50 protein-coding genes and 4 tRNA genes (1 of these 54 running past the window's edge) are annotated in these 57,671 nt (G+C 41.6%); 27 read left to right on the forward strand and 27 right to left on the reverse strand.

What is annotated here, in order from left to right; all coding sequences use genetic code 11:
* Window positions 1-1,003: 1,003 nt before the first annotated feature.
* Window positions 1,004-1,861, reverse strand: coding sequence for an endonuclease/exonuclease/phosphatase family protein (locus MMU05_RS16235; protein WP_241142734.1), 858 nt, complete (start codon window positions 1,859-1,861; stop codon window positions 1,004-1,006).
* 95 nt (window positions 1,862-1,956) lie between these two features.
* Here MMU05_RS16235 and MMU05_RS16240 point away from each other — a divergent pair, with 95 nt between their 5' ends.
* Window positions 1,957-2,853, forward strand: a complete 897-nt coding sequence (locus tag MMU05_RS16240; protein WP_241142735.1) for a flavin reductase family protein — start codon at window positions 1,957-1,959, stop codon at window positions 2,851-2,853.
* A 28-nt stretch (window positions 2,854-2,881) separates the two neighbouring features.
* Here MMU05_RS16240 and sppA read toward each other — a convergent pair whose 3' ends face one another.
* The gene (gene sppA, locus MMU05_RS16245) at window positions 2,882-4,645 is read right to left on the reverse strand and encodes a signal peptide peptidase SppA (RefSeq protein WP_241142736.1); all 1,764 of its coding nucleotides are present in this window, start codon (window positions 4,643-4,645) and stop codon (window positions 2,882-2,884) included.
* 72 nt (window positions 4,646-4,717) lie between these two features.
* Between sppA and folK the strand changes: the two genes are divergently transcribed.
* Entirely contained in the window at window positions 4,718-5,203 is a 486-nt protein-coding gene (gene folK, locus MMU05_RS16250; protein ID WP_241142737.1) for a 2-amino-4-hydroxy-6-hydroxymethyldihydropteridine diphosphokinase, read from the forward strand.
* Between the two features lie 122 nt (window positions 5,204-5,325).
* Here folK and fabD read toward each other — a convergent pair whose 3' ends face one another.
* From fabD to MMU05_RS16270, 4 genes are all read right to left on the reverse strand, one after another.
* A complete protein-coding gene (gene fabD, locus MMU05_RS16255; RefSeq protein ID WP_241142738.1) occupies window positions 5,326-6,201 on the reverse strand; it encodes an ACP S-malonyltransferase in 876 nt (291 codons plus the stop codon).
* Between the two features lie 98 nt (window positions 6,202-6,299).
* Window positions 6,300-6,953 (reverse strand): carbonic anhydrase, encoded by a 654-nt coding sequence (locus MMU05_RS16260; protein WP_241142829.1) that lies wholly within the window; start codon window positions 6,951-6,953, stop codon window positions 6,300-6,302.
* Window positions 6,954-7,052: 99 nt separating this feature from the next.
* On the reverse strand, window positions 7,053-7,460 hold the full coding sequence (locus MMU05_RS16265; RefSeq protein WP_241142739.1) for a thiol-disulfide oxidoreductase DCC family protein: 408 nt from the start codon (window positions 7,458-7,460) through the stop codon (window positions 7,053-7,055).
* On the reverse strand, window positions 7,457-10,234 hold the full coding sequence (locus MMU05_RS16270) for a T9SS type B sorting domain-containing protein (protein WP_241142740.1): 2,778 nt from the start codon (window positions 10,232-10,234) through the stop codon (window positions 7,457-7,459). The genes MMU05_RS16265 and MMU05_RS16270 overlap by 4 nt, the downstream gene beginning before the upstream one ends.
* A 261-nt stretch (window positions 10,235-10,495) precedes the next feature.
* Between MMU05_RS16270 and MMU05_RS16275 the strand changes: the two genes are divergently transcribed.
* The 6 genes from MMU05_RS16275 (at window position 10,496) to MMU05_RS16300 (ending at window position 16,494) form a co-directional block, all read left to right on the forward strand.
* A complete protein-coding gene (locus tag MMU05_RS16275) occupies window positions 10,496-11,179 on the forward strand; it encodes a succinate dehydrogenase cytochrome b subunit (RefSeq protein ID WP_241142741.1) in 684 nt (227 codons plus the stop codon).
* A gap of 46 nt (window positions 11,180-11,225) precedes the next feature.
* A complete protein-coding gene (locus MMU05_RS16280; RefSeq protein WP_241142742.1) occupies window positions 11,226-13,160 on the forward strand; it encodes a fumarate reductase/succinate dehydrogenase flavoprotein subunit in 1,935 nt (644 codons plus the stop codon).
* 27 nt (window positions 13,161-13,187) lie between these two features.
* The gene (locus tag MMU05_RS16285) at window positions 13,188-13,937 is read left to right on the forward strand and encodes a succinate dehydrogenase/fumarate reductase iron-sulfur subunit (RefSeq protein WP_241142743.1); all 750 of its coding nucleotides are present in this window, start codon (window positions 13,188-13,190) and stop codon (window positions 13,935-13,937) included.
* 363 nt (window positions 13,938-14,300) lie between these two features.
* Window positions 14,301-14,741: a GNAT family N-acetyltransferase gene (locus MMU05_RS16290; RefSeq protein WP_241142830.1), complete on the forward strand. Its 441-nt coding sequence runs from the start codon at window positions 14,301-14,303 to the stop codon at window positions 14,739-14,741.
* Window position 14,742: 1 nt separating this feature from the next.
* A complete protein-coding gene (locus tag MMU05_RS16295) occupies window positions 14,743-15,816 on the forward strand; it encodes an alanine racemase (protein ID WP_241142744.1) in 1,074 nt (357 codons plus the stop codon).
* An 84-nt stretch (window positions 15,817-15,900) separates the two neighbouring features.
* The gene (locus MMU05_RS16300; RefSeq protein ID WP_241142745.1) at window positions 15,901-16,494 is read left to right on the forward strand and encodes a porin family protein; all 594 of its coding nucleotides are present in this window, start codon (window positions 15,901-15,903) and stop codon (window positions 16,492-16,494) included.
* A 58-nt stretch (window positions 16,495-16,552) separates the two neighbouring features.
* Here the strand turns inward: MMU05_RS16300 and MMU05_RS16305 are convergent, their stop codons facing one another.
* Both MMU05_RS16305 and MMU05_RS16310 read right to left on the reverse strand, forming a co-directional pair.
* Window positions 16,553-17,002 carry a VOC family protein gene (locus MMU05_RS16305; RefSeq protein ID WP_241142746.1) on the reverse strand — a complete coding sequence of 150 codons (450 nt, stop codon included), beginning with the start codon at window positions 17,000-17,002 and terminating at the stop codon, window positions 16,553-16,555.
* Window positions 17,003-17,132: 130 nt separating this feature from the next.
* Entirely contained in the window at window positions 17,133-18,776 is a 1,644-nt protein-coding gene (locus tag MMU05_RS16310; RefSeq protein WP_241142747.1) for a S41 family peptidase, read from the reverse strand.
* A 162-nt stretch (window positions 18,777-18,938) separates the two neighbouring features.
* On the opposite strand from MMU05_RS16310, the gene MMU05_RS16315 reads away from it, so the two are divergent.
* The 7 genes from MMU05_RS16315 (at window position 18,939) to MMU05_RS16345 (ending at window position 26,066) form a co-directional block, all read left to right on the forward strand.
* Window positions 18,939-19,700: a hemerythrin domain-containing protein gene (locus tag MMU05_RS16315; RefSeq protein ID WP_241142748.1), complete on the forward strand. Its 762-nt coding sequence runs from the start codon at window positions 18,939-18,941 to the stop codon at window positions 19,698-19,700.
* Window positions 19,700-20,113 carry a Holliday junction resolvase RuvX gene (gene ruvX, locus MMU05_RS16320; protein ID WP_241142749.1) on the forward strand — a complete coding sequence of 138 codons (414 nt, stop codon included), beginning with the start codon at window positions 19,700-19,702 and terminating at the stop codon, window positions 20,111-20,113. Before MMU05_RS16315 ends, ruvX begins: the two co-directional genes overlap by 1 nt.
* Entirely contained in the window at window positions 20,110-20,664 is a 555-nt protein-coding gene (def, locus tag MMU05_RS16325) for a peptide deformylase (protein ID WP_241142750.1), read from the forward strand. The genes ruvX and def overlap by 4 nt, the downstream gene beginning before the upstream one ends.
* A gap of 22 nt (window positions 20,665-20,686) precedes the next feature.
* The gene (locus MMU05_RS16330; protein WP_241142751.1) at window positions 20,687-21,481 is read left to right on the forward strand and encodes an amidohydrolase; all 795 of its coding nucleotides are present in this window, start codon (window positions 20,687-20,689) and stop codon (window positions 21,479-21,481) included.
* 235 nt (window positions 21,482-21,716) lie between these two features.
* The gene (locus MMU05_RS16335; RefSeq protein ID WP_241142752.1) at window positions 21,717-23,945 is read left to right on the forward strand and encodes an NADP-dependent isocitrate dehydrogenase; all 2,229 of its coding nucleotides are present in this window, start codon (window positions 21,717-21,719) and stop codon (window positions 23,943-23,945) included.
* Window positions 23,946-24,277: 332 nt separating this feature from the next.
* Window positions 24,278-25,285 (forward strand): type I glyceraldehyde-3-phosphate dehydrogenase, encoded by a 1,008-nt coding sequence (gene gap / locus MMU05_RS16340; protein ID WP_241142753.1) that lies wholly within the window; start codon window positions 24,278-24,280, stop codon window positions 25,283-25,285.
* Between the two features lie 154 nt (window positions 25,286-25,439).
* Window positions 25,440-26,066 carry an LON peptidase substrate-binding domain-containing protein gene (locus MMU05_RS16345; RefSeq protein WP_241142754.1) on the forward strand — a complete coding sequence of 209 codons (627 nt, stop codon included), beginning with the start codon at window positions 25,440-25,442 and terminating at the stop codon, window positions 26,064-26,066.
* Window positions 26,067-26,069: 3 nt separating this feature from the next.
* Here MMU05_RS16345 and MMU05_RS16350 read toward each other — a convergent pair whose 3' ends face one another.
* Window positions 26,070-26,798, reverse strand: a complete 729-nt coding sequence (locus tag MMU05_RS16350; RefSeq protein ID WP_241142755.1) for a tetratricopeptide repeat protein — start codon at window positions 26,796-26,798, stop codon at window positions 26,070-26,072.
* A gap of 162 nt (window positions 26,799-26,960) precedes the next feature.
* Between MMU05_RS16350 and MMU05_RS16355 the strand changes: the two genes are divergently transcribed.
* From MMU05_RS16355 to MMU05_RS16375, 5 genes are all read left to right on the forward strand, one after another.
* A tRNA-Lys gene (locus tag MMU05_RS16355) sits at window positions 26,961-27,033 on the forward strand.
* Window positions 27,034-27,074: 41 nt separating this feature from the next.
* A tRNA-Pro gene (locus MMU05_RS16360) sits at window positions 27,075-27,148 on the forward strand.
* 10 nt (window positions 27,149-27,158) lie between these two features.
* Window positions 27,159-27,232: transfer RNA gene (locus MMU05_RS16365), tRNA-Arg, on the forward strand.
* 138 nt (window positions 27,233-27,370) lie between these two features.
* A tRNA-Lys gene (locus MMU05_RS16370) sits at window positions 27,371-27,443 on the forward strand.
* Between the two features lie 204 nt (window positions 27,444-27,647).
* Window positions 27,648-28,301 carry an MCP four helix bundle domain-containing protein gene (locus MMU05_RS16375; RefSeq protein WP_241142756.1) on the forward strand — a complete coding sequence of 218 codons (654 nt, stop codon included), beginning with the start codon at window positions 27,648-27,650 and terminating at the stop codon, window positions 28,299-28,301.
* A 183-nt stretch (window positions 28,302-28,484) separates the two neighbouring features.
* On the opposite strand, the gene MMU05_RS16380 is transcribed toward MMU05_RS16375, so the two are convergent.
* From MMU05_RS16380 to MMU05_RS16400, 5 genes are all read right to left on the reverse strand, one after another.
* Entirely contained in the window at window positions 28,485-29,384 is a 900-nt protein-coding gene (locus MMU05_RS16380; RefSeq protein WP_241142757.1) for a sugar phosphate isomerase/epimerase family protein, read from the reverse strand.
* Window positions 29,385-29,445: 61 nt separating this feature from the next.
* Window positions 29,446-30,006, reverse strand: a complete 561-nt coding sequence (locus tag MMU05_RS16385; RefSeq protein ID WP_241142758.1) for a gluconate 2-dehydrogenase subunit 3 family protein — start codon at window positions 30,004-30,006, stop codon at window positions 29,446-29,448.
* Window positions 30,007-30,024: 18 nt separating this feature from the next.
* Window positions 30,025-31,704 carry a GMC oxidoreductase gene (locus MMU05_RS16390; protein WP_241142759.1) on the reverse strand — a complete coding sequence of 560 codons (1,680 nt, stop codon included), beginning with the start codon at window positions 31,702-31,704 and terminating at the stop codon, window positions 30,025-30,027.
* 22 nt (window positions 31,705-31,726) lie between these two features.
* Complete coding sequence (locus MMU05_RS16395; RefSeq protein WP_241142760.1) at window positions 31,727-32,602, reverse strand: hydroxypyruvate isomerase family protein; 876 nt, start codon at window positions 32,600-32,602, stop codon at window positions 31,727-31,729.
* Entirely contained in the window at window positions 32,599-33,849 is a 1,251-nt protein-coding gene (locus MMU05_RS16400) for a nucleoside permease (RefSeq protein ID WP_241142761.1), read from the reverse strand. Before MMU05_RS16400 ends, MMU05_RS16395 begins: the two co-directional genes overlap by 4 nt.
* A gap of 272 nt (window positions 33,850-34,121) precedes the next feature.
* Here MMU05_RS16400 and MMU05_RS16405 point away from each other — a divergent pair, with 272 nt between their 5' ends.
* The 4 genes from MMU05_RS16405 (at window position 34,122) to MMU05_RS16420 (ending at window position 37,744) form a co-directional block, all read left to right on the forward strand.
* Entirely contained in the window at window positions 34,122-35,288 is a 1,167-nt protein-coding gene (locus MMU05_RS16405; protein WP_241142762.1) for a Gfo/Idh/MocA family protein, read from the forward strand.
* Between the two features lie 204 nt (window positions 35,289-35,492).
* Window positions 35,493-36,545 carry a sugar phosphate isomerase/epimerase family protein gene (locus MMU05_RS16410; protein WP_241142763.1) on the forward strand — a complete coding sequence of 351 codons (1,053 nt, stop codon included), beginning with the start codon at window positions 35,493-35,495 and terminating at the stop codon, window positions 36,543-36,545.
* A gap of 21 nt (window positions 36,546-36,566) precedes the next feature.
* Window positions 36,567-36,995: a c-type cytochrome gene (locus MMU05_RS16415; protein WP_241142764.1), complete on the forward strand. Its 429-nt coding sequence runs from the start codon at window positions 36,567-36,569 to the stop codon at window positions 36,993-36,995.
* A gap of 2 nt (window positions 36,996-36,997) precedes the next feature.
* The gene (locus MMU05_RS16420; protein WP_241142765.1) at window positions 36,998-37,744 is read left to right on the forward strand and encodes a 3-keto-disaccharide hydrolase; all 747 of its coding nucleotides are present in this window, start codon (window positions 36,998-37,000) and stop codon (window positions 37,742-37,744) included.
* Between the two features lie 75 nt (window positions 37,745-37,819).
* On the opposite strand, the gene MMU05_RS16425 is transcribed toward MMU05_RS16420, so the two are convergent.
* The 9 genes from MMU05_RS16425 to MMU05_RS16465 form a co-directional block, all read right to left on the reverse strand.
* Window positions 37,820-38,476, reverse strand: a complete 657-nt coding sequence (locus tag MMU05_RS16425) for a porin family protein (RefSeq protein WP_241142766.1) — start codon at window positions 38,474-38,476, stop codon at window positions 37,820-37,822.
* A gap of 255 nt (window positions 38,477-38,731) precedes the next feature.
* Entirely contained in the window at window positions 38,732-39,094 is a 363-nt protein-coding gene (locus MMU05_RS16430) for a hypothetical protein (protein WP_241142767.1), read from the reverse strand.
* Window positions 39,095-39,282: 188 nt separating this feature from the next.
* Complete coding sequence (locus tag MMU05_RS16435; RefSeq protein WP_241142768.1) at window positions 39,283-40,608, reverse strand: MFS transporter; 1,326 nt, start codon at window positions 40,606-40,608, stop codon at window positions 39,283-39,285.
* Window positions 40,609-40,740: 132 nt separating this feature from the next.
* Window positions 40,741-41,685: an acyltransferase gene (locus tag MMU05_RS16440; protein ID WP_336246961.1), complete on the reverse strand. Its 945-nt coding sequence runs from the start codon at window positions 41,683-41,685 to the stop codon at window positions 40,741-40,743.
* Entirely contained in the window at window positions 41,686-41,868 is a 183-nt protein-coding gene (locus MMU05_RS16445) for a hypothetical protein (protein WP_241142770.1), read from the reverse strand.
* Between the two features lie 277 nt (window positions 41,869-42,145).
* Entirely contained in the window at window positions 42,146-42,826 is a 681-nt protein-coding gene (locus MMU05_RS16450) for an inorganic diphosphatase (protein ID WP_241142771.1), read from the reverse strand.
* Window positions 42,827-42,870: 44 nt separating this feature from the next.
* Window positions 42,871-43,281, reverse strand: coding sequence for a hypothetical protein (locus MMU05_RS16455; protein ID WP_241142772.1), 411 nt, complete (start codon window positions 43,279-43,281; stop codon window positions 42,871-42,873).
* A gap of 72 nt (window positions 43,282-43,353) precedes the next feature.
* Window positions 43,354-44,565 (reverse strand): dioxygenase family protein, encoded by a 1,212-nt coding sequence (locus MMU05_RS16460; RefSeq protein WP_241142773.1) that lies wholly within the window; start codon window positions 44,563-44,565, stop codon window positions 43,354-43,356.
* A gap of 70 nt (window positions 44,566-44,635) precedes the next feature.
* A complete protein-coding gene (locus MMU05_RS16465; protein WP_241142774.1) occupies window positions 44,636-45,472 on the reverse strand; it encodes a LytR/AlgR family response regulator transcription factor in 837 nt (278 codons plus the stop codon).
* Between the two features lie 194 nt (window positions 45,473-45,666).
* On the opposite strand from MMU05_RS16465, the gene MMU05_RS16470 reads away from it, so the two are divergent.
* Both MMU05_RS16470 and MMU05_RS16475 read left to right on the forward strand, forming a co-directional pair.
* Window positions 45,667-46,266 (forward strand): gluconate 2-dehydrogenase subunit 3 family protein, encoded by a 600-nt coding sequence (locus MMU05_RS16470; RefSeq protein WP_241142775.1) that lies wholly within the window; start codon window positions 45,667-45,669, stop codon window positions 46,264-46,266.
* 12 nt (window positions 46,267-46,278) lie between these two features.
* Entirely contained in the window at window positions 46,279-47,973 is a 1,695-nt protein-coding gene (locus MMU05_RS16475; RefSeq protein WP_241142776.1) for a GMC oxidoreductase, read from the forward strand.
* Between the two features lie 445 nt (window positions 47,974-48,418).
* Here the strand turns inward: MMU05_RS16475 and MMU05_RS16480 are convergent, their stop codons facing one another.
* The 4 genes from MMU05_RS16480 to MMU05_RS16495 form a co-directional block, all read right to left on the reverse strand.
* Window positions 48,419-48,739: a hypothetical protein gene (locus MMU05_RS16480; RefSeq protein WP_241142777.1), complete on the reverse strand. Its 321-nt coding sequence runs from the start codon at window positions 48,737-48,739 to the stop codon at window positions 48,419-48,421.
* Window positions 48,740-48,949: 210 nt separating this feature from the next.
* Window positions 48,950-49,813 (reverse strand): phytanoyl-CoA dioxygenase family protein, encoded by an 864-nt coding sequence (locus MMU05_RS16485; RefSeq protein WP_241142778.1) that lies wholly within the window; start codon window positions 49,811-49,813, stop codon window positions 48,950-48,952.
* A gap of 223 nt (window positions 49,814-50,036) precedes the next feature.
* A complete protein-coding gene (locus tag MMU05_RS16490) occupies window positions 50,037-51,269 on the reverse strand; it encodes a M48 family metallopeptidase (protein WP_241142831.1) in 1,233 nt (410 codons plus the stop codon).
* A gap of 4 nt (window positions 51,270-51,273) precedes the next feature.
* Window positions 51,274-52,320, reverse strand: a complete 1,047-nt coding sequence (locus tag MMU05_RS16495) for a PorP/SprF family type IX secretion system membrane protein (protein ID WP_241142779.1) — start codon at window positions 52,318-52,320, stop codon at window positions 51,274-51,276.
* Window positions 52,321-52,402: 82 nt separating this feature from the next.
* Here MMU05_RS16495 and MMU05_RS16500 point away from each other — a divergent pair, with 82 nt between their 5' ends.
* Window positions 52,403-57,671, forward strand: the 5' portion of a protein-coding gene (locus MMU05_RS16500) for a gliding motility-associated C-terminal domain-containing protein (protein WP_241142780.1). The gene runs 227 nt beyond the window's last position; the window shows 5,269 of its 5,496 coding nt (coding positions 1-5,269); its start codon is at window positions 52,403-52,405; the stop codon falls past the right edge of the window.

Here is a 57,671-nt window from a genome sequence, read left to right on the forward strand (position 1 = left end):
AACAGAGAAGTTAAGCCCTGCAGCGCCGATGGTACTGGGGTTACACCCGGGAGAGTAGGCCGCCGCCACATTATTCAAAAAGCCAGCCCATAAAGCTGGCTTTTGGCGTTTAGGACCCACCCACAAAATCAACCACAGTATTACTGAATAGCAAAGAAACAAAAGGAACGAAGGCTAAAAAACCACAGTTCAGTTGCCTGGACCTACGATCCCGATCTGGATGTAGAATGGAGTAACCTTTTAGGCGTAATTTATTTGCTAAGCCTTCTCGATACTCGCTAAATAGCTTCACTTAAGCTATTCCAGAGGCTATTTCTTCCTCCTTCTGATTTTGAATTTGTAATTCAATAAACTAGAATTACCTTTCGATTAGAGGTTTACGATTTGTATCCAATTGCAAATTGGAAATGATAAAAGGGTGGAATTACAAATCCCACCCAGTCCTAGCATCGGACGTTTGACTACGCCTAGGTTGGGCGGATAAGCCCCGCCAAAGTCGGGCAGGCCTGCAGCGCCGATGCCTGCCCGCCACGGCTCACGGGAGAGTAGGCCGCCGCCACATTATTCAGACCCTCAGATTCATACCTGAGGGTCTTTTTGCGTTTAGGACATTCCACAACAACCTTAACAATCCACGTTTTTCCTGAATAATAAAAAAACAAGGGGTAAAAGAGTTTTTTGAGCCAAACGTGTTTAAAGATTTGCCTTTTGACCACAGGTTTGGGATGTTGCTGTTGTATGACACCAACTTGCCGGTTTAGCTATAGGTCTGGTAAGTCAGAGTATACCTTACATTACTGTTCCGTAGACCTTCCCTTACATTTTGACCGTGTTTGTACCGTGTATTCACCGTGTTTGAGGAGGAAGATAGTTGTAGGTAAAATACCCAAGAGTTAAATATGAAGTTTCCCTTGGTAAAAATATAGTTCAGCTGAAAGAGGTTTCCGATTTGGTATTATTAGTCAAAGATCCAAAAACCTGAATATTTCCCTCAGCTAAAAAATCACCAACTCACTTCCACCATCACCGGAAAATGGTCTGAAGGGTACTTCATTCCATAATTGTCTGTTAGGATTCCATGTCTGAGAACGGTGATATTTGGACTGACAAAAATATGGTCAATGATACCTTCTGGAAGCTTTTCCCAATTGTATCCATTGAATGTTCCCTGATTTCCTATGGAAGGTATTTTTGAAATCAGCCTGCTGTCTTTCATATCAGAATTGTTAAGAACAGTTTGATACGCCGGATTGTCTGGCATGACGTTAAAATCACCCATAAATACAACAGGAAGGTTTTCTGTATTGATTTCTTTTATTTTTCTAATTACCAATTTACTGCTCTCTTCTCTTGCTTTTTGACCGATATGGTCATAGTGGATATTGAATACATAGAACTTTTTACCTTCTTTATTTTCAAATTTCACCCAAGTACAAACCCTATTCAATGCGGCGTCCCATCCTTTTGAGGGCTTGTCCGGTGTCTCGGAAAGCCAAAACGTGCTTTGATCCAAAACTTTTAGCTTTTCTGGATTGTAGAAAACCGCACTGAATTCTCCTTCTTTCCCGCCTTTGTCCCTGCCGACACCTACATAAGGATATCCCAAACCATTTTTGATTTCCTCAAGTTGATGGTACATCCCTTCTTGGGTTCCGATGATGTCCATTTGGTGGAACTTGATCAGGTTGATCAAATGGGGTGCCCGGTCTTTCCATAGATTACCGATATCATTGGGATTGTCAAACCGGATATTATACGTCGTAATGTTCATGTTTTGGGCTAAGGAAAAGGAAACCGGATAAGAAACTGCTATGAAAAACAATACAACAAGAGAATATACGCGAATTGAGGAAGGTATCATGGTCTTTGTAATTTTTGATTTCTAAATTTAGCAATTAAATATAGGCCTTACCGAACCGTTAATAGAAACCGTTGTTCTTATCTTAAAATTAAAAAATGAAGACCATTAACCCAAAAGACGTTTCGATAGCCCAATTCCACAGTTACCTGCTCGGTGCTGTAGCCCCGCGTCCGATTGCATTTGCCAGCACAGTGGATAAGGAAGGCAATGTCAATTTAAGTCCCTTCAGTTTTTTCAATGTTTTTGGTACCAATCCTCCTGTGTTGGTTTTTTCACCTTCCCGGAGAGTAAGGGACAATACGACCAAGCATAGCCTTGATAATGTCTTGGAAGTACCCGAGGTCGTGATCAATATGGTGAACTTCTCTATGGTCGAACAAATGTCTTTGGCAAGTACCGAATACGAAAAAGGTGTCAATGAATTTGTGAAATCCGGGTTTTCGGAAGAATCTTCCATTTTAGTAAAACCCCCAAGAGTGAAAGAAGCTCCTGTGGCTTTCGAGTGTAAAGTGCTGCAAGTATTACCAATAGGTGAAGGAGGAGGATCTGCCAATCTGGTGATATGCGAAGTTTTGTTGGCACATATATCCGAAGAGCTTTTGGATGAAAACGGGCAGATTTCCCCACAGAAATTGGATGCAGTGGCCAGAATGGGAGGGGATTGGTATTGTAGGGCAAATGGGGAAGCTTTATTTGAAATCGCCAAACCAATCAGGAATAAAGGCATTGGCGTTGATAACATTCCTCCGCACATCAGGAACAGTTCCGTGTTGTCCGGAAATAACCTTGGGAGGTTAGGCAATTGTGAAAAACTTCCCGAACCCATCGAAATCCAACAATATTCTCAGGATGTGACGATTCAGGAAATGAAATTAAGATTTAAAAATGACAGGGAGAGTTTTGATTTTCACCTGCACGAGTATGCAAAACAAGTGTTGGAATCAGGGGATGTCCAAACTGCTTGGAAGATTTTGCTCCAAGAGCAAGAATAAAAAAAGGAGCGTTTAGCTCCTTTTTTTGTTATCTGATGACGATGTCATACGGCATCCTGACCATTATGCCTTCGTATTTTTTGACACTTTCTACCTGTTTGTAAATCGGGTAAAATGTACCTAGTTGTTGCCTTTGATAGAATACCTGTACATCATTGGTAAATTCACTCAAGAATCTTTCAAACCAAGGCTTGGCCTGCGGATAATAGACCACGCGGTAATCGTCCGCAACACCGGCTTTTTCAGCAGCGATTTTCACAGCATCATCCAATCCCCCCAATACATCCACCAAACCATTTGCCAATGCCTGGTTTCCTGACCAAACTCTTCCTGATGCAACTTTCATAATATCTTCTTTGCTGCGGTTTCTTCCGTCAGCAACTCTTGTCAAAAAGACATCATAACCTTCTTCTACCTGGGCCTGGAAAATACTCTTTTCCATTTCAGAGATTTTTCGGGTTGGCGTAAGGAAATCAGAAAGTTCGCCGGTCTTGACCACATCGGTGGTAATTCCCATTTTGTTGTTAAGAAGGCCTTGGGCATTAAACCAAAGGGCGAAAATCCCGATAGAACCTGTTATGGTATTGGGTTGTGCCACTATGGTATCTGCAGCAGCAGCAATGTAATATCCCCCGGAGGCGGCAACTTCTCCCATGGAAGCGATGACAGGTTTTTCTTTACTAGCAAGATCTAGTTCTCTCCAGATCACTTCAGATGCCAAAGCAGATCCTCCGGGAGAATTAACCCTCAATACAATAGCCTTTACGTCTTTGTTTTTTCTTGCCTTTTTGATTTCTTCTTTGAAAGTATCTGAAGCAATAGACCCTTCGGATTTACCGCTGACAATGTCTCCTTCGGCGACAATGACCGCAATCCTGTTTTTAGAGGTAAGGTTTTTGGTTTTAGAAGACCTGTTGATACCGGTCATGGTGATGGTGTTGATGTTATCCTCCTCACCCAATCCAAGTTTTTCTTTCATGAGGTCAATAACCTGATCTTCATACCACAGTCCGTCAATGAGTTTGTATTCCAAAGCATCGCTAAGTTTTCTAACCAGCATTTTGGAGTTGATTTCGGTAATCGAATCTAAGGAAATTCCCCTGCTTTCGCTTATTTCATTCAAAGCAAAATTATTGAGGTCATTCAGAAAAGAGGCCGTCTGCATTCTGCTCGAATCACTCATTTTATCCAAAATAAAGGGTTCTACGGCACTTTTGAAATCTCCTACACGGAAAACCTGCGGCTCAATTTCAAGCTTTTCAAACATCCCTTTGAAGAATACCACCTCTGAAGCAAAGCCGTTGAATTCCATCAGACCGGAAGGGTTGATGTAAATGTCATCAGAAATAGAACTCAGAAAATATCCTCCTTCGGTGTAATATTCGCCGTAACTCACAATGAATTTACCGGAGGATTTGAAATCCTTAAGCGCATCTCTCAGTTCTTTGATTCCGGCCTGTCCGGCTGAAAATGTTCCGGCTTTGATAAAAATCCCTTTTACATTTTCATTTTCTTTTGCTGTTTCAATTGCCCTTTTCAAGGAAGTCAAACCAACCGTCGAAACACCTCCAAAAACGTTGAAAGATGAAAAATCAGGATCGTCCTCACTGCTTCTTTCGACTAGTTGCCGTCCTTCAAGGTTCAATAATAGTACAGTGTTTTCTTTCACATCCACATCACTTTCCGAAGAGGAAGAAATCACTGCAATGATGCCGGCAAGAATAAAAAAACTCATTACCGAAAATATCAGCAAGCCAACAATGACTGCCAAAACGTTACCAAGAAATCTCATAATATTTAATTTTGATGGCTAAATTACTTCTTTTTTCTTTATGTTTATCCCAATACAAACCTTAACAGCGGAATGAATCAAGTGGTTTTTATATTAGGGGGGAATCTTGGTGACAGGTTAAGATTAATAGAGGGGAGTGTTGAATTGATGGTCTCTCATTTTGGTCCCATAACCCGCAAATCTTCCATTTTTGAAACTGGTGCTTGGGGTGGAAAATCTAACGGGAATTACCTCAATCAAGTTCTTGTGTTCAACACTTCATTTTTCCCTGAAGAGATTTTAGATGTTATTTTGGAAATAGAGTTAAAAATGGGTAGAACAAGAGGAGAGAAGTGGGGTGATCGGACGATGGATATTGATATCCTTTACTTTGGCAATGAAAAATTCCAATCCGAAAGGCTTACTATTCCACATCCATTTCTACAGGAAAGAAGATTTGTTTTGGAACCTTTGGCAGAAACTCTCCCTGATTTCGTGCATCCCGTTTTATATAAAACCAACCGAGAACTTTTAGAGAATTGTTGGGATAAATCTAGTGTGAAGATTTACATAAAATGAAGAAGCCATCCCCAATTTGGAATGGCTTCCCATTTTTTCTTTCTATTTCAATTAGTTCAATTCAGTTTCTTGAGAATTCAATTAACCAATTAACCAATTAACCAATTAACCAATCCCCAACTTTAAATGCTTCTGACTTCTGCTTCTTTGTGGATTTTTTTTACCAAACCCTGAAGTACTTTTCCCGGGCCACATTCCACAAAATGGGTAGCACCATCTGTCACCATGTTTTGAACAGACTGTGTCCATTTGACCGGTGCGGTCAGTTGGGCAATCAGATTTTTTTTGATTTCTTCTATGTCACTCACGCCTGTTGTGCTTACGTTTTGGTAGATAGGACAGGTTGGTTGGTGAAATGTGGTTGATTCAATGGCTTTTCGCAGTTTCACTCCGGCAGGTTCCATAAGCGTGGAGTGGAAAGCACCTCCTACAGGCAAAGGCAAAGCCCGTTTTGCCCCGGCTTCTTTCATTTTTTCGCAGGCGATTTCTATTCCTTTGTTTGTACCGGAGATGACCAATTGCCCGGGACAATTGTAATTGGCAGGAACGACAATTTCCTCTTTGATCGAAGCACAGATTTCTTCTACTTTTTCATCTTCAAGGCCCAAGATGGCGGCCATTCCGGATGGGTTGATTTCACAGGCTTCCTGCATGGCAAGTGCCCGTTGGTAAACCAATTTTAAACCATCCTCAAAGGCTAGAGTTCCATTGGCCACCAAAGCGGAAAATTCACCCAAAGAGTGACCTGCCACCATATCTGGATTGAAATCAGGAGATGTTTTGGCGAGAATTACTGAATGCAAAAAGATGGCCGGCTGGGTTACTTTAGTCTGTTTCAGTTCTTCATCCGAACCTTCAAACATGATGTCAGAAATCCGGAAACCCAAGATTTCATTGGCTTTTTCGAAAAGCTTTTTAGCATCTTCATTGCTTTCATACAGTTCTTTTCCCATACCTGAAAACTGTGCACCCTGTCCCGGAAAAACGTATGCTTTCATAATTTTTGATTTAATTTTTATTTATGAACAGCAAATATATCAAAAAAAAATGGCCCATGTTTTAGGCCACTTCTTCATTGCTTTGGAATGAATACCTATCAGTTGTTTACCTCTGAATGGTGAAAATCTCCCAAATTATAGATTTCCATGATGTCTTTTAATATGGCCTGAAAATCTATGTTCAGGTCAATCAGTTTTCCGGTTTGGATGTCAAAAACCCATCCATGAACTTTCATATCCCTTTCTTTGATGGCTTTTTGTACAGCAGCTGTTTTGATTAGGTTGACACATTGTTCTTGTACATTCAATTCTACCAGCCTGTTGTATCTGGCGTTTTCATCTAAGATAGCATTCAATTCTTTTCTATGAATTCGGTAGACATCTCTGATGTTTCTAAGCCAAGGGTTGAGTAATCCAAGATCTGCAGCATTCATCGCTGCCTTTACTCCCCCACAAAAGTAGTGGCCACAAACCACCACGTGATTTACTCCGAGATTTTGGACGGCATAGTTCAGAACAGACATGACATTGAGGTCGATACTGATGACCATATTGGCAATGTTTCTATGCACAAAAACCTCCCCGGGCTGAACTCCCATTAATTCTTCTGCGGTTACCCTGCTGTCAGAACATCCAATGTATAAAATATCGGGATTTTGTCCTTTGGACAAATCCTCAAAATAATGTGGGTCAATCTCAAGCTTGGAGGCAATCCAATTTTGGTTGTTTTCAAAAACTCTGCTTATATCCATCATTTTAAATAATTTCTCGTGTTGATCTTTTGAAGATAAAAAGAAAACCCAAAATCAGGAGGATTTTTTATACCAATCGGTAAATTATCTACTCATTTTTTACAAAAATTTCTGTTTTTCTTTTGGAGATGGAATCCTGCACGTTTCTTTTTTCCCAAACCACCTGTACCTGTTTCTCGCTATCCAATCATAGACAGGGTCACGGATAAATGAAGGAACAATACTGAAAATATACATTGCGGGCCAAAGGCTTCCAAGATTTCTCGCAATTTCAAGTGCCGCTTTACTTTTATAAAACACTTGGTCGCCTCTGATCAAAATGATCGAATCAATGTAATTCTGGTTGATTTTATACTCCTTTAGAATTGATTTGGTAGCCTTATCCTGAAGAGCTCCAAATTTGAATCGGTCATTTTTATCTCTTCTTATAACAAAATCGACGGCATTGTTGCACAAATTGCAGACGCCGTCGAAAAGGATAATGTCATACTTGTCTTGAATTCTCATCGGATGATCTGAACTGTACCTTTGAATTTTTGCTCCTGCTTGGTAGGATCCAAAACATCAAATTTGACAGTCGCGGTATAGAAATAGGTACCTGAAGGTAATTCGGCGCCGTTTTTATCTGTTCCGTCCCATCGGATATAAACATCATTTTCATTGGAGGAGAGGCTATTGTAATTGAAAACTTCCACACCCCATCTATTGACAATAAATATTTCTACCCCCAATACAAACCTTGGACATTTTGAAAATGGATTGTCAAAAGCCATAAAGGTCTCATTGATGCCGTCCCCGTTTGGAGTGAAAGCGTTTGGAAGGAAATAACTCGGGCAATTGTCAACACACACTACATTGCTTGGTTCGCTTTCATTGCCTGACCTGTCCACTGCAGTAATGTAATAACATCCCCTGTAATTTGGAATGTCTTTGATAAGGGCATCCCTCTCGAAGGCAGAATAAGTTCCGACCAATTCGAATTCGCCATCTTCACCTTCCGGCGTGAAGTACAACCTGAAAGCACTCAATTCATCATCGCAAACACCTGTGAAATTGGGTTCCCAACTCAATTCATGTTCATAGGTATTGTTGCCACAGCCTTTGTCAGATAAATATTCTGTACACTCCGGACCTTCAAAAACCAGAACAGGGGGACAAGGCAGCCTGTCATCATCGGGTCTCGCACAGATGATTTGGGATTTGTTTTCCAAAGGATATTCTATTTCATCCACATTATAGGCACCTTTTGTGATCACATAGTAGCAATATTCAATATCCTTTTTCAAGGAGATACCATTGTGTCTGCCATCGTCAAAGTAGGTAAAACCCGCTATGGTGGGATCAACTTCTGCTATCAGGGTAAATGTATTTTCGTCCAACGCATCTGGGTCATTCCTGTTACGGTAGACTTCATGCTTATATTGGGAAAGAGAGTTATTCCAAGGAGTGTTGAATTGCCATTTCAACTCAATTGCCTCATTGATGATGACCAAATCCAGTCTTACTGACGAAGCGGAACTGGAACTGTCAATGGTGGTCGTATTTTCTTTGAGGATTACCTTATAATTATAAACCAGATTTTCTGTATTCAACCCTGTATCTGTAAATGAAGTATCCGAAGTACTGACTACGGAAACCCTGTTTTGGCTTCCTGAAAAACCATTATTTCTTAACAGTTCATAGGTAAATGGACCGGGGAACTGGGTTCTATCAATATCATAAGGAGGGGTCCATTTTACAAAAATCTGACCTGATTCGGTGTCTGTGGCTTCTATACTGACATTGGTAATCAGGGGTACATCCACATCTATGGTGATACAGATTTCCTCCGAAACGATACTCTCACCGGATCTTGGACTTGGAAATGCAGCCACCAACCTATAGCAGTATGTGTTTCCGGGAGCGAGACCTTCGCCCATATTGGTATCCAAGAAATCAAAAGTCGACATGTTAGTGTTTCCCACCAACTCATACCCTGCCCTGATACCCGTTTCACAAGAATCCGGTTCGTAAGGATCTGAATTGATTCTTCGCCATACCTGCATGGTCTGTGCAGAACTGCTGCAGGCATAAGGTGACCATTCTACATTGACTGATCTTCCCTGTTGCTGTTCGGCATTTTCAAGGACCGGAGGAGGTCCTATAATTTTAATATTCCAAGTTTTGATATCTACCAATGCCGGACCGGACTTTGGTTGGTCGGTGATTCTTACCCTTACCTGATATTCTCTTTCTCTGATGTGGCTACAGATGGTCTGCCATGTAAAGTTGATCACTCCCGGAGAAAGTTGGTAAACAGATTCTGGTTTGTAAGTAGCTGGAGAACTCAAAATCTCTATAGGATCACCAAAAACCTCAATTTTAATAGGATCACCATCGGGATCCGATCCTTGGATGATCTCTTCGATTTTGGTACCTGCTATCACGCAAAGGTCATCAGGAAGAATCAATACTGGCCTGTTATTGTTGGAATTTTCGATGATGATCTGCATATCCCGGACTACATAGCCAATCAGCCGCCATTCTCCATCTATTCTGCGATATTCATTGATTCTAAATGCGACATTGTATTGTCCCGCAATGCCGGGTGCATCCCAAACCAGATCGCCTGTAATTGGATCCACTGTAAGAAAAGGACCTGGTGAACCGTCTTCTTTGTTGAAACTGAATTCAGATGTTGCAGGACTCCTGTAATTGTTTACAGGTCTTTGGAAAGCCTGCTTTGGAATGTCCAAGCTATATGCCAAGCTATCTCCATCAGGATCAAAGGCGCCCGGATTGTGGATGAACCGCCTGTTTACTGCCCCATTGTCTACCGGAGGAATGGTCAAGACCGGAGAGTTATTCACGCCGATAAATGGATCGATGGTAATCTGGGTTTCCACATAAAATGGCGTTTCTACGGAATTATCCATATTCAGCGTCAGGTCATTTCTATTGAATTCCCTAAACCAAATGGTGTACCTGCCCGGACCCTGGAAAGTATGTTCGATGACAAAAGTGTTTTTTTCGATTTGGTTACCCAATGATTCGACCAACACAAAATCACTTTCGGTATTAAGGCTGACTTCTCGGCCATCCCCAAAATTGATTACTCCAGGGCCAAAAATGACACTGGATCTTGTGTCAGTATAGCCTACAACAGTGATTTTGTAAGTCAAGGTCTGTACTGATACCCGCTCTGCAGTTATCTCACCGGCACGGATGTGGGTAGCATATGCCTGGGTGGCAGAAAGGATTAAAAGGCAAAGGGAAAATAAAAATAAATATCTAAATCTCATGCAGGTAGAATTTGATTATCAAGATATACGAAAATAAATAAATCAGGATGAAATTATGTACTTAAATCAAACAATAAAAATAAACAGTTGGTTATACATGTGTTTCAAAATAACGAAAAGAAGCAATTTTAATTGTCTATTTAGAATAATTTAAAATAAGTTTAATCGATTGCTATTGGATTGTTTACTAACCTTTCCAAATGTAAATTTGGCGGCGAAGTTTATTAACCTATTTTCAATCGAACACTTAAGAAAAATCATATGAGTTGGGTATCAAAAACCTTGAAAAGCACCTTGGGTCAAAAATTATTAATGGCCCTCACAGGATTGTTTTTAATATTGTTCCTGGTCGTCCACCTGATCGGTAACCTTCAGCTTTTATTGCCGGACAATGGTGAGTCCTTCAATCTCTATGCTGAAAGTATGGCTCAAAATCCACTCATCAGGGTAGTATCTATTGGGAACTTCGCTTTTATCCTTCTTCACGTAGTTTATTCAATTATGCTGTCGAGGTATAATAAGAGCTCAAGACCGATAGATTATGCGATGAGCAAAGCTTCCACCAATAGTTCTTGGTCTTCCAGAAATATGGGAATTCTGGGTACAATTATCCTGATATTCCTTTTGGTACATTTAAAGGGTTTCTATTACGAGATCAAATTCGGAGAAATGCCAATGGTTGACTACGAAGGTGTGACTTACAAAAATGTATTTGCGATCGTGGCAGCAGCATATTCCAATGTGTTATATGTCGCATTTTATGTGGTCGCTATGGGTTTCCTAGGTTTTCACCTGTCCCATGGATTTGCAAGTGCATTTCAGACGCTTGGACTAAACCATGTAAAATATTCTCCCTTGATCCAGAAAGTCGGTTTTGGCTTTGCGATCGTAGTTCCGGCTCTTTTTGCCTTGATTCCTATTGTGATGTACATCCAGTCACTTTGATTGGAAGTAAATTGAAAATGAATGTAGAAAATTAAATCTGACCTAGATGATACTGGATTCTAAAATACCTGAAGGCCCATTGGCAGAAAAATGGACCAAACATAAATTTAACGTGAAGTTGGTCAACCCGGCCAATAAAAGGAAATATGATGTCATAGTCGTTGGGACAGGTCTCGCAGGTGCCTCAGCCGCTGCTTCACTGGCAGAGTTGGGGTACAATGTAAAAGCTTTTTGTTTCCAAGACAGTCCAAGAAGGGCGCATTCGATCGCTGCCCAAGGAGGAATCAATGCTGCAAAAAACTATCAAAATGACGGGGATTCAGTGTATAGGTTGTTTTATGACACCATCAAAGGTGGTGATTACAGAGCAAGAGAATCCAATGTCTACCGTTTGGCAGAAGTATCTGTAAAGATTATTGACCAATGTGTGGCTCAGGGTGTTCCTTTTGCACGTGAATACGGAGGTCTGTTGGCCAACCGATCTTTTGGTGGGGCGCAGGTTTCCAGGACTTTTTATGCAAGAGGTCAGACCGGACAGCAGTTGCTTTTGGGTGCTTATTCGGCACTAAGCCGTCAGGTCGCCAATGGCAAAGTGAAATTATATCCACGTACCGAAATGATGGATGTGGTGACCATTGATGGAAAAGCGAGGGGAATCATCACCCGAAATCTGATTACGGGTGCTATTGAATCTCACTCCGCACATGCGGTTTTGCTTTGCACAGGAGGATATGGCAACGTTTTCTTCCTCTCTACCAATGCAATGGGATCCAATGTGACTGCGGCTTGGAGAGCGCATAAAAAAGGTGCATTGATGGCAAATCCGTGCTTTACGCAGATTCACCCTACATGTATTCCGGTGTCAGGAGACCACCAGTCCAAATTGACACTGATGTCTGAATCCTTAAGAAACGACGGAAGGGTTTGGGTGCCAGCGACTGTGGCTACAGCAGAAAAACTCAGAAAAGGCCAAATCAAAGCCAACGATATCAAAGAGGAAGACAGGGATTATTTCTTGGAAAGAAAGTATCCTTCCTTCGGTAACCTTGTGCCAAGAGATGTGGCCTCAAGAAATGCAAAATATGTTTGTGATGAAGGCAGGGGAGTAAATGAAACCGGAGAAGCTGTTTTCTTGGATTTCAGGGATGCCATCAAAAGGGATGGAAAAGACACCATCAGTGCCAAGTATGGAAACCTGTTTGATATGTATCAGCAGATCACAGGAGAAAACCCCTATGAAATGCCAATGATGATCTATCCTGCTGTCCACTACACAATGGGAGGACTTTGGGTGGATTACAACCTTATGACCAATGTTCCCGGCTTGTATGCGTTGGGTGAAGCCAACTTCTCAGACCACGGAGCAAACAGATTGGGAGCATCTGCCTTGATGCAGGGACTTGCAGATGGCTATTTTGTGATTCCTTACACTATCGGAGATTATTTAGCACAAAATCCTGCGGGAAAAATCGGAACAGACCATCAGGAATTTCAAAAGGCCGAAAAAGAGGTAAAAGAGAGGATTCAAAAACTTCTCGGTATCAAAGGAGAAAAGACCATTGACCATTTCCATAAGAGATTGGGCAAGATCATGTGGGATTATTGCGGAATGGCAAGGTCTGAAGAAGGTTTGAAAAAAGCCAAAGCCATGATCAAAGAACTGAAAGCAGAGTTTTGGTCCAATGTCAAAGTACTTGGAGACAACGAAGAACTCAACCAATCACTGGAAAAAGCACATAGAGTTGCAGATTTCATTGAATTGGGAGAACTGATGGTCGATGATGCTTTGAACAGAAATGAATCCTGCGGTGGTCACTTCAGGGAGGAATACCAGACTCCTGAAGGAGAAGCCCTTAGAGACGATGTGAATTTCGCTTACGTAGCCGCATGGAAATACCTTGGAGAAGGTCAAGAGGAAGAATTGGTGAAAGATCCATTGGTATTCGAAAACGTGAAGTTGACCCAAAGAAGTTACAAGTAAACCAGACGCATTTAACTCGTTAGAGATATGAATTTAACTTTGAAAATCTGGAGACAGAAAAACAACTCCGACAAGGGGGGATTTAAAGATTACAAATTGGGAGGAGTATCCAAGGACATGTCTTTCCTGGAAATGCTTGATGTACTCAATGAAGAACTTTCAGCCAAAGGCGAAGATCCTGTACATTTTGACCATGACTGTAGAGAAGGAATCTGCGGAATGTGCTCTCTTTATATCAACGGAAAGCCACATGGCCCTCAGCAAACAACAACTTGTCAGCTGCATATGCGGTCATTTAATGATGGGGAAACCATCACCATCGAACCATGGAGAGCAAAAGCATTTCCGGTGCTGAAAGATTTAGTGACTGACAGGTCTGCCTTCGATAGGATAATCCAAGCAGGAGGTTATGTTTCGGTCAATACAGGAGGTGTCCCTGATGCCAACGAAATCCCCATTCCAAAAACTATCGCCGAAATGGCAATGGATGCAGCACAGTGTATCGGATGCGGTGCCTGTGTAGCCGCCTGCAAAAATGCCTCGGCCATGTTGTTTACCTCTGCCAAAGTTTCTCAGTTGGCATTGTTGCCACAAGGTCAGGTGGAAAGGAAAACACGAGCAGAGAAAATGGTAGCTCAAATGGACGCCGAGGGTTTTGGTGCTTGTACCAATACCGGTGCCTGTGAAGCGGAATGTCCTAAAGGAATCAGTATTACGAATATTGCCCGTATGAACAGGGAATATTTCTCAGCTGTTGTCAGCAGTCAAAACGTCTGATTCCAAATACTATAGAAAAGTAATAGCCGGCTTGTCCGGCTTTTTTTTTGATCAAACCTCACCCTACATCGGTGAAATTATATTAATTCTTTCTTTTAGCCTAAATTAATTATCCGTATCTTTGAAAAATCATTTTAAATAGATTTTTTATCGGGTAAAGGAAAGTGCCGATGTACTTTCATCTTTTTTTTGTTTATTAATCTCGATAGTTTCTGTAGAAGGAATTCATTGATTTTGTGATAGGCACATATTCAACTGATGAATAGCCTTAATCCGGATTGTTAAAGTCTAACCATGTCTTTGGCGACTTATTTGCTTATTTTCTGATTTATGAAAACCAAAAATCAAATCGACTTAGGACCTATGCTCAAAATAGAAACCTTAACCTCCAAGGATCAAGCTACTTTCCTGCAGAAAAAAGAAATTTCCGAGTTTCTCTTTGTTCAGCTAGAACAATATGGAGATCCAATAGACCATATATTGAAATGTTTGGATTATGCTTTAAACCAAGCTGAAGACAAAGGCGGATTTGTAGTCATGGCAAGAGAAGCGGGTGAAATCGCCGGCGCGGTCGTAGTGAACAAAACGGGGATGTCTGGATATATCCCTGAAAATATACTTGTATATATCGCTGTTGATGCCTCCCAGCGGGGGAAAGGTGTAGGAAAAACTTTAATGCAAACGGTAATTGATTTTGCTCAGGGAGATATTGCATTGCATGTAGAACCTGATAATCCGGCCAAAAAACTCTACGAAAAACTGGGATTTTCCAATAAGTATTTAGAAATGAGGTTAAAAAAATAAGATGGCATTTTTGACTTTAAACAGAACCAAACTTCAAGATAATTTTTCAGTCCTTAAGGATAATTTTGATCAAAACAATATTTCCTGGGGTGTTGTGTCCAAAATGCTCTGCGGAAACAGGAGTTTTCTAAAGGAATTAATAGATCTTGGAGTAACTGAAATCCATGATTCACGGATCAGCAATCTTGCCAAAGTAAAAGAAATATCTTCCTCTATTCAGACGGTTTATATAAAGCCGGTCTCGAAAAGAAATATTCCAAAAATGGTCAAATATGCAGATGTCAGCCTAAACAGTGAATTGAATACGATCAGATGGATTTCCGATGAAGCAAAAAACCAGTCTAAGGTTCACAAGATCATCCTGATGGTCGAAACAGGAGATCTCAGAGAAGGTGTAGTAGGGGACCATATTGTGGATTTTTATGAGCAGATATTTGAACTCCCCAATATCGAAATTATTGGATTGGGGACTAACCTCAACTGCCTCAACGGGGTGATGCCTTCCTCTGATAAATTGATTCAGCTTTCGCTATATAAGCAGATTATTGAACTGAAATTCAATAAAAAAATCCCTTGGGTATCTGCAGGTACTTCAGTTACCATTCCCCTCATCAAAACCCGTCAGCTTCCCAAAGGCATCAACCACTTCAGGGTGGGCGAGACACTTTACTTTGGGGTAGATCTTTTTGAGGAAAACATTATCCCCGGAATGCACGGTGATGTCTTTGAGCTTAATGCCGAAATCATTGAAATGCAGGAAAAGTCCATGTTGCCTTCGGGGACACTTGCCGCTAATCCACAGGGAGAGGTCATGGAAATTGATCAGAGTCTATATGGCAGGACTTCCTTCAGGGCAATTTTAGATATTGGGCTATTGGATATTGACCCAAAATACCTCATCCCTAAAGATGATGAATTTGAGATACTAGGGGCTAGTTCAGATATGTTGATTCTGAATCTCGGCAGGAACCCCCATGATTATAAGGTTGGGGATTTGGTCAAATTCAACTTGAAATATATGGGGGCCTTGGGGATAATGAATTCCAGTTATGTCGATAAGGTGATTATCACCTGAATTAATCATAAAGTACTTTTTAAAGATTTCGAGGCTTATTTGGCATGGTAATGGCCATATAACTAGAAACTAACTATTATTACTATGAAAAAAGTAACGCTAATTTTTGCATTGTTTGCAGTATTTTCCATTCCATTACAAGCACAGGATTCAGACAAAAAAGGTGGCCTCGGAATCAGGGCAGGTGCAGGCTTCTTCAGTTTCGGGGGAGAGGATGCTTCCAATAACGACTATGACAACAGAATAGGGTACAATATAGGGTTGTACAATACCTTCTTTCTTGGAAATTCTATTGCCATAGAACCCGGTGTTTTTTATTCTGTCAAAGGAACCCAAAACAAGGATTTTGCAAACTCGAGAGCTGTCCTTAATTATGTCGACATTCCGGTCTTATTGAGATTATATGTGAGTGATGGATTGAATATATTCCTAGGACCCCAAGTTTCTTTTCTGACAAGATCTACCTTTGAAGGAGATCTATTCGGTTCTACAGTAAGTTTCAACACCGAATCTGTGAACAACACTGACATCGGTATGCTTTTGGGAGTTGGGTATAACCTTCCCAAGGGTCTCAATATACAAGCTGCTTATAATTATGGAATGAGCCCGGTATTCAAAAATACCAATGCTGATGTGTATAACAGGGGATACCAACTTTCTCTTGGATTCACATTCTAATGTCTATTTTTCTTAAAATCAAAACACCCCTTTCGATCTGGAAGGGGTGTTTCGTTTTTTAGTATTCATCATTGATTTCTATCCAATAGCCATCCGGGTCTTGGACGTAAATCTGTTTGATGCCATCTGGCCTCACATTAATTTTGTTTTTATTTCCTGGCCAATCCTCATAATCCACCCCATGATTTTTGAGGTTGGCAATAATCACATCCATATCGGTTACACTGAAGCAGATATGGTTGATTTTATTGATAGTGACTGGTTCCCAAGGCGCTTCGATGATATGTAGGGAGAGATTATTGCCGATGTTTAGCCAGGTATGCAAGCCATCTTTAAATGGTTCTTCTATCTCAGGGAACTGAAATATGTTTTTATAAAAATCGCTGCTTCTCTTCAATTCTTTGACATAAACCGCGATATGGGTAATTTTTGATTGCTGTGCCATGAGGTTGGATGGGAGGAGTGGCAAGATGAAAATTATCAATGCCAAAATGATCGGCTTTTTCATAGGATTTTGGGTTTTGTATTTTTGAAGATACAGTTTTTATCAAAATTTTCCGCTAAAATAGGTTGACCGGATTTTTGTGGACAAAAAAAATGGGGCTATCCAGACCCCATTTTAATTTTAATTTTTATAGTTACTCATTTGCTTTTGCTTTGGAAGAAAAAGCAAGTTTCTCTGCCTCGTCAAATAGTCCTAAAGCCTGAAGGTAGATTTCATTGATATCATTGATCACCATATAGAAGGCATTGTCATCGTAGATTTGTCTTCCCATATGTGCTTTCAGGAGGACTTTGAGATAGTCTTTTGATTTGTTGAAATCTTTCTCGTCAAACTTCACTTTGTTTCTTTCTCCAACTTTGACTAGTCCCTGAAGCATTTCTTCAGTGATTTGGTATTTTTTATAATAGTCTTCGAAGCTCATGCCGTCAAATTTTTTCTTGTTCTTATCCAAATAGTCCAGAATAAATTCCCTTGATGAATCCGAGTTGAACAGCCTATTCACATAAGCACTTGACATGGTAGTATCGAGAGGCACAAAAAAGTCAGGCATGATTCCGCCACCACCAAAGACAGACCTGCCGGAGACAGTCTCATACCTTAGGCTATCATTGAATTTGATACTGTCAGCGGAGAAAAATTCTCCGTGCTCAAATCTTTTTGACCAATCACGGCCGTAATCCTCGTCTGTACCATATGGTTTTTGGATGGACCTACCTGAAGGGGTGTAGTACCTTGCAATGGTCAGCCTTAATTCTGCACCATCCGAAAGATCAATTGGCATTTGCACCAATCCTTTTCCAAAAGACCTTCTACCGACAATCAATCCACGGTCATTGTCTTGCAAAGCTCCGGCTACGATTTCAGAAGCAGAAGCGCTTCCTTCATTGATCAATACAATCACAGATCCATCTTCGAACAAGCCCGGCTTTACTGCATAGGCTTTTTGATTGTACCTGTTTAATTTTCCTTTTTGGGAAACGATCAGCGAATTGGAGTTCAGGATTTCGTCAGCAATATTGATCGCTGCGCCCATATATCCTCCGGGGTTGTTTTGAAGATCGAGGATAAGCTTTTTCATCCCCTTTTCTTTCAATTCAGTGACGGATTTCTTGAACTCTTCGTGAGTGGTAGCACCAAATCTCGTTACCTTGATATATCCTACCTCCTCATTTACCATGTAAGATGCATTGATACTGTATTGCGGTATTTTATCCCTGATGATATTGAATGCGATCAGGTCCTTTTGATTTTTTCTTTTGATATCCACATTTACATTGCTGCCCCGTGGACCACGCAATAGGTCAAATACATCACGGTTGGTGATCCCTGTACCTGCGACAGTTTTACCGTCCACATTGATTATCTGATCTCCAGATTGTATGCCGAGTTTTTCGGATGGTCCTCCGGTCAAAGGGGCTACCACATAAATGGTATCTCTGATTATCCCAAACTCCACACCGATCCCGTCAAATTCCCCATCCAATTCGGATTTGGCTAAAGTGGCATCCCTTGCAGGGATATAGGTGGAGTGGGGGTCAAGTTTTTCCAGCATCTTCTCAATACCAAATTCAACAAGTTCATTGGTATTGACACTGTCGACATAATCTCTGTTGATGTAGGTGACTATCTCCTGAAGCTTGTAGATGGCAGCTTTGAGGTCATTGGTGTCGCTTTTTGGCTCCGCAAATGTAGCCCCGATCCAGATGCCTGCAGAGATGGCCAAGGCCAATATGATAGGCAATCTGATTTGTTGTTTAGTGTTTTTGATTTCGCTCACGATATCCTCCAATTAGTAAATTCAAAATCTATTTTGGTAATGACAATTTCCAAATATAACTGTTAACTCTTATTTGGGACATTTCGTTTTGATAAACGCAATAAATTCATTTTTGATGAATACTCTAAGTGTAATTGGTTAATTTACCTTAATTTTGTAAACATGTTTGATTCCAAAGATATTGAAAAAAGCCCCATCAAAGAACTCGTTTCCGAGAATTATGTCTTTGCAGCGGTTCTGCATTATTTTGGTATCAGCTTTTTTCAATACGAACACAATTCGCTTTTTGAGGTCTGCAAAAAATACAAAATCAATTCCCAACAACTGATCGATGAACTTGAATCTTGGGCAAAGATAAAAGAACCGACATCAGAAGAATTATACTTTCATCCGATTGAAGTCCTTGTCTCTTATCTCAAAAGAAAGCATTATTTTTTTGTAAGACAGGAACTTCCGTTTTTATCCAATATGATTTCGGGAATCAAAGTGCAGGATGATGCGTATTCGGGGATTTTGGCAGACCTGAGAATCATGTTTCCGCTTTTCGTTGATGATTTTATCCACCACATCCACGAGGAGGAAAGTCGCCTTTTCAATAGAATCAAATTGCTCCATCAAATTGAAGCCGATGAATACCGGCTAAATGATGCCTTGTATATTTTAGAAAAAAGTCCTGTAACCTTGCTTTCCGAAGCCCATGATGCCCACGATGATGAAATGGAGGGGATACGAAAACTGACGAAGGATTATTTTTTACCGATTGATGCGCCTATCAGCATGAAAGTACTGTACAATGAGTTACAGGTTTTTGAAAAGGAATTGAGCATTCATGCCCAAATTGAAGACCGATTGCTTTTTCCAAAGGCTATAGAATTGGAGAAAGAAGTACTGAGAAAAGTAAAAAAGCAAATCCGCAATAACTGATGGGCCGAATTTTAGCCATTGACTTGGGAACCAAAAGAACAGGCATAGCAGTTACAGATACGCTCAAGATGCTCGCCAATCCTCTTGAAATGGTAGAAACACCAAAACTGATTGATTTTCTGACTTCCTATTTTAAAAAAGAAGAAGTGGAAACCATTGTCTTGGGTTATCCCCGGCACCTAGACGGAAATCCCAACGAAATGACACCCAAAGTGATCAGTTTGAAAGAAAGGCTTTCCAAATTATTTCCTGACAAGAAACTCGTTCTCGTGGACGAGCGTTTCACCTCCAAAATGGCCATGCAAACCATGATTGCTATGGGAAGCAAGAAAAAAGACCGAATAGAAAAAGCCGGCAACCTAGACAAAGTCAGTGCCGCTATTATCCTCCAATCTTACCTAGAACAAATATGATTTACCCAATTGTCGCCTATGGAAACCCAATCCTTAAAAAAGAGGCAGAAGAAATCCATGAAGGCGAAAATATCAATGAACTGATTCAGGACATGTTCACTACCATGGACAATGCAAGTGGGGTGGGACTAGCCGCTCCGCAAATCAACAAAGGAATCAGGCTTTTTGTGATAGACAGTACCTTGATGCTTGATGAAAAAGACGAGGAAAAAGGGATCAGAAGGGTTTTTATCAATCCTATCATTTTGGATGAATATGGGGATAATTTCAGCTTTGAAGAAGGTTGTCTCAGTATCCCCGATATCAGGGCTGAGATAATCCGACCTGAAAAACTCACTTTGGAATATTTTGACGAAAACTGGAACCTGAAGGAAGAAGAATTTTCAGGCATGACAGCACGGGTTATTCAGCATGAATACGACCACTTGGAGGGTATCCTTTTTATCGACTATCTCAAAGGCCTAAAAAAGAGGATGGTCCAAAGTAAACTTGTAGACATCAGCAAGGGGAAAGTTTCCACGGATTACAGGATGGTTTACCCATTGAAATAAGATTCATTTACAAAATCCGCCCATGACTTCCACTTCCCTGAAAATAGCACTGGTTCAGACTGACCTATATTGGAAAGACAAAACCGCGAACATGGCGATGCTGGAAGAGAGGCTTATGAATTTGGCTTCGGATGTTGACATGGTCATATTGCCCGAGATGTTCACAACAGGCTTTACCATGGATGCTAAAGAAGTAGCCGAACCCATGAACTTCACCACCACCAAATGGATGAAGCAGATGGCTGCCCAAACACAGGCCTTGGTGACCGGAAGCATTGTCATCGAAGAAAAAGGAAATTATTACAACCGCCTACTTTGGGTCAGTCCCGATGGGAAAGTTGATTTTTATGACAAAAGACACCTGTTCAGAATGGCCGGCGAAGATGCCCGTTATGACATGGGTAAGGAAAGGAAAGTTTTTGAATGGAAGGGATGGAAAATCATGCCGCAGATTTGCTACGATCTCCGATTTCCTGTTTGGACGAGAAACAGGGTTCAGGATGGCAAACTGGAATACGACCTTCTTTTTTATGTAGCAAGCTGGCCGAGTCCAAGGATCAGTGCGTGGGATATTTTGCTGAAGGCTAGGGCGGTAGAAAATCTTTCCTATTCCATCGGGGTGAACAGGATCGGTCAGGACGGAAATGACATCCCTTATTCCGGGCATTCTGCAGCTTATAATTTCAAAGGGGAAACTTTGGGTTTCTCTGTCAGCAAAGAAGAAATTCTATTCATTGACCTTGATCTAAATTCCCTGGCGGAATACAGGGAGAAGTTCCCGGCATGGCTTGATGTGGATGGATTTGATTTACAATGATTTTTTAACTTACCCATTTGGGATTTTGACCATAATTCGCCGAATTTCCCTGTTCTGATCGCTGATTTTCCCTTGGTATAATCCCTATTTGAAACCGCGATAATTTGCTTAATTTAGCCGAAATTTTGAAAAGGGGCGGAGTTATTCTGGATGGTATCCGTGTGTTGCGGATGCAGTTTTGTTTCTTTGGACCTTTACGATAAAACATTGTTATACCTATCTGATTCTTTTGAAAATGACCACAAAAACAGCCAAAATTCTTTATACGCTGACTGACGAAGCACCCGCTTTGGCTACTTATTCTTTATTGCCTATAGTAAAAGCCTTCACTGATTCTGCAGGAATTGTCGTGGAGACTAGGGATATCTCTTTGTCAGGAAGGATAATCGCTTTATTCCCGGAATATCTGAAATCAGAACAGCGGATCAATGATGATTTGTTGGAATTGGGCAATATAGCCACTTTGCCGGAGGCCAATATTGTCAAGTTGCCGAATATATCCGCTTCCATGCCGCAGCTGAAAGCAGCGATCAAAGAATTGCAGGATTTGGGATATGGATTGCCTGATTATCCTGATGATCCCAAAAGCGAGGAAGAAAAAACCGTCAAAGCCAAATATGATAAAGTGAAGGGTAGTGCTGTCAATCCGGTTCTGAGAGAAGGCAATTCTGACAGGAGGGCACCTTTGGCAGTGAAGCAATATGCCAAAAACAACCCACACAGCATGGGTAAGTGGTCTGCAGATTCCAAAACGCATGTTGCGAGCATGAGTCATGGGGATTTTTACGGAAGCGAAAAATCAGTCACTTTGGAAAATGCCGGTTCTGTCAACATCGAATTGCATACTGCTGCGGGTAATGTGGTCAAATTGAAAGAAAAGCTCGCCTTGCAAAAAGGGGAAATCATTGATGCCTCTGTGTTGAGCGTTAAAGCATTGAAGCAATTTCTCAAGGAACAAATTGAGGATGCCAAAGCAGCAGGGGTTTTGTTTTCGCTCCATATGAAAGCCACGATGATGAAGGTTTCTGATCCGATTATTTTTGGTCACGCGGTAAAAGTGTTCTTTGCTCCGGTTTTTGAAAAGCATGCAGCTACGCTGAAAGAAATCGGGGTAGATGTGAATAACGGTTTTGGAGATTTGGTAGCCAAACTATCATCCGTATCTGCTGATAAGAAAAAAGAAATTGAAGCTGATATAGAAGCTTGTCTTGCGCATGGTCCGGAGTTGGCCATGGTCAACTCAGACAAGGGAATCACAAACCTTCATGTGCCGAGTGATGTCATCATCGATGCGTCTATGCCTGCCATGATCAGGACATCAGGTAAGATGTGGGACAAGCAGGGTAAATTAAAAGATACCAAAGCCGTCATCCCTGACCGTTGCTATGCCGGTATTTATCAGGAGACAATTGATTTCTGTAAAGAAAATGGGGCTTTTGACCCATCGACAATGGGAAGTGTCCCCAATGTTGGTTTGATGGCGCAAGCGGCAGAAGAATACGGTTCGCATAACAAGACTTTTGAGATTGAATCTGACGGAGTGGTAAAGGTTGTTTCTGAGTCAGGATCGATTTTGATCGAACACAAAGTAGAGAAAGGTGATATATGGAGAATGTGCCAAACCAAAGATGCTCCGGTGCAGGATTGGGTGAAGTTGGCAGTCAATCGTGCGAAAGCCACCGGTGTCCCCACTATTTTCTGGCTCGATGAAAAAAGAGCCCATGATGCTGAAATCATCAAAAAAGTAAATCAATACCTTCCAAATCATAACACCAAAGGATTGGATATCCGGATCATGACTCCTGCTGCAGCGACACGATTCTCTTTGGAGCAAATCAAAGCCGGCAAAGATGTCATTTCTGTGACAGGAAATGTGTTGAGAGATTATCTGACTGACTTATTCCCCATCCTGGAATTGGGAACCAGTGCAAAGATGCTTTCAATCGTTCCATTGATGAATGGAGGTGGCCTTTTTGAAACCGGTGCCGGAGGTTCAGCGCCAAAACATGTCGAGCAATTGATCGAAGAAAATCACCTCAGATGGGATTCTTTGGGCGAATTCCTGGCTTTGGCCGTTTCCCTCGAACATTTGGGAGATACTTTCTCCAATGACAGGGCGAAGGTATTGGCAGAAACCTTGGATCAGGCTACAGGCAAGTTCCTTGAGAATGACAAGTCACCGTCAAGAGATGCCAAAGAATTAGATAACAGGGGAAGTCATTTCTATTTGGCGCTATATTGGGCAGAAGCTTTGGCAGCGCAGGAAAAAGATTTGGATCTCAAAACCAAGTTTGGGCCTATTGCCAAAGAACTTCAGGAAAATGAATCAAAGATCGTCTCCGAACTCAATGACGCCCAAGGGGTAAAAGTTGACATAGGAGGTTATTATAAACTGGATGAAGCCAAAATCTCTGCCGTGATGAGGCCAAGCAAAACCTTCAATACCGTCCTTGCAAAAATCTAATTGGTAACCAAGAATTGAAAAAAGCGGCTTTGGCCGCTTTTTTTTTGTAACTCCCTACCTCACAGCCAAGTGATTTAAACTTAATCAAAAAAACACCTGAAAATTATGGTTCTGATTATCAGAGATTTGATTTTCAGGAGTTTTTTCGCAATCGATTGTATTTTGTTCTTATTTTAAAATGTTCATTTTCAATTCTTTAATTATTTTGGGGAGCAAGATATATTTGGTAATTTTGAACCATTGAATAAAAAGATTATTTCAGATTAGTAAGATTTTAATCTTAAAAATTTCCTTTTTGGATACTAACCAGTACAACAATAAATAAAATAACTATGAGCAAAATTAAAGTAGGAATCAACGGATTCGGAAGGATCGGTAGATTGGTTTTTAGAGCAGCACAGAATAGAAGTGATGTTCAGATCGTGGCTATCAATGACCTTATCGATGTAGATTACATGGCTTACATGTTGAAATATGATTCTACCCATGGAAGATTTGACGGGAGTGTTTCTGTGAAAGACGGGAAATTGGTAGTAAATGGAAATGAAATCAGAGTAACAGCAGAAAAAAGTCCTTCAAGCCTGAAGTGGGGAGAAGTTGGTGCCGATTATGTAGTAGAGTCTACAGGTATCTTCCTTACTAAAGAAACCGCACAGGGTCACATTGATGCCGGTGCCAAAAAAGTAATTATGTCTGCACCTTCCAAAGACGATACTCCGATGTTTGTTATGGGAGTCAATGAAGGTTCTTATACTTCAGATATGGTATTTGTTTCCAATGCTTCTTGTACTACCAATTGCCTTGCACCGATTGCAAAGGTATTGAATGACAATTGGGGTATCGAAGAGGGTTTGATGACCACTGTCCATGCTACCACCGCTACCCAAAAGACAGTAGATGGTCCTTCAGCAAAAGACTGGAGAGGTGGAAGGGGCGCAGCCCAAAACATCATCCCTTCATCCACAGGTGCAGCCAAAGCAGTAGGGAAAGTAATTCCTGAACTCAATGGTAAATTGACCGGTATGGCATTCAGGGTGCCTACTCCAAACGTATCAGTGGTGGATTTGACTGTAAGGTTGAAGAAGCCTGCTACTTACAAAGAAATTTGTGCTAAAATGAAAGAAGTATCTGAAACCACCATGAAAGGGGTACTCGGATATACAGAAGATTCAGTGGTTTCAACAGATTTCAACGGAGATCCTAGAACATCCATTTTTGATGCCGAAGCAGGTATCCAATTGAGCGATACCTTCGTGAAGGTTATCGCTTGGTATGACAATGAGTGGGGATATTCAAACAAAGTCGTAGACCTATTGACCTATATCGCAAGCAAATCCTAATTGGAAGAAGCTTGGTAAAAGAAGGCTGTCCCAAGTTAGGGGCAGTCTTTTTTTTTGACCTCTGTTTAGTGCTTAGGCTGTAGTGTTCTGTATTTGGCAGCAAATTTGGAATCAATAAAAATAACCAAAAACAACCTGTACGGTTAGACTTCATATGGGTAATTTTATTCCTTTATTTCCTCTAAAACTTGTGGCTTTCCCGGGCGAACAATTGAACCTCCATATCTTTGAACCAAGGTACAAGCAGCTTATCAAGGATATTGAGGCCACAAAAGGGTCTTTTGGGATCGCAGTATATATAGACAAGTTGATGCCTTTTGGAACAGAAGTCGAATTGGAGGAGGTGTCAAAAGTATATGATGATGGCAGGATGGATATCAAAACCCGGTGTAAAAGAGTTTTTGAGATGCTTTCCTTCGAAAATCCAATGGCTGACAAGATGTATGCCGGTGGCAACGTGGTTTTTCATGACAACGACCCAAGGGTGGGGGAAAACCAATATGCGGAATTCATTTTTTACCTGAAAGAGCTTTTTAGATTGATGGATTTTCAAACAGAGATCATTCCTCTCCGACTCAATTCTTTCACTTATGCCCATAAATTGGGATTGAACTTGACAGAAGAATATGAACTCCTGCTGATGACAAAGGAGTCAGAGAGAATCATATTTCTTATCAGACACATGATGAAGATCATCCCCATCATGCGGGATATTGAGATTGCAAAAAAGAAAATCCAGATGAATGGCCATTTCAAAAATCTTGAACCTTTGGATTTTTAGTCTCTATAATCTCGTGATATTGTCTTTCTTGACATACGCAACCTTTTCTCCCCAAGTAACCTCATACCAAACGTCCTTTGTGGATTTGATAATGACCCTGTGTCCCGGTTCTACCACTTCAATTAATTTTCCGCCTGCTGTGGGTTGATCCATAATCAGGGTTGGGCTTCCTGTTACGATTCCTGTTTTGGGTTCTGAGAGGAAGTTGTTGATGACAAAAACCAAAATTATCAACACTGCAGTGGGAAGATAATACCTCGGTTTGTCTGCCTTGGTCCTAAATACAAACAAAAGGATCAATGAAAGAAAGAGTAAAAATGAAAAGGTACTCGAAAGCTCGGTTTGGAAATCAGTAATAAATTTAAAAAGTCTGTCGCTGTCATCTAAATCGTATCCGATCAGATTGACTTGCTCCGTCAAGGTTTTGATTTTTGTGATTACTCGTTGATTTGGGTTTTGGTCATAATATTTAGCCAAAAAGAAACTTGCACTTGAATAATCGCCTTTCCCTTCAGAGATAAACGCCATCTTCAGAAGCATCGCCGGAGAGAAAGATTCTTCATTGTTGAGGAGTTCTTCATAAACTAACATTGCTTCTTGGTAATTCTTGGTAGAAAACAAAGAATCTGCTTTTTGGAGCTTGGATATATTGGCCTGACAATTAAAGCTTTGTATAAAAGCGAATAAAAATATTATAAATTTTGTAAGAAAGATTCGGTTTAGGTTTGGCATTTTAAATTCAGAGGCTTAAATTTGCACTCCAATTACGGGAATGATTTAAAAAAAAACAAATCAATTCGTAACTGATTATCATTCCTGATAACGATCAGTAAGATAAAAATACAACATGATTCCGTATCCCGATAGCTATCGGGACGGTAGAGCAAAATAAATGATTCCGTAGCTCAGCTGGTAGAGCAATACACTTTTAATGTATGGGTCCTGGGTTCGAATCCCAGCGGGATCACTGAGAAATCAAAGGATTTTTCAAAACAGATTGAATAAGTTCGGGGTGTAGCGTAGCCCGGTATCGCGCCACATTTGGGATGTGGAGGTCGTAGGTTCGAATCCTGCCACCCCGACAAGTTTACCGGTCCTGTAGCTCAATTGGATAGAGCAACTGCCTTCTAAGCAGTAGGTTTCAGGTTCGATTCCTGACAGGATCACAGAAAAACTTATAGAGCATCTCTCCATAGGGATGCTCAATTTATTACATAGGGTTTCTAATTGTCGGTTTTGCTTCCCGACAAAAAACAAATGATTCCGTATCCCGATAGCTATCGAGATGGTAGAGCAAGACAAATGATTCCGTAGCTCAGCTGGTAGAGCAATACACTTTTAATGTATGGGTCCTGGGTTCGAATCCCAGCGGGATCACAAAAGCCTCCTCAATCAGGAGGTTTTTTGGTTTTTAGGCCTAAGACTTTTTCTTCCCAATTTAAAAAATCAAATAATGTCAGGTTTTTTAGGTTATTTGGATCTAAAAAATTTAATTCGGTTTAAATTTCTGTAACTCTATCTACCTTCCTGAGTAAACTCCTTTGATGTAGAGCTGAACTTACTCCTTAACCTGCCCAAATTATGTCTAGAACCATTACCCAAAAAAGAAAACTTAAAGTAGCTATTATCCTGACGGTATTGATTATCATGATTTTTGGTAAGAACATTCTTGAAAGGAGAAATTTCAATGAACTTGGAAATTCATTTGTGACTTTTTATGAAGACAGGTTGGTGGTGGAGAGTTATATATTTTCGATATCAGAAAAGTTGTTCAGAATAAAGCTTCTGGTAAACCACTGTCAATTTGAAAGCGACTATAGCCATGTTGTGGAGGAGATCAGTACCTATGAGACTGATATTTTGAATCTTGTCAAAGAATTTGAAGATACCAAATTGACGATTGCGGAAGCTGGATTTTTGACTGACTTCAAAAAGATTATTCAGGAAAATCTGAGGATTGCTGATTACCAATCTCTGTATTCCGCTGAAACAGGGATAAATGGAGATAAGGTAAAAGAATACAATTCCTATATTGAAAAAGCGATTTTGGATTTGGAAAGGCTTTCCCTGATCCAAATCGAAGAGGGAAAAAAATTGGCCACTAACGCAGAAAAAGTTGTCAATAGATCAAAAATTTGGGCTCAATTTGAAGTGGCTGCATTGGTGATACTTATTGTGATCATTTACTTGTTGATATACACCTCAAGATCCATCAAATCTAATTTTGTAGAATAATTATATGTTTATAAGCAAAGATGCCACGAGATTGGATAAATATATTAAATCTCGTCTGCAGACCGAAATGCCCGGTACTTCGGTCTTCCGTCCAGCTAGAAGAAAAACAAAGGGTTACTGGCAAAGAAGCGGATAACCATAACAAATTATAAAGGCCTGCATCAAATGTGCAGGCCTTTTTTTTTAGAATACCAATGATTTCATGAATGCGGCATTTTTTTCAGCCGCTTCCATTGGGTTGGTTCCATCAAACCTTTCTTGCTCCACGATAAAATATTTCATTCCGTTATCCATACCGGCTCTCAGGATGGTAGGGAAATCCATGATACCTGTGCCGATAATCGTAGAACCGTTTGGCTCCGAAAACTCCAAATCACCGGATTTGTCCTTCACGTGACCTAGCGTAAACCTATTGGGGTACTTTTTGATGTATTCAATCGGATCTTTGCCTGCGGTATAAACCCAATAAGTATCCATTTCAAAATCTACCAAGGCAGGATCGGTATTGTTCAACATATAATCATGCGGGATCTGACCATCCACGTCTATAAAAGTATAACCGTGGTTATGGTAGGCAAACCTGATCCCATGCTTTTTACAGATTTCACCATGTTTGTTGAAATCATCTGTGATCCGCTTAAAATCATCCATAGATTTCTGAGGTCCCACCCAAGGATTGATTAGGTATTTCATTCCAATAGCTGCCGCCTCTTCTGCCTGTTTATCTAAGTTTTCATAAGTATCGGTGTGAGACGCAAAGAAATCTAGACCCAAGTCCTCTGTCAGGCTTTTGAATTCGGTATTTTTCATGCCCCAAAAAATCCCTTTTCCTCCATCAAATCCTTCGATCTGGGTATAACCAAATCCGGCCACTGCCTTTATTGTCGCCACAGGGTCTTCTGCCATGTTTTCTTTTACAGAATAAAGTTGGAGTCCGAAATTGTCCAATATCCCTGTAGAAGCGCTTATAACTGCTTCTGAAAGGGTATCACTTTCTTTTTTTGGTGCGCAAAATTGCAAAGGAATGAATGCTCCCATACCCATTGCTGTGCTAAGCTTGATAAATTTTCTTCTGTTTTTCATGCTGGGGTTTGTTGAATTGAGAAGAGACTGTCCGCAGACAGTCTCTTTATTTTTATACTAGTTAAATGGCATAAGCTTTATCTCCCGGCTTATATTCAATACAAGGATCGTATTTTCCCGGGACTTCATAATACCTCAACTGTTGGGTAGCACCAACTTCAGAAGTAAAATATCCAAGTACGGTCAAATCCTGAAGCATTTTGACTACACCTGCATTTTTATCTTCAGCATCTGCAGTTGCTTTTGCTTTCAGTTCGTTGAGGTAGGCAGTGCGTTCTTCCAAAGTAGCATCCATGAAATCACTTCCTTTGCTTGTTTTGAAATCCTTCCTGATGAAATTCAAACCATCTACAAAAGCTGTCTGCTGCTCGGCATTGTAGGTGTCTTTCACCATCATTACCATAAACTCACCTATACCGGCAGCTTTTGCACCCGGGGTGTCGGTGGTTGGGATGATTGCTTCACCGATTTCGTCCAAAAATGCAATGTCCTTTGGAGAAAACTCCAAGCCTACGATTTGGTCTTCCGGGGCACAGCCGGTAAGGATCACATTGGCACCGACCATTGTTCCTCCCATCATCAAAATGACGCTTTTCAAGGCGTCTCTTCTATTCATTGCCATGATTCAATTCTTTAAAGATTATAAATTTCCTTTCTTCAGTTCACTGACCGCAAAATCCACTGCTCTTGCTGTCAAAGCCATATAGGTCAAAGATGGATTTTGAGCAGCTGCGGAAGTCATACATGCCCCATCTGTGACAAACACATTTTTTGCATCCCACACTTGGTTGTTCCCGTTCAGAACAGAGGTCTTTGGATCTCTTCCCATTCTTGCTGTGCCCATTTCATGGATTCCCTGACCGAAAGTGTAGCCCGAATCAAAAGTATTGACATTTTTCAATCCTGCAGCTTCCAACATTTCGGCAGCATCATTCATCATGTCAACCCTCATTTTCTTCTCGTTGTCCTTTATTTCGGCATCCATTTCCAAAATTGAAATGCCCCATTTATCTACTTTGTCTTTGCTGAGTTTGATGGTGTTTTCATGATACGGAAGAATTTCCCCAAATGCGGTGATTCCCATACTCCATGGTCCCGGTTCGCTCAAGGCTTCTTTCATAGGAGCTCCAAAGTTCATCTCCGCTACATTCCTGCTCCATCCTGACCTTGAAGCGCCGCCCTGATAGCCAAAACCTCTCAAGTAGTCCCTCTTGTCTCCATCAATATTCCTGAACCTCGGGATATAAACCCCATTTGGTCTTCTTCCAAAGTAATATTTGTCTTCATATCCTTCCGCAATTCCATTTGCGCCCAATCTGAAATGGTGATCCATCACATTATGGCCCAACTCTCCCGAACTGCTACCCAAGCCTTCCGGCCAAATATCTGTCGCGGATCTCATCAGGATAGAAGTCGAATTGAAGGCAGATGCACAGAGGAAAACGATCTTGGCATTGAATTCATATGTCTGATTGGTCTCGCCATCAATGATTTCAACTCCGGTGGCTTTTTTGCTGTCTTTGTCATAAATCAATTTGGTGACAATGGACCAAGGTCTCAAAGTTAAGTTCCCGGTTTTGATTGCAGCAGGCATGGTGGAAGCTTGGGTACTGAAATATCCTCCAAAAGGACATCCTAAGGAGCACTTATTCCTAAACTGACATTGCGATCTTCCTTCCAATGGTTGGGTGAGGTTCGCAACTCTTCCGATAGTGACGAGTCTTTTACCGTCAAAAGCTTTTTTTACCCTTTCTGCCACATCTTTCTCCACGCAGTTGAGTGGCATGGGAGGCTGAAAATCACCGTCAGGAAGTTGTGCCAGTCCGTCTTTGTTTCCGGAAATTCCGGCAAATTTCTCTACATAAGAATACCAAGGTGCCAAGTCTTTGTATCTGATGGGCCAATCCACAGCAATGCCTTCTTTGAGGTTGGCTTCAAAATCTAAATCTCCGAGTCTATAGCTTTGTCTTCCCCAAAGCAAAGACCTTCCTCCGACCTGATATCCCCTGAACCAGGTGAATGGTTTGGTCTCGATATAAGGTGACTCGGATTCGTGTGCCCACCAGTCAAGATTGAGCTCATTGAGCACATAATCTCTCTTCAAATTGGGATGCGCATCGATCATCTCGGTGGTTCTCCTGCCTCTGTGTGGTACTTCCCAAGGGGCTAGTGTGGCTGTTTTGTAATCGGTTTTGTGTACTACATTTGGTCCTCTTTCGAGCATGAGGACTTTAAGCCCTTTTTCTGTCAACTCTTTCGCGGCCCATCCTCCGCTGATTCCGGAGCCGACCACGATAGCGTCATACGAATTGTCTGCCATAATAATTATTAATTGAGTTTACTTATAAATCACAAATTTTGATTGCTTCGGCAAGTGAAGCCATTTTGTCTGCCTTCTTTGGTACAAATTCCTGACAGAAATATCCTTTGTATCCTGTTTCCAGTATAGCTTTTACAATCGGAGGATAATAGATTTCCTGGGTCTCGTCTATTTCATTCCTTCCGGGATTGCCTGCCGTATGGTAATGTCCGAAGTATTGGTGGTCTCTTTTGATCGTCCTGATGATGTCACCCTCCATGATCTGCATGTGGTAGATGTCGTATAGCAGTTTGAGGTTTGGTGAATCAACCATTTTGCAGAGCTCTATGCCCCAAGCGCTTTTGTCACACATGTAATCAGCATGGTCTACTTTGCTGTTGAGCAGCTCCATGATGATCATGACATTGTGTTTTTCGGCAGTAGCCATGATTTTTTTGAGACCTTCAGCAGAATTCTTCAACCCAGTCGCATCATCCATACCGTTTCTGTTGCCACTGAAAGCAATCAAATTTTTGTATCCGGCCTTTGCAACCAGTGGAATCACCTCCTCATAGCCTTTGATCAATTGTTCATGGTTTTTAGGGTCATTCCAACCTTTGACTATTCCCATATCCGCACCGTTGCATAAGGAGCAAACCACCCCGTGTTTTTGGAGAATGTGCCAGTTGTTTGGGCCTATCAAGTCAATGGCATTGAATCCGATTTTTTTGATTCCAATGCATAGCTCTTCGATTGTCATCGGATTAAAGGGCCAATGACACACAGCATGGTTTACATTGCCTTTCAGTTGATACGGAAGGCTTTCAGCATGGGTGGTGCTGACGAGAGGAAGTCCGGTGGCGGCCACTGTTCCCACAAGCATTTTTTTTAGACTGTTTCTTCGGCTGAGTTGGGTCATGATGCAATAGGTTTTATTTCGGGTTTTTTGTTCATTGTTTCATTTTTAAAGAAGATCAGGAAAATCAGTACCACTAATATAGCAATACCCGATGGAATCATCCAGATGGACTTCCAATCATGTGTACCATCGGCATTCAAATATAAATCAGTGACTTGTCCGGCGACAGCAAATCCTATCAACATTCCCAAACCGTAGGTTGCCAGGGTGATAAGTCCCTGTGCTGAAGATTGGAATTTCTCTCCGGCCTTCGAATCGGTGTAGATCTGTCCGGAGACAAAGAAGAAATCATAACAGATGCCATGAAGGGCTATTCCAATAATTAATAAGTAAAGTCCGTCCCCCGCGTCTCCCAACGAGAACAAGGCATACCTTACTACCCAAGCTAGCATTCCGACCATCATGGTCATTTTAAATCCAAATCTTTTGAAGAAAAAAGGAAGCAAAAGAAGGAAGAAAGCTTCTGAGACCTGTCCGATAGTCATCTTTCCCGTAGGGTCAGAAACGCCGATTTCGGCTAAGAACGGATTTGCATTTTGAAAATAGAAAGCCAGAGGAATGCAGATCAGGATAGAAGATAAAAAGAAGATAGCGTAGTTTTTGTCCTTCAATAATTTCAAGGCGTCCAGTCCGATCAAGTCTCCTATTTTGACTTTTTCGCTTTTATTGGCCCTTGGAGGGGTTTTTGGAAGAGTGAAAGAAAATAAGCCAAGAACCAAAGAGGATATAGAGGCCATCAGAAAAGTGTTTTTGAGAAAGCCATTGGACATATTCCCGGCTTCATCCCATAAAAAAACATAGCTGATCGAAAGCCCTGCAGCGATCCAACCGATTGTTCCCCAAACCCTGATCGGGGAAAATTCTTTTTCGGGATCTTTCATCTGTCTAAAAGAAACAGAATTGACCAAAGCCAAAGTAGGCATGTAAAGAACCATGTATCCGAATATGAACGGATAAAACAATTCAAAACTAGTGGCCTGATAGCACAGGTATAGCAACACAGCGCCGATCAGATGGAGGACCCCCAGGATTTTTTCTGCATTGAAATACCGGTCTGCAATCAATCCGATGATAAATGGAGCGATAATGGCCCCAAATGACTGTGTGGAAAAGGCGGCGGCTATTTGGGTGTAGCTTGCACCAAGATTGGTAACCAAAAAAGTACCCATGGTTACATACCAGGAACCCCAAACGAAAAATTCCAAGAACATCATGAAAGAAAGTTGGGCTCTGGTTCCGGAATGCATAAGGTCGTGGTTGATTGGTTAAAATCGGAGATAACGAAGCGGTAAAGTATCAATTTTATGTTTAAAATTCAGGGATTTTGCCTTAATTTTAGTTTTTCCGAAAGTCCGAATGAAATAAGTCAATAAGCGGTTCAAAACTTTACCACTCATAACATCTTACTGCAATTGGTCATTTATTTCATTTCGTGTTTAAGTGAAAACAAATCATAAATTATCTTACAAGAAATTTAATCCAAAATATTAAACCCTGAAAACCAATAATCCAATATAATATGGCAGCACAGAAAAAACTCAAAATGGGAATGGTCGGCGGCGGTCCAGGTGCATTTATCGGTGCGATCCACCGGAGTGCGGCGCTGATGGACGGTTTGATAGAAATCACGGCGGGCTCATTTAGCAGCAATCCTGAAAAAACCAGGCAGGCAGGCGAAGAACTCATGCTCGACCCATCCCGGGTTTATTCATCCTATGACGAAATGATCCAAAAGGAACTGGCTTTGCCTGAATCCGAAAGGATAGACATCATCAGCATCGTCACTCCCAACAATGTGCACTTTGATCCTACAAAGAAAGCTTTGGAGGCAGGATTCCATGTTGTCCTTGACAAGCCAATGACTTTGACCTATGACCAAGCCAAAGAACTTTATAAAATCATAAAGAAAAGTGACAAGCTTTTTTGCCTGACACATACTTACACCGGATATCCTATGATCAAACAAATGAAGCAAATGATTGCTGAAGGAGTAATCGGGGAAGTCAGGAAAGTATATGTGGAATATCCTCAGGGATGGTTGCACAAGCTGTTGGAATATGAAAACAAACAGGCGGAATGGAGAACAGATCCGGCCAGAAATGGGAAAGCCGGTTGCTTTGGCGATATCGGTACCCATGCATTCAACCTTGCTGAATATGTCTCCGGGATCAGAGTAGCAAAAATCTGTGCAGACCTTGATATCAAAGTAGCAGGACGCCCTATCGATGACGATGGAGCAGTTTTGATGCGATTTGAAAACAACGCCTCAGGAATTCTTACAGCATCCCAAATAGACGCCGGATGTGAAAATAACCTCAAAATCCGTGTTTATGGAGAAAAAGGTGGGTTGGAATGGATGCAGGAAGATAATAATACCCTGAGACTAAGATGGTCTGACAGGCCGGATGAAATATACCGTGCAGGAAACGGCTATTTAGGTTCCATGGCCAATGAAAATACCAGAACTCCTGCGGGTCATCCGGAAGGATATATTGAAGCTTTTGCCAATATTTACAGAAACTTCGCAAGGTGCATTTATGCATTGAGAAAAGGGGAGGAACCCAAAGCCGAATGGTGGGACTTTCCCGGTGCAGAAGATGGAATCCGCGGCATGGCCTTTATCGAAAATGTCTTGGCAAGCTCGGCTTCCGATCAGAAATGGACACCGTTTACTGTCGAATATTAAAAGTAGAAGCGAGAGATTAGAAGCGAGAAGCGAGAGACAAGAAAAAAGTACTATGTACTAAGTATCAAGTACCAAGTTCTGAATTCTTTTAAAGTATTGGACAAACCTTAACCAACTTTAAAACCTTCTAATCTTTTAACATTTAAACCATTTCAATTTTCCAATTTTGAAATTTTCCAATCTTAAAATCAAAAAAATAAACCTATGAAAACCATAAAAGGACCTGCAGTTTTTTTGGCACAGTTTGCCGATGACAAAGCACCGTTCAACAGCCTGAAAAGTATTTGTGAGTGGATGTCAGCAGCCGGATACAAAGGTGTACAGATTCCATCTTGGGATGGAAGATTGATCGACCTCCAAAAAGCCGCCGAAAGCAAAACCTACGCCGATGAAATCAAAGGCATCGTCAATGCCACAGGCATGCAAATCACCGAACTTTCAACCCACCTTCAGGGTCAGTTGGTGGCGACCCATCCTGCTTACAACGAGCTTTTCGATGGCTTTGCTCCTGCAAACCTTGCCGGAAATCTCAAAGCAAAATCTGAATGGGCTACCCAACAGCTGAAATTCGCTGCCAAAGCCTCAGCCAATCTAGGACTTAACGCCCATGCTACTTTCTCAGGCGCATTGATGTGGCAGACTGTATATCCTTGGCCACAGCGTCCGGCAGGTTTGGTCGATACAGGATTCACAGAATTGGCAAAAAGATGGATGCCCATCTTGGATGCTTTTGAAGAAAATGGCGTCGATGTCTGCTATGAACTCCATCCCGGAGAAGATTTGCATGACGGTATTACTTTCGAGATGTTTTTGGAGAAAGTGAACAACCACAAGCGCGCAAACATCCTGTATGACCCAAGTCATTTTGTATTGCAGTGTCTTGACTACCTTCAATTCATTGATTTCTATCACGAAAGAATCAAGATGTTCCATGTCAAAGACGCGGAATTCAATCCAACAGGCAAGCAGGGTGTCTATGGCGGATACCAAGGATGGGTGCAGCGTGCCGGAAGATTCCGCTCCTTGGGAGATGGTCAAGTAGATTTTAGTGGTATCTTTAGCAAACTTTCGCAGTACGACTACTCAGGTTGGGCTGTACTCGAATGGGAGTGTGCCATCAAACATCCCGAGCAGGGAGCACTTGAAGGAGCTCCATTTATTGCAGACCATATCATCAGAGTTACAGAAAAAGCTTTTGATGATTTTGCTGCAGCCGGAGCTGATGAGGCTTTCAACAAAAAAATCCTAGGAATTTAAATTACCGTTAACCAATATTTTATGAAACTGATTAAATCATTGACACTTGGCTTGATAGCCGCATCCGCATTGACTTACTCCTGTGGAGGAGGTTCTACTTCCGAAACGGCCACCACGGAGACTGCGGTCACCACTCCTCCGCCTGCTGCGGCTCCCGTAAGTTTGGAGGATAAATACAAAGACGACCCGATCTTCATCGCAGGTCAGGCAAAGACCAAAGAAGCGGCATGTACTGCTTGCCATATGGTGGAAAGAAAGGTCGTAGGGCCATCTTATGCTGATGTGGCTGCTAAATATGAAAACACACCTGAAAACATTGCTTTGCTTACAAAGCACGTTATCGAAGGCCACGTAGGCACTTGGGGCGAAGTTCCAATGACTGCCCATCCTCATCTCGATCCTGCAGATGTAGAAGCTATGGTGAAATATGTTCTCCTTTTGAAGAGATAAGAATGAAAAAGCAAGCATTTATATTTCTGATTTCAGCTTCCATGGCATTTGCCTGTGGGGGAAACCAAGAGGCAACCGAGGAAACTGAGGTTGCAGAGGTAGCTGAAACTGTTGCTCCTGAATCTGAATGGATCAGCCTATTTGATGGAACTTCATTTAACGGATGGTCCAAATATGGTGGGGGAGAAGTCGGCAAAGCCTGGAAAGTTCAGGATGGCGCCATTTACCTTGATGCCACCAACAAAGCCGGCTGGCAAACAGGTGACGGTGGTGACATCGTGACCAATGAGGAGTTTGACAACTACCACTTACAAGTGGAGTGGAAAATAGCTCCAAACGGAAACAGCGGCATTATCTTCTTTGTGCATGAAGCACCCGAATACACCTATCCTTGGAATACCGGCATGGAAATGCAGGTTCTAGACAATAATGGACATCCTGATGCCAAGATCGTCAGCCACCGTGCAGGTGATTTGTATGACCTGATCGTCAGCAGTGAAGAGACGGTCAAGCCTGTTGGAGAATGGAATCTTGCTGAGATCATCGCCAAAGACGGTAACCTTGAACTTCACCTTAACGGTGTCATGATCGTGTCTACCACACTTTGGACTCCTGAATGGGAAGCTTTGATCGCCAAAAGCAAATTCAAAGACATGCCTGGATTCGGTACTTTCAAGAAAGGTAAGATCGCACTTCAAGACCATGGTGATGAAGTTTGGTTTAAAAACATCAGAATCAAGAAGCTGTAGATTTCTACAAAATTCATTGAAAAAAAAGAAACCCGGGCCAAGGCTCGGGTTTTGTTGTTTATTGGGGAAAGCAATTTATTTTCCAGGAAGCCTAAAAACCAAACCTCCATCAAATCCAAATTGGTACATAGTTGAATAAGTTGCAATCCCTGCACCTGCACCACCTGTACCAAAAAATAATCCACCCCCCACTGATTGAACAGCTGAGAATAAAGATGCCTGAATTCTGATAGCTACATTGTCAGCTACCCAGAAGTTGGATCCTCCTCTGATATTCCAAGCAAATTTTGTTGAGTTATTGGTATTTCCGTTGCCCGGATTTCTCACGTTAAAAATTCCCATACCCAAACCTCCTCCAACAAAAGGTTCGACAGTTTCATTGAGCGGAATGTAATTGGTGAAATTCAACATGATCCAGTTAATTCCCAATTCAAAATTTGAAGCATTAAGCCCACCCCCGCCTATATTCGGATCCCGGTAGGTCGTCGGAGCAGTGGTGTCTTGCCTTTTATATTGAAGTTCGATGGCACGGTTGCCGGGAATGGCATATTCCAATCCCAGACCCCATCTGAATCCATCTTGGATTTGCCCTTGGGCATAGGAATTTGCAGAATAATAATTATCAAAACTGTCCGGGAAAACATAACCCGCATAGGTATTGACACGAAGTCCCTGAGCAAATCCAAATCCACTCAATACCATCAATACGATAAGAATAATTGATTTTTTCATTTTAATAGGGTTTATAAAGTTGTTCTCTTATTGATTAAATCAAAAACTTTGGAAGCGTCATTTTATGTCCTACTTCATTTAATTTTTTAGTACGTTTCTCTATTTATAAAACTACGTTTTCCATCCTTGGCAGGTAATGATGTTTATCTCTTGGAAACATGGTCACTATCAGGATATAATTCTGAAATATTTTTTTCTTCAAAATATGAATGGGTCAACAACATATAGGATTGGATGATGGATTAATAAACCATATTACTCCTTCTTTTTTCCGGTAAATGTTCCCTCAGCCATTGTTCCCAATTTCACTTTACCCTTCATTTCATTTCCGGTCACTGTACCGTCATATTCGATGATTTCTCCACTTATGCTGAATTCAAGGTGAATGGTATTGCCTTTGAGTGTTCCTTTTACTTCGGAATCTCCCAACTGACCGGTATAGGTTCCCTTCAGGTTGGTGGCGTCCACGTGGTCAAGCACAAATGTCGGCGAACCGCTCCCCATATTTGTCTCAACATTCATAATCCACTTTCCTTTTACATTTATGGCGGTTTGTGCCAATAGAAAATCGGTTTTTACTACAAAGAATAAGATGAGAATAAAGGCTAATTTTTTCATTTCGATTGATTTGAGTGAAAGTCGAATTTAAGAAAATTCTGATATTTTTTTATTTCACTTTTTATGCTCTTTGGGTAAGTTTCTGATTCCTGCCTTTGGTTTTTATTTTCAGATTTGACATCCCCCTGGTGGCAACATCCAATGAGTAGTTTTTTGAGCAACTACCTGAAGAAATTGAATTGAAGGATTTAAGCAATAGCAGCCTTTTCCTGCTTTTCTAATTTTCTGACTACCATCAATAGAATCAGCCCGATGGAAAACCAAATGGCCAAAGCAATGATCGAATTGCGCATGCTGCCTGTGAGGTTGTCCATAAATCCCCACATGACGAGTCCGCACATCATGGCCAACTTTTCGCAGACATCAAAGAAGCTGAAGTAACCTGCGTTGTTTTCTGTTTTGGGGATAAACTTCGCATAAGTCGACCGGGACAAGGACTGTATTCCTCCCATCACCATCCCAATAAAGAAACCTGCGATATAAAAGTGGAAGGCGGTTTGAATAAAATAGCTGCCGATGCACACGAAAATCCAAATAGTCACTGCAATAGTCAGAGCCTGAAGGTTTCCCATCTTTTTGGAGATCCATGCAAACAGGAACGCACCGATAATACCTACATATTCCAATAAAAGGATGGTTATGATCAACTCTGTCATGCCCATTCCGACTTCCTTTTCCCCAAATGATGCAGCCATAAACATTACCGTCTGTACACCCATGATATAGAAGAAAAAACTCATCAGGTACATCTTTAATTTTGGTTCGTTCTTAAGTCTCCCCCAGATCTTGGCCAATTCCCGGTATCCGTTGAGGAGAAACTTCCTCTCTGTCGTGGTTTTGGAATAGATTCCCTTGGGAAGCTTTCGAAAAGTAACCTGCGCAAATCCAAACCACCATATGCCTGTGAGGAGAAATGAAATTCTGGGGAGTAGCGAACCATCTTCTATGCCTAGGGTTTCCTGATTGAGGATGGCGGCAAGATTGAGGAGTAGTAGGGTCGTAGAACCGATATAACCAAATGCGTAACCCCGCGCGCTGACTTTGTCCTGTTGGTCTTCAGTGGCGATAGCGGGGAGATATGAATTATAAAAAACAATGCTGCCCGAATATCCGATCGTCGCCAGCATCATGAAGGCCAATCCGAAGTGAACCATTTCGGGTCCATCAAAAAAGAAAAGAGATGAACAGCCGATCGCACCCAGGTAGCAAAAGAACTGCATAAACCTTTTTTGATTGCTGTAATAATCCGATATCGAAGACAGGAGTGGAGAGACCAGGGCAATGATTCCAAAAGCAATACCGAGGTTGATGGAGTAAGCCGCTGTATTTTCGATCTCCAATCCGAAAACCGTGATTTTGCTGCCGGCGTCGGTGGTAGTAATCGAATTGTAATAAGCTGGGAAAATCGCCGAGGCGATCACCAAAGAATAAGCGGAATTGGACCAATCATACATGGCCCAAGCACGAATCGTTTTTCGGTCATTCTTTGCGATGACCTGACTGTCTTCTTTCATCTGATTTGGTTATTGGGCTAGTGGTACCCAATGAAGATAAAAAGAATTTTGTCCAAAAAACAGAAGAAGGAATCAGAACAATCATCTCAAACCCAATACCTGATTTTTTTTACGATCAGGAACCAGGTTTTTTTAGGCAAGTTTCAGTTTCAAAGAAAACAGGTAATTGAAATAAGGGACTTTCTTCAAGATATAAATGAGGAGCAAACAAAGAAACAGTATGGCCCCTGCAAAAATCATCCCCCCGATAAAGGTGCTGAAAAAGTCAAATTCGATGAAAAACGGTTTGATCAAAGCGCCGACGATTCTATGTAGAAGATAGATGCCCAAGGTATTTTTACTGACATGTCGGATTATTTTACCTGAAAGGCCATGGTTATTGTATTGCATCGAAAGGATAAAAATGGATACGACCATGACCAAAGCAAAGACAGAATCAAACGCTTCGAAGCCAATGTCCCAGGTTTCCCCTTGTCTGAATGATATAAGGACACCATAGGAAAATAACAAGGCCATAGACACCGGGATTGCTATAAAGGACAGTATCCGGTTTCTGTTGGTGAGGATGGAGTCTTTCATAGAGAATACAATTCCACCCAGCATGAAATAGCCGATAGAAAAACCATAGATTCCGCTGAAAGCATTGAACCCGCCAAAGTAATTGAGGAAAAAATAAGTGTTCAAAAATTTTCCCGAAACCGTGCTTGCCACATTCAGCAGAAGCCCGAGAAAGGTATTTCCAAATGACAAAATCATCACACAGGCAAAAAAGAAATAGAAGTAGTTCTTTTTGGTTTTGAATGCCAAAAAAAGCAAAGGGAAAAATATGTAGATCACCACAAGTGCTTCCAAAAACCAAAGGTGGTTTACCCATCCGGTTTTCAAAGTATAGATATCCTTTATGATTCCAGATACAGAAATACTTTCACCATATATCAACGAAAGTGAAATCATAGTAATGAACCCCCAGGCAATAACCAGGATGCCTGTTTTTAGGATCTTGGAGACATGGACTTTAAGGCTAAACCCCGACTTGTTTAAGAGCAAAGCGCCATTGATAAAAAAGAAAATCGGCACTCAGGTGCTGAAAATGGAGAAAATAAAGAAATTGGAATAAGCCCCCGTTTTTCCTGTCCCAATAAAGTCAACTTCCATAATTGGGAAATGGTAAATCAGGACAAAATAAATGGCCATTGCCTTCATCAAATCCAAGCCGTCATAGGTCTGATATTTTTTTGCAGCAGGAGGATTTTGTTGCATTTCAAAAATTCAATTAGGTGGTTTATGTAGGCGAAAGGGGAACTTTTCCTTAAGGGTAATTCAACACTATGCAAAAAACGCTGCATAGATTGATTTTGTTGAAAAAGTGACTTTCTGAAAGCAAAACTAAACCATTATAACGCCACTTCCAAAATTGGAATTTGGAAATGGTCCGGACATGTATAGGTCAGGTGAGTTGAAAAAAATACATGACCTGCTTAGAATGCTTATTTGGTTTTGGATTATCCCATTCTGATTGCATCAAGATCTCCTAATCCTACCGTTGGTTTTGATACGCTGCAATGGCTTCCTGTAGGACTTGGAAGGCCTCTTCTTTTTCACCTATTGATTTGATTTCCACTTGACCTTTTCCTTTGTAATTTTCAAACCAGATAGTCAATATTTCAATCATCCCCGGATAATCATCCTCTAGGTTTTCCATAGTGCGAATATTTTCTAGGTATCCTTTTGTCGGCAAAGCGATCAATTTGTCATCCAATTCGCCATTATCAAGCATTCTGAAAATCCCAATGACACGACATTCTACGAGGCTTCCTCGGGTTAGGGGCGGTCCCAAAATCAGAATATCAAGAGGATCTCCATCTCCGCCTACTGCAGCATCTTGTAATGATTGGGGAACCATCCCATAGTTTCCCGGATACCCTAGGTAGTCCACAACACGTCTGATTCCATCTATTTCGGGCAATTCAAGGTGACCGTTCTCCTTATTGACTTCCCACTTTTCCAAGGTTCCTGTTGGGATTTCGACCACCACGTTGATTAGGGAATCTCCAACCATTGCAGGATAACCGTGAAGATAATGAACTGAATCCTTGATCGAATATTCCTCTATCGGAGGCGATTGAAGCAGATCAGTTTGCATTTCTTCATTTTGATTTTTGCAGGAAAACAAAACAAAACAAACAAGTAAAATGGAGGTAGAAATTGCCTTTTTCATTTAGTTTAAAGTAATTTAAAATATCATATAGAGGCATTCTTTCTCTAATCAATTCTGTTTAACTCCATATAGTGAGTTCGTAGGTAATGATAAAGCCTTTGAACATTAATAGGGTCGGAGGTATCCATAATTTTAACCGTTTCACCTTTGAAAATAAGAGTTATCAATAAATATCGAACCCTATAAATATTATCAAATGATTTCCACATGACCAAATCATCTAAATTATAAGATTTCACTCCAAACAAAGTTTTTATGACAATCGTGTTTCGATCCTGTAAAATCTTGGAGTAATTTTTTAAAATTCTGATAATCAAATATCCTAAAAAGGCAGATGAAAAAACCATTATTCCAATGAGTAAATAATCAGCTTTAAAAATTATTAAAAAATATATAAACAGAAGAGTTCCTAAAAACATGAATCCTGCAAAAAGGAGCTGTGCGTAAAATTTCATTTTTAAAGATTTTAAAGTGCTTTGTCGCTTTAAGTAATGATTTTTTTTGATTTTAAAAAAAATATACTGTTTTCAATTATGCGGCATTCCATCCAAATCAAAAAAATCTCCCCGGGATCTGTCCAAGGAATTTGATATTAATGCAAAATTTTTTGAATTCGCTTTCAGGTCAAGGTACTTATCGACAATCCTCCGGTTCTTATAAATGATGAATGTGTTCCCTGTTTCAGGATTGATCTTGTTTAGGTTAGCCTCTCTTTTGGAATCACTGAAGGAGGGAACGAAAGTCAAAGCAGTCCTTTGAAGATTCAGTTCTCTACCAATAGTTTCAAGTTCATTGGCCCTTTTTGATTTGCTATATCCGTTTTCATTTCCATATACAAAATAAGCTTTGAGATATATTTGTCTCGACATGCTCTGTAATTCCAAAAACCCAAGCCATTTTTTGATGTCGTCCCAATCAGGATTATTTCCCACGAATAATACGATCCCGTGGTATCTTCCATACTTGCAGACTGGACAAGCCTGGCTTCCTTTATCCGGCCCAAAGGCATGGAATGGGATAAAAGAGGGTTGGTCCTCTCCAATGTTTAATCCTGACTTTTTGTTCGAAACATCCTTTTGCGGATAATTGGGGATATTCAACCCTAAGATGATGTCATGTTCGGCGATCTGCAAATTGCCTTTCAAAAGCACCCTTACAATTCCGCTTCCTGCCCGGTTTTCGGGTGGATATTTTTTCATATATGGAATCAAAAGCGGATCATCATCAAAAACGACATCATCGGTATAGTACTCATTTTTGATATCAGATTCTTTGATTGAAAGGTGAATATGTGCAGGCAAATCCTCATTGGGATAAGGGGCAGGTCGTATGGTGTAGATGCTGTATTTTCCGTTTTCATCGGATTTTACCCAACCTCTAAACCTTCCATGACTTTTTGCTTTTGGATCAGTTTTGGTGTCCGCAGTATAATATCCTTCGGTGTCGGTATGCCAATAATAGATAATGATATTTGGAGCCGGAGTCTTTCCACCGGGTTCGAAAACAGTTCCTGTTAACAGAAGCTTTTGTACTTTTTCTTTGTACCAACCGGCACTGGTGTCTGTTGCGTTTATTTCTTTTGGAATGCCGATATACATCAATTCGCAGCCGTCACAACCTCCTCCGATAACACTGTTTCTTTGACTTGGAGAGGTTCTATTTTCAGTATTTCCTGTTTGACCTTTACAGCCAAAAGCAAAAAACACGAGTAACAACCAGGTTAGGGTTCCCTTTTTCATTTGATTTTTTTCTGTAAAAATCAGTCATTAAAAACCTGGTTTGCAAATCAAAAACGCCAACAGGATGGAATTATAGCTTATCCTGAGTAAGAAGTTCAAGTTTGGCTTTGAAGTCCTTTGCAAAATTCCTACTGATTCTGAGCACTGTTCCTTCATCCATCATCACATCATAATCCCCGTTCTGTCGGGATTTATAGGATTGGACGTGAGTCAGGTTTACAATTTCAGATTTGTGAATCCTGACAAAATACCTGTTGTCTAATTTTTCCGATAAGAATTTTAAAGTTTGGCTATAAAGGAATTTACTCCCTTGATAATAGACATTGACATAGGGAGTATTGGCAGAAAAATAGAGCACCTCCTTGGTTGGAATATGAAGTTGCTTGTTTCCTTCCTTGATTGTGAGACTAGTCAAAAATTCATTTTGACCATTGATTTTTGATTTGTGTAGGCTTTGGAAATTGTTCAATCGGGCTTTAAAAAACGAATACAGGACTATAGGAACGGTATATAAAAGAAAAACTTTGAAGAAATGTTGGGTAAGGCCAAACTGAAAGGTCTGACCGAACTCAAAAGTATGAGGATAAAACACAGACGAAATGAGCCATACCAATCCGGGAAAAGCAAAAAGGTGGATGATGATCGGAATGAGAACAATAAGGGCAAATCTCACTTTGGTTTTGGAAACTTCAACAAGACTCAGCTGTCCATACCAAAGCGGTAAGAAAATCCACCAATACGAACTAAACAATAGAGATTCCGAAATGAAAAAGCCATAGTTTTGGAATCTGGATTCAAGAAAATCAATCAGTACAGTCAGGAAAATACAGGTGACCAAAAAACCCAACAAAATAAATGGTTTCCCAAACGAAAATTCAACTAGTCCTTTTATAAAAAACTGTTTCATTTTAAAATTTTGATCTAGAGCAGCAGAATATCATCAAGTTTATAAAATAAACACCAACCAAAAAATATCAGGTAAATTTTTTATAAAGCTAATTACGCTACATTTTAATGGTGGTTGTTCTCTTATCCTCCACCGATCCCTTTCATTTTCCATTGGTAGATTTTGAAGTTTAAGGACTGTTATTTTAAAAGTCAATGCCCTATATTACAGCAGTTTTGCATCCCGAAATAACATTTATGGACAGAAGAAAATCGCTTAAAATCCTTGGAGGTACCGCAGTAGGTATCGCAGGGTTGGTTCTTGTGGACTGGAAATGGCAGCTAGTTGACCAGTTGACACACAAAGGTTTTTTCTCTTTCAAGGAAGAGCAATTGATCACCGCCATCGCCGACACCATCATTCCCGCAGGATTGCCACCCAAAGTTCCTACCCCGGATGCCCAACCAATCGGTGCGCTGAGTACCGGCACGGACAAATATCTGATCAGGCTTTTTGAGCATTGCTACGAAAAGGAAGATCAGGACATGATCAAATCCCAATTGGCTTCACTTGCAGAAAAGTCAAAGACAACACTCGGTAAATCTTTTGAAAAAGGTACTCAAGAGGAGCGTGAAGGGCTTTTACTTTCCCTGGCTTCCTCCGAAAATGAGGAGGAGAAGAAGTTTTTTGACCTTATAAAATCACAGACCATCACGGGATTCACCACCGTCAAGGAGGTGATGGCAGATTATCGAGGCTACAAAGTGGCACCGGGCTATTTCCATGGATGCATCGATGTACCTTCCCAAGCTTAAACCCAAGACGACATGTTACAGGATTCTAAAGATAAGCGCACCTATGATGCGATCGTGATTGGTTCAGGCGCCAGCGGAGGATGGGCTGCCAAGGAACTCACAGAAAAAGGATTGAAGACCCTAGTCCTCGAAAGGGGCAGGATGGTCCGGCACATAGAAGATTACCCCACCGCCTCTAAGGCACCTTGGGAATTTGAGTTCCGTGGTGCGGTTCCTGTGGATAAGCGATCAGGTATCGGTGCGGCCAGGTGGGCGAGAGAAGAGACCATGCATTGGGCTTTGGCCGAAGATGAGCAGCCGATCATTGAAGAAAAACCATTCCGGTGGTTTCGTGGATACCATGTCGGCGGCAAATCCTTGCTTTGGGCTAGGGCAACACAGCGTTGGTCTGATTACGATTTTGAAGGTCCTGCTCGGGATGGCTTTGCGGTAGATTGGCCGGTGAGATATAAAGACCTAGAGCCTTGGCTGGATTATGTAGAGACATTTGCAGGAATCGCCGGAGGCAGGGATGGATTGCCTGAGTTGCCGGATTCCATCGTGCAGCCGGGATTTGAGTTGAGTTGCATCGAGCAATATTATAAAGAACAGCTGAAGCAGAATTATGGCGACCGACACCTGATTCAGGGCAGGTGTGCACACCTAACTGATCCTCAGCAAATACATAGAGAACAAGGACGGAATAAGTGCCAAAACCAAGGTATGTGTAACCGTGGCTGCGTGTACGGTGGATATTTTTCAGCCAATGCTTCTACTTTGCCTTGGGCAGAAAAGACAGGAAATCTTACTATCAGACCCGATTCTGTGGTGGAATCTATCATCTATGACGAATCAAAAGGAAAAGCTTCAGGTGTGAGGATCATTGACAGGAATACAGGGGAGGCAATGGAATTTTATGCGAAGATTATCTTTGTGAATGCGTCGACCATTGCGACCAATGCGATATTACTCAATTCCAAATCATCCCGATTCCCCAATGGCATCGGAAATGACAACGTCCTGATGGGCAAATTCCTTGCCTGTCATAATTACCGTGGAAAAGGAAGCGCGAGCTATGAGGGATTTGCTGACAAGGCCACCGACGGAAGGCATGCCGGACACGCCTATGTGCCGAGATTCAGGAATGTATTCCGTCAGGACACAGACTTTCTACGAGGCTATTCGATCGGGATGGCAGGAGGAAGAGGTCTCGGTTCGGACACAAGTGGCATCGGCCACGAACTTCGTGACAGCTTACTCAACCAAAAATATGGTACTTGGCGCATATCAGCTTGGATGCAGGGAGAAACCATTCCCATCGAAACCAACCATATTCGCCTCAGTACTGATGAGAAGGATAAATATGGTATCCCAAAGATCATCCTTTCGGTCGAATGGACGGATAATGACGACAAAATGACGGCAGATTTCCTTCAGCAGCAACAGGCTATGTTTGAAAAAGCCGGATTTACAGACATCAAAGTCGAAGATACCAAAGCACCTCCCGGATCTGACATCCACGAAATGGGAGGAGTTCGTATGGGAAAAGATCCAAAAACCTCCCTGCTGAATGAATGGAATCAGTTGCATACCTGCAAAAATGTGTTTGTCTCAGACGGAGCGAGCTTTACGAGTACAAGCACGCAAAATCCTACGCTGATGTTTATGGCTTTTACTGCCCGTGCAGCCAACCACGCGGTGGAGGAATTAAACAAGGGAAATTTGTAGCTATTGTGGAATAAAACCATTCGGAAAGAGAAAAGCATAAAAGTGGTCGAGAATTGTCTCTTGATTTTGTTGATTTAGAAAGAAACCAAAAAAACCGTCAGTGATAAGGCTGACGGTTTTCGGGCTAGAAAGAATCGACGATCAGTATATGTCCTTTTCGTCTATCGTTCTATTGATTGAGCTAGCTGCACTGACCTAACAAAAAGTAAATAATAACAAATACAATGATGGTGCTGATACAGCCTCCACCTAATTTCTTTGCGCCATAGCCCGCAATCAGGGTTTTAAACAGGTTGTTCATGCTTTTTCAGTGGTTTTTGAATGTAGGTTTCTGACCTTCCCGATCAGATAGGTTTATTTGTTGAGGGAATATAGAAGCTCTTTTGGTATTGGGGAAAAACACCTCTCCTGACTACTCAAAAGAGGTTGATTTTGAATTCGATTTTTATTTTTCAGAAAGTGTCCGGTTTGGTTGGGGTTGATTCCTCATCGTTCCGGTCTTTTCCCTGCGGTTTTCATTTTCTGCATTTACGTTGGGATCTTCAAGCCTAGGCAGTGCTTTGGGTTTATCGGTTTTGTCCAATGTCTCATCCCTTGCAGGATTTTCGGTTTTTGCAGTGACCTCCATATTTTTCTTTTTTTCCTCATCGAAGTCAAATTCCCGGTCTGTTGGATTCAGGTCATTTCTACCTCTTTCTTGGTTTGTTCTCTCATTTGAGCTGTTTTCGTTCTGAGGATTGTGGTTTCCGTTTTTCTGTTGGTTCATAATTTCGTGGGTTTATGTTGATCAATAATTCATGATCAAATTTACATTACCCAACAAATCAAAGCATTACATGAATTTTCAAAATAGATACACAATTCACAGCAAGGAGGAATCTCTAAGAAAAAAAGGTGGCAAGGGAAGAAAAATAAGATGGTCTAGGATACCTTTCCCAGACCATCTATTTTCTTTTAAAAATCAATTTTCACAAACTCAATTCAGCAAAGGAAAAAACTGACCTTCCATTTTGTGTCCTTTTTCTATGATCGGCACACCTTTGAGCAATTCGTCATCGGTATTGGAGATGGTCCCATCGGCAAAAACATTCAAGACAAAAGCCCTTCGGCTTCTTGGGGAGCGATTTTCGTAGCTTCCATGCACCATCAGTGGATGGTGGAAAGTCCCATATCCAGCCTTAAGTTCGATGGCTACAGGTTTGAATGCTGCTTTTTGTTCTTCAGTCATAAACTCCATCAATCCATCCATTTTGCCTGCAAGAGCCGGTTTTTCCAACAGACCCCATTTGTGGCTGCCGGGGATATAGTAAAGGCAGCCGTTTTCCGTAGTTGCATCATCGAGTCCACACCAACAGGTGAGGTGCTGCATCTTGATCGTCCGTGTCCAATAGGAATAATCCTGATGCCAAGCCACCACGCCGCCGTGATGGGCAGGCTTGCAGAATAATTGGTCATGCCAAAACCGGACTTTTTGATTGCCAAGAAGCTGACTCGCTGCCATGACAAAAGCCGGATTCCAGATCACATCATGAAAGGCCTTTGAAATCCTCCAATGACCTAGAGAATGGAACAAGACAGTATTCGGATCGTCCGATTCATTGCTGTGAAACTCATGGAAAAGATGGTGGGAAGGATGCTTTGGATCGGCAACTTCATCCAATTCTTTTTTGAGGATTTCTATTTGATTTTCGTCAAGGAGCTTGATGCCACTGAGGTATCCTTGCTCATGAAAAAAATCAACCTGTTCTTGGCTGAGCCTGTACGGTTCCCACTCTTCCTGGGTTTTTGGATAGGGGAATAGTCCGGTGATAGGTTTGTGAATGAGGGATAAGTCTTGCATGGGATTGGTATTTTGGGTAATAGCCATGAAGTTAAGAGAAAGCTTGGAGAATTGGAAGATTACAAAATTGAAAAATTGGGAAGATTGGAAAATTGCAAAATTGAAATATTGTGAAGATTGCAAAATTGAAAAAATAAATACCGATAGAGATGTTATAGAAAAGAAAAAATGTGGCTCCAAAAAAGGACGCAACACCGGTCATCGGTCATCGGACATTTTACACCTACTTCTCCAGCTTTTCAAGCCTTTCAAGCAGGGGAGGATGACTGTAATTGACAAAAACATACCAAGGATGTGGGTTGATATTACTGAGGCTGTTGACGGATAGGGTTTTAAGGGCTTCAGCAAGTGGTTTGCCATCATAAGTTTCCTTGGCAAAGGCATCTGCTTCAAATTCATTTTTGCGGCTCAATAGATTCATCCCAATCCCAAGAATGCTGGATATAGGAGAAAAAAGTATCGTAAATCCGATGATGTTCAGGTGGATCGCCATTTCTGTGCCTCCAAGAGCAAGACTCATCTGCTCGCTGTGAATAAACTGGGCAAGTATGAAAAGCAGAATTCCAACCTGTAGGACAGAAGTGACCATGCTCCATACAATATGTTTCTTCTTATAATGTCCGATTTCATGGGCAAGAACTGCCACCAATTCGTCTGGAGTATGTTGGTCGATAAGCGTATCAAAAAGGACAACTTTTTTCCTTTTGCCAAAACCTGAAAAGAATGCATTGGCTTTTGCGGAGCGTTTGCTGCCATCCATGACAAGGATATTGTCCAAAGGAAAATCAACAGACCGCGCATATCTGACAATACTGTTTTTGAGTTCACCTTCTTCAAGTGGAGTAAGTTTATTGAAGAGAGGGAGAAACCAAGCGGTATAGAACATGTTCACAACGACCATGAAAACACCTGAAACCAACCAAAATTGCCACCAAAAGTCTTTGCCCATCTGATGGATCAGCCAAAGCAGCGTTCCCAGCAAAAGCCCTCCGATGACAATGGAAATCAGGTATCCTTTGATTTTGTCTGAGAAATAGGTCTTTTTGGTGGATTTGTTGAATCCGAATTTTTCTTCAATCACAAAAGTCTGGTAATAATCGAAAGGAATAGAAATGATATCCGAACCTATAAATACTACCGCAAAATAAATCAGTGAAAGCAGGATAGGGTTTCCGATGAAGCCTTTTAGAAAAATATCAAGCCATCCGAAAACTCCAAAATAAATAAAACCGATGGTCAAAATAAAAACAGTTGTTCCGGTGATCAAGCCAAAACGGAAATTTGCCCACTGATAAGATTTGGACTCAAGGAGTTTTTGCTGGCTAATGTATTGGTCAAGTGTTTTGGGAATGGTAGGAACCGGCCTTTTGATGTTTAGGAAGCTGAGTGATTTTTCAGCCACGAAACCCAAAACAAGGATACCCAATATCAGGTACTTGATCTCTTCAGCTTCCATCAGCTCAGAACTTTGGACAAGGAAGGAGGGTGTCTCTTTTACGAGTTCTTGCCTGGTTTTTATCTGCCAAAAGGAAAGCAATGCTGACTTCATGGGCACCGCCGGACTGAATACCAAGTTGAGAAACGGTGTAGTCAAAACTGTATCCCATACTCATCCCTGTTGGCAGATTGAAGCCGATCATCATGACGATGGCGTCACGGTTATTTTGGTTTTCCACTGGTTTGTAGGGAAGGCCTCGGTACCAGATACCAAGATTCAAAGGTTCCATGTGGAGGTAAGCGCCGATATCCAATTGTTCAAAAGGACCTTGGCGTTTGTAATTCAGAGTAGGCAACAAATACCTTTGCTTTCTCTGATGGGTATAATCTGAGCGATAGCTACCTGTTCCAAGAGAAATCCTATACCCTGTATGGAAGGAAAATTTGGCAGGCAAAGGACTCACCCCATCCAAGAAAGATTGGTTGGGTTCATTGACATGGTGTGCAGAAAGACCAAACCAGAATTTGTCAGTAAAAAACAACCCTCCAAAAGAAAGGGACAATAAATTTACAGGTTCACCGGATCCGGGTAGGTCTGTGCTAGGTAAAGTAGGGCCTAAAGGATCTGCTGGATTGATTTGATTTGCAAAAATAAGGTTTTCAAAAAAACCGATATCCCTTCGGATGTAGGCTGCCTGAACTCCGGGTCGGAAATAAGCATTTTCGCCGACTCTCAACTCATAGGAATACAAACCTGCCACGGTTGTAGACCTTAATTTTGCCCCGCCCTCTACATCATTCATAACCATAAAACCGATTCCACTGTTATAATCATCCAGGTAGGTATCATAGTAAGCTGCGAAGGTGGTAAATTGTGCATCAAGGCCAGGCCATTGGTTGCGATAATTGGCACCGATTCGCGGCAGCATTTCCGAACCGGTGAAGGCAGGATTCAAATAAAGTGGCGCCGCATAGTATTGGCTGAATTGCGGGTCTTGGGCCTGCAATGTCATATTTCCTGTAAAAATAAAGGAAACAAAAAAAAGACGGAGGATAAAAGACCTTTGCAAGTTGTAATTCGTTATGTTAGCAATTGGATTCACCTTTGCAACGTCCAAAACGTTTTGTTGTTTTAAACGCAACGTGTAAATTATGAAAAGCCTTAGTAATTCCATAAAAATATTCTTTTTTTTTAGTGCGCTGATATTTTTGAACAATGCATTCAATCCGGCACCCCTTCATGCCCAAGGGTTTAACAATAATGAATGGATTTTTGGAGACTGCGGTTCAGGCCAAAATAACATTCTTTCATTTGGAAAAGGAGAAGATCCCATAGTCAGGAGTCTTCCAAGTGGGGTGATTGTCGGACAAAATAACAACGCTGTAGCCATCGATCCAATTTCTGGCAATATTATTTTTTATACCAATGGGGTTTTGGTCTATGATGCAAACAATCAGGTACTTGAAGGAGTAGCTCCCGGAATCAATGGAAATATTGATGGAATACAGGAACTAGCCATCGGGGTTTTGAGCTATGACCCTGTAGGGGACAGATTGTATTATATATTTTACCTGAGCCCTGCCGGAGATTTACAATATGCACTGATTGACATGAATGCACCTGGTCAGGCTGTGGGAAACGAACCTCCTTTGGGTGAAATAATTGTAAAAGATCAGGTAATTACAGGAGCGGTTTCAGGACCGATTATGGTAGTCAAAACTCCCCAATCTCCCTCTTATCTGATCAGTATCGAAGGGGGGACGATTGTTTCGAGACGGGTTGGAGCCAATCAAGGCGAGTTTTTACTTAATTCCAACTCCCCGATTCTTTTCAATCCAAAATCCATGGTTTTTGATGAGGAATCCCAAAAATTTATTTTGATCCCCGAGGACCCCAATGAAAATATCGTTTTAGTGGATTTTGATGCTGCAACGGGGACTTTTGGAGCTGTCACACCGATCCCCCAATCTAGCAATGGTGATGATTTTGGAGGAGCCTCTTTTTCCCCTGATGGAGACTATATTTATTTTTCCCGAGGAGATGAATTGTTAAGAATTCCAGTAAGTGACCTTACTGCAACGCCTGAAGTCATTCCATTAGAAAACGATATTTTTCAGATTTATGACGTCAAAATTGGACCTGATGGCAGGCTTTACTATATCTACGAGGAGGTCGCAGGCGGCCCGCAGCTGATAGGGAGGGTAGAAAATCCCGATGTCGAAGACTTGGCTGAGATTGAATTGGAGGAAGATCCATTCAACGGAACTGATTTTTGTGGAAGGATTTTCCCCCAGTTTGCTCCCAATCAAAATATAAACGCAACTGTGGATTTTGAATGGAATCCTGAAGAACCATGCAGTAACAATCCTGTGCAGTTGACAAGCTTGATCACTCCTGAAAATTTCCGACCTGTCAGTTTTGAATGGACTTTCAATCCTCCATTGACAGATGAAGATGGAGCCCCTATAGATATTGACTTTACCCAAGAGCATTTGTTGATTCCTGAGGAAGCAACCGCAAATGAGAGCATTGACGTCACCTTGACCGTCACTTTTGCAGATGGGACAACCCAGACAGTTAATAAGACCATAACGCTGCTTCCCAATGAATTACAGGTCCAATTCAGCGCACAGGACACCACCGTATGCGAGGGTGGTTGTGTAGATATTGGTTCCATGCTGACCGTACAGGCAGGACAAGATGGTGGCGGCGGAGGCGGCGGAGGCGGCGTCTATGAGTACTTCTGGTCCAATATCAGGGAGTGGAGACCTACCAAAGACAATTGTGTTGACTTGCCTGGTCTGTATTGGGTATTGGTAAGAGAACCCGGTTCTGAATGTTATGCCTATGGAAGTGTAAGGGTCAAAATCTGGGATCTGAATGACCAAAGCAACAACATCTGGTATTTTGGTGATGGGGCAGGTTTGGACTTCAATCCAGATCCAAACAACCCGAATGGGCCAACTCCAAGGGCAGTAAGCCATAACCAAAATATTCCGGCAGGTACGACTACCATTTCCGATGGAACGGGCCAGGTCTTGTTCTTTACAGACGGAGAGACTGTATGGGACCTGAACGGCAATGTGATGGAAAATGGAGACAGCATCGGCGGAAGTAACCTTTCTTCTCAAAGTGTCCTAGCTGTACCGGTTCCTCAGGATGAAACGATATTTTATCTATTTACCACCCAAACAGCCGTCGACGGTAGTAATCAGGTGAAATTTTCGGTTGTCGATATCAAAGTCGAAAATCCAAACGGTGTCGGAAATGTAGTCAGTAAGGATAATTTTCTGTTCAGTCCCAGTACAGAGCATTCTGCAGCACTTGCTGCCGGAGATACCACATGGGTTTTATTTCACGAGCTGGGCAACAATACCTTTAGGGCTTATCCGGTTTCAATTTTCGGTATCGGCAGTCCTGTATTTTCATCTGTCGGTTCCAATCATGGGTTTAATACAGGAGTTGGAACCATGAAATTTAGCCCTGATGGGACCAAAGTGGCTGTCACCATCCAGGATGGGGCATGTAGCCGCTTGGAAATCTTTGATTTTGATCCCGATACGGGGGAAATGACAGAGTATGCTTTGCTGGATTTAGGCTGTAATGGAGAAGATATTTATGGAATGGAATTTTCTCCCGACGGAAGCAGGGCTTACGTTTCGTATGCAGGAGGTGGCGGAAAAGTCGAGGAGTTTTTGATTCAGGCACCTGAACAGACGGGTACGACCCCACTTGCCTGTGCTACCTGTTTTGACAATGCAGATACTAGGGCTGAGAGAGAGGCTTGTATTTTAAATTCTCCTGTCAGAGGCGTATTGAGTACTTCAGGTCCTTTTGGGGCGCTGCAAATCGGCCCGGATGGACAGATTTATGTGGCAAGACCTGGACAAAACATGTTGGGATCTATCAATGCTGGTTCAGATTGTAACGTAAGTATTTATAATGAAATGGGTTCTCCTCCATTGACTGGAACAAGCAACCTTGGACTACCTTCCTTTGTGCAGCAGTCTGGCAGCAGCATTCCAGATCCTTTACTCTCCGGGACCCCACAATTATGTCTTGATCCTCAAAATGGAGTAATAGGACAGTTTCAGGGCGCTGGGGAACCTGATATCGACAGTTATTTCTGGACTATCACGCATGAAGACGGTACAGTAGAACTGAATAACTTTGGCGGCCCGGGAGAGCAGTTTCAAATTTATGAACATCAATTTTCCAGGCCCGGTCTTTATACCGTGGATTTGAGGGTCGACAGGTGTGGGGATCCGGATTTTTATGAAGGAAGGCTTGAGGTTATGGTTATCGCACCTCCGGCTTTGACTTTGCCTGAAGCTGTCACTTTGTGTTTGGGAACTCCGGTCAGTCTTACCGCTATCGATGGTTATGATCCTTCTGAAGGGCTTTATGATTTTGAATGGAGAAATGCCGCAGGACAATTATTTGGAGATCAAAATTCAAATACCATTGTCGTAAATGAGGAAAGTATCTTTACCGTAGTGGTATCCCATAGACCCGGAGCCGGTGATGATCCTGCGTTTTTTGATCCTTGTCCGGCAGAGGCTTCTGTTTTTGTGGGTCCTGCATTTGAATTTGACCTCACACAGACAGACGATCAGGTTTGTTATGATGATAATCTTGTGGTTTTCGCACCCAATACACCCATTTCTGGACAATGGTTTTATCAGGTTCAGGGAACTGTAAACAGGGTTCCTCTGGGTGAGTTTTTTGAATTGAATCTGATTCCAAGTTCTCTTCCTTCTCCGGGAGTTTATGACATCATATTTGTGGCAGAAGACCCGATCTTGGAGGGATGTATCGTAGAAAAACAGTTGGAATTGATTGTCTTTCCTTTACCGGCATTTGAGGTTGTGGTGTTGACGGAGGCGGATGATTGTGCAGCGGCAAATGGCAGTTTTGAGATTACCATGTTGGCTGATGCCGATGAGGTAAGGATAGTCCAAACTGGGCAAGTTTTTACCAATGTATTTTCCGGAGATGTTTTACCTGTTGTCACAGGACTTGAACCTGGAGTTTATACCGTGGTAGCGACCAGTGATTCTGGATGTGAATTTTTACTACCTGTTGTGGTTCGGAATTTGAATCCACCAACCGGGATTTCAGATTATGAGGTTACCACTACTCCGGAAACATGTTCGGCTACAGGAGTAGATTTTGGTTCGATCAAAGTCTCGTTTAACCTCGGCCCCCAAAGCGGTTCATACGTGCTGACAAGACAGGAAGACGGTCAGGAAATTGGGGGTACTTTTGCTTCTGTAGATTCCATTCAAGTTTCATTGCCTGATGGGACTTATACACTGACTTTGTTAGATATAGTGGACTGTGCTTTCCCTGACCCGGTTTCTTACATCATTGACAATGCCGATCAGGTCATATTCTCTGTACCTACAAATGTGACTGCATGTGGCCTGTTTATCATGGTTCCCCAATCTGCAACCCAACTCGATTATGAAGTGAGAGGCCCCAATGGTCAGGTTATAAATGCAGATCAGGATGGAGGTTATTTGTTTGAATTTACAGGGGTTTATACAGTCAGGGGATTTGATCCTAATGGTATTTTGTGTCCAAGCGAATTGAGTTTGATAGAGGTTGTTATCAATAGCCCAATTGATTTTTCATTGTCCGAACCGATTGTGGATTGTGAATTGGGGGTTTCCTATGAAGTGGTTTTATTTGGTTTTGACCCAAACAATGCAAATTTCTTTTGGAGAAATTCTTCAGGGGACATTGTCGGAAGAAATCAGGAATTTTTCCCGCCAAGTCCAGGAACCTATACCGTGGAAGTGCAGCCTAGAAGCGGAGGATTGTGCCCTGAAAAAACCATTGAATTTGAAGTGGAGGAATTCTTGGAAAGTGTAGAAATGACTGTGGTCGCACAGCAATTTTGCGTAGGAGATACTTTTGCCAATATCAGTGTTGAGGCTGATTTTACCAATGTTTCCCTGATCCAATGGTTCAGTGTAGTGGGTTCGACAAGAACCCTGATACCGGAATTTACAGACCAAGAGACTGTCACAGTATTTGACATAGGCGTCTATGAAGTGGTATTGTTGAGTGTTTATGGTTGTGAACTGGCACGAGAGCAAGTGCAGATTTCCAGATCGGTGATTGTACCGCCTGTTTTGGCCCCAAGCTATACCATCTGTGCGGTTGAAAATATCACAGTTCGGATCAATCCTGGTACCTATGATTTCTACTCTTGGAAGCTTGAAGGCAACGAGGTATCGACCGATTCTGTATTTGTGCCTACACTACCGGGCAATTACCTGCTGACCGTGGCAGACAATCTCGGCTGTGAATATACTGTCAGCTTTGTGGTGCTTGAAGATTGCGCCTTGAGGGTGATTTTCCCTGATGCTATCGTACCGAGTAAGCCTGACAGACATTTCTTGGTTTACACAA

This window comes from Cognataquiflexum rubidum (genome assembly GCF_022538115.1).
Taxonomy (GTDB): domain Bacteria; phylum Bacteroidota; class Bacteroidia; order Cytophagales; family Cyclobacteriaceae; genus Cognataquiflexum; species Cognataquiflexum rubidum.

Coding starts and splice junctions, on each gene's coding strand:
- MMU05_RS16410 (WP_241142763.1), top strand. CDS start 35,493: ATGAAAACCATAAAAGGACCTGCAGTTTTTTTGGCACAGTTTGCCGAT.
- MMU05_RS16415 (WP_241142764.1), top strand. CDS start 36,567: ATGAAACTGATTAAATCATTGACACTTGGCTTGATAGCCGCATCCGCA.
- MMU05_RS16375 (WP_241142756.1), top strand. CDS start 27,648: ATGTCTAGAACCATTACCCAAAAAAGAAAACTTAAAGTAGCTATTATC.
- MMU05_RS16345 (WP_241142754.1), top strand. CDS start 25,440: ATGGGTAATTTTATTCCTTTATTTCCTCTAAAACTTGTGGCTTTCCCG.
- MMU05_RS16235 (WP_241142734.1), bottom strand. CDS start 1,861: ATGATACCTTCCTCAATTCGCGTATATTCTCTTGTTGTATTGTTTTTC.
- MMU05_RS16455 (WP_241142772.1), bottom strand. CDS start 43,281: ATGAAATTTTACGCACAGCTCCTTTTTGCAGGATTCATGTTTTTAGGA.
- folK (WP_241142737.1), top strand. CDS start 4,718: ATGAATCAAGTGGTTTTTATATTAGGGGGGAATCTTGGTGACAGGTTA.
- MMU05_RS16475 (WP_241142776.1), top strand. CDS start 46,279: ATGTTACAGGATTCTAAAGATAAGCGCACCTATGATGCGATCGTGATT.
- MMU05_RS16285 (WP_241142743.1), top strand. CDS start 13,188: ATGAATTTAACTTTGAAAATCTGGAGACAGAAAAACAACTCCGACAAG.
- MMU05_RS16280 (WP_241142742.1), top strand. CDS start 11,226: ATGATACTGGATTCTAAAATACCTGAAGGCCCATTGGCAGAAAAATGG.
- MMU05_RS16430 (WP_241142767.1), bottom strand. CDS start 39,094: ATGAAAAAATTAGCCTTTATTCTCATCTTATTCTTTGTAGTAAAAACC.
- MMU05_RS16470 (WP_241142775.1), top strand. CDS start 45,667: ATGCCCTATATTACAGCAGTTTTGCATCCCGAAATAACATTTATGGAC.
- MMU05_RS16480 (WP_241142777.1), bottom strand. CDS start 48,739: ATGAACCAACAGAAAAACGGAAACCACAATCCTCAGAACGAAAACAGC.
- MMU05_RS16265 (WP_241142739.1), bottom strand. CDS start 7,460: ATGAGAATTCAAGACAAGTATGACATTATCCTTTTCGACGGCGTCTGC.
- MMU05_RS16350 (WP_241142755.1), bottom strand. CDS start 26,798: ATGCCAAACCTAAACCGAATCTTTCTTACAAAATTTATAATATTTTTA.
- MMU05_RS16395 (WP_241142760.1), bottom strand. CDS start 32,602: ATGACCCAACTCAGCCGAAGAAACAGTCTAAAAAAAATGCTTGTGGGA.
- MMU05_RS16460 (WP_241142773.1), bottom strand. CDS start 44,565: ATGAAAAAGGGAACCCTAACCTGGTTGTTACTCGTGTTTTTTGCTTTT.
- MMU05_RS16275 (WP_241142741.1), top strand. CDS start 10,496: ATGAGTTGGGTATCAAAAACCTTGAAAAGCACCTTGGGTCAAAAATTA.
- MMU05_RS16330 (WP_241142751.1), top strand. CDS start 20,687: ATGACTTCCACTTCCCTGAAAATAGCACTGGTTCAGACTGACCTATAT.
- MMU05_RS16260 (WP_241142829.1), bottom strand. CDS start 6,953: ATGGATATAAGCAGAGTTTTTGAAAACAACCAAAATTGGATTGCCTCC.
- fabD (WP_241142738.1), bottom strand. CDS start 6,201: ATGAAAGCATACGTTTTTCCGGGACAGGGTGCACAGTTTTCAGGTATG.
- MMU05_RS16485 (WP_241142778.1), bottom strand. CDS start 49,813: ATGCAAGACTTATCCCTCATTCACAAACCTATCACCGGACTATTCCCC.
- MMU05_RS16270 (WP_241142740.1), bottom strand. CDS start 10,234: ATGAGATTTAGATATTTATTTTTATTTTCCCTTTGCCTTTTAATCCTT.
- MMU05_RS16450 (WP_241142771.1), bottom strand. CDS start 42,826: ATGAAAAAGGCAATTTCTACCTCCATTTTACTTGTTTGTTTTGTTTTG.
- MMU05_RS16490 (WP_241142831.1), bottom strand. CDS start 51,269: ATGGAAGCTGAAGAGATCAAGTACCTGATATTGGGTATCCTTGTTTTG.
- MMU05_RS16385 (WP_241142758.1), bottom strand. CDS start 30,006: ATGGCAATGAATAGAAGAGACGCCTTGAAAAGCGTCATTTTGATGATG.
- MMU05_RS16300 (WP_241142745.1), top strand. CDS start 15,901: ATGAAAAAAGTAACGCTAATTTTTGCATTGTTTGCAGTATTTTCCATT.
- MMU05_RS16295 (WP_241142744.1), top strand. CDS start 14,743: ATGGCATTTTTGACTTTAAACAGAACCAAACTTCAAGATAATTTTTCA.
- MMU05_RS16420 (WP_241142765.1), top strand. CDS start 36,998: ATGAAAAAGCAAGCATTTATATTTCTGATTTCAGCTTCCATGGCATTT.
- sppA (WP_241142736.1), bottom strand. CDS start 4,645: ATGAGATTTCTTGGTAACGTTTTGGCAGTCATTGTTGGCTTGCTGATA.
- MMU05_RS16390 (WP_241142759.1), bottom strand. CDS start 31,704: ATGGCAGACAATTCGTATGACGCTATCGTGGTCGGCTCCGGAATCAGC.
- MMU05_RS16400 (WP_241142761.1), bottom strand. CDS start 33,849: ATGCATTCCGGAACCAGAGCCCAACTTTCTTTCATGATGTTCTTGGAA.
- MMU05_RS16445 (WP_241142770.1), bottom strand. CDS start 41,868: ATGCAACAAAATCCTCCTGCTGCAAAAAAATATCAGACCTATGACGGC.
- MMU05_RS16380 (WP_241142757.1), bottom strand. CDS start 29,384: ATGAAAAACAGAAGAAAATTTATCAAGCTTAGCACAGCAATGGGTATG.
- ruvX (WP_241142749.1), top strand. CDS start 19,700: ATGGGCCGAATTTTAGCCATTGACTTGGGAACCAAAAGAACAGGCATA.
- MMU05_RS16425 (WP_241142766.1), bottom strand. CDS start 38,476: ATGAAAAAATCAATTATTCTTATCGTATTGATGGTATTGAGTGGATTT.
- def (WP_241142750.1), top strand. CDS start 20,110: ATGATTTACCCAATTGTCGCCTATGGAAACCCAATCCTTAAAAAAGAG.
- MMU05_RS16240 (WP_241142735.1), top strand. CDS start 1,957: ATGAAGACCATTAACCCAAAAGACGTTTCGATAGCCCAATTCCACAGT.
- MMU05_RS16335 (WP_241142752.1), top strand. CDS start 21,717: ATGACCACAAAAACAGCCAAAATTCTTTATACGCTGACTGACGAAGCA.
- MMU05_RS16405 (WP_241142762.1), top strand. CDS start 34,122: ATGGCAGCACAGAAAAAACTCAAAATGGGAATGGTCGGCGGCGGTCCA.
- MMU05_RS16290 (WP_241142830.1), top strand. CDS start 14,301: ATGCTCAAAATAGAAACCTTAACCTCCAAGGATCAAGCTACTTTCCTG.
- gap (WP_241142753.1), top strand. CDS start 24,278: ATGAGCAAAATTAAAGTAGGAATCAACGGATTCGGAAGGATCGGTAGA.
- MMU05_RS16435 (WP_241142768.1), bottom strand. CDS start 40,608: ATGAAAGAAGACAGTCAGGTCATCGCAAAGAATGACCGAAAAACGATT.
- MMU05_RS16315 (WP_241142748.1), top strand. CDS start 18,939: ATGTTTGATTCCAAAGATATTGAAAAAAGCCCCATCAAAGAACTCGTT.
- MMU05_RS16305 (WP_241142746.1), bottom strand. CDS start 17,002: ATGAAAAAGCCGATCATTTTGGCATTGATAATTTTCATCTTGCCACTC.
- MMU05_RS16465 (WP_241142774.1), bottom strand. CDS start 45,472: ATGAAACAGTTTTTTATAAAAGGACTAGTTGAATTTTCGTTTGGGAAA.